Genomic DNA, 57,671 nt, shown 5'->3' with positions numbered 1-57,671 from the left:
CGATCCTGGCAGATGCTGTTGCCGCAGATCGGCGACTTGCCCTTGGGCACCCATTGTTCGAGGAAGGCCAAGGTCTGCGCTTCGGCCTCAGCCATGTCGATGCGGCTCTCGCGCACACGTTGGGTCAGGCCGGAAGCACCGTGGGTCCGGGTGTTCCAGTCGTCCATACGTGCCAGCACCTCATCGCTGTGGTGGATCGCGATGACCGGCCCTTCGGCCAGGGTGTTGAGCTCACTGTCGGTGACGATGGTCGCCATCTCGATGATGACGTCGTTGTCCGGATCCAGACCGGTCATTTCCAGATCGATCCAGATCAGGTTCTGTGCGTTTTGCATGAAGGGGCTCCTCGAATAGGCCGTCATTTTAGCCCACGCGAGCCCCGGGGCGGTTAATTCTGCTCAGCAGCGGTTGAATTAGTCGGCACCTTCAGGCTTAACCCCAGCAGTACCACAACCCATGGCATCAACCACATCGCACGGGTACGCTCCCACAAACTGAAGACATCGAACTGCATGGCCACGCTGGCGAAAACCCAAAGTAGCAGCACCGAAAGGCCCAGCTGGGTATGACGGGCCCGCCAGGCCTGAAGGCCCAGCGCCACCCATAGCCAGCACCACACCAGCAATGCCGGAACGCCATATTGCATCGCCGTATGCATCAGGAAGTTGTGAACGTCCATGTCGGTCGGACGGCCCCAAAGATGGAGTTCATAGCCTGCCCCATAGCCCAGGCCGATCCAGAAATGCTCCTTCAGGATCGGCCAGGCACTTTGCAGCAATTCAAAGCGCCCCGAATCCCCACGCGCCAGCAAGGTCGGCTCGAGCCAGGCCAGCATCGCGCCAGCAGCCAAGACCAAGAGCGCGATCCACCGCCCTCGGCGCCCGGCCAAAAATACCAGGTAGAACAGCGCCACCACCATCAACCCCAACAACGTCCCTCGGCTCGCACACAGCCCGATATAGATCAGTGGAGGGATCTGAAGCAGCAGCCACCCTATACGCCAGGACCGCATAGCCGGAAGCAATGGCAACGCCAACAGCATTACAAAGCCAGTGGCATAGGCCGCCGCATTGGGATTGTCGAGAAAACCGCCAAACCCGCTCATACGCCCGAACACCGGCTTCAACCACAGCAAGGCCGCGACGCTGTACAGGCTATTGAGCGCGCCCAACACCATCATGGTGCCACGCAAGCGCTGCTCGCTCATCCGTGCCCACAGCACCCACCCGCAGACCAGCAGGCAGAACAGTAACAAGCGCTTGAGGCGGGACAGGTGTTCACCCGGCTCACCATTCCAGAACAATGAAAGCCCGGCCCAGACCAGCAAGACCAGGAACAAGCGCGCCTCGATTCGTTCGTGCAACAGTTGCTTGAGGCTCGCCGGACGACTGATGACCAACCACAAGGCGGGCAGGTAGACGAACAACACCAGAAGCGTGTGATAGAGCTTCATAGTCGGCGTCAGGAACACGCCCCCAATGCTCCAAAACACACCAATCCCAAGCATCGTTTCCGCGACCCGGGCCGCTCGTCCCTCACCCACACGTACGGGCGCCCGCCAGCTATTCCAGGCGTGCAGCAAATTTTGCTTTGTAGACAACATCTGATTACTCACGGAACTTGAACACCAGCTGGCGAATGCGTCGCCAGGTCACGCGATTCCAGCGCCACGGCGGAATTTTCATCAACAACCCGAGCGCATAGCCCTTTTGCGAAACCACCGAATACTTGAGGGCTTTGTTCATCACGCAGGTCAATCCCGGCAGGTAGCCGGGATGATCTTGATAAGGGGCGATTGCCATCAGGTCATAGTCAAGCTGGCGCTTGTAGGCCGTCGTCGACATGTTACCCGGATGCTTGCGATACAGCGTCACCAGGTCAGGCAGAATATCCACGCGGTAACCCAGATAGGCGATCTTCAGGGTCATCTGGAAGTCTTGGATACGAATCTGCGGGTCGTAACCACCGACACGATCCATAGCCTCGCGTCGGTACATGGCCACCGGAGCCCCAACCGCACGGGCAGTGGCCAGCAACTCGGAAAAACTGAAAGCGCGTATCGGCTTGCACTTCTCGGCTTTCAAGCGCCGGCCATTGGCATCCACATACACAACCCCGGCGCCGACGCATCCGACTTCGGGATGTTGCTCAAGGTAGGCGACCTGCAGCGCCAGACGGCCTGGCAACATGACATCGTCGGAGTCCGGGGTCGCAATGTACTGACCGCGTGCATACTTGAGCGCTGTGTTGAGTGCCGCGCTCACACCCTGATTCTGCTGGCGATAAAACTGGAAACCATAACGCTCGCGCAAGGCTTCGATCCGCTGGGCACTGCCATCTTGCGAGCCGTCGTCGACGACGATCAGCTCGAAATTCGGGTAATCCTGTTCAAGGATGCTCAGCAGTGCTTCCTCGATGTACAGCTCGCGGTTGTAGCAAGGCACGAGCACGGAGACCAAGGGCGCGTCCGCGCCACCTTCTGCATCAGGTCCCGATGATGGACGAATGCTCAAACGCCCGACCTCCAATGCAATACCTCCGATCCCAGGCCAGCCGCCGTACTCAGGAAACGCTGCGAAGGAATGCGATCACCCATGCTCCTGGGCACGTAGAGAAACGCTGGGTAATCACCGTAGAAAACTCTAATCAGCATGTCCATCAGGCACAATATCGCGGCCTTCCCCCGCTCCTTGGTCATTGCGTGGCAGGCCATCATTTGGAAATCCTGCGTATCGAATCTGCACAGCGGCAAGGTGCCAGCTCCTAGTGCAGGGCGGCATCGTCGCACAATGGCAAATAGATGCCTAGGGAAACTCCATACCCACCGGAAGCTTAACGTCGGATGGGTGTTTCCCCGATTTTTTCACCCTCTCTATATATGTAGTCATTTCTATAGAAATAGCAGCTTTCGCCGTGCATTTGGCCGCGAAACCGTAACCGAATAAGGCGAGGGCTTCCGGCGTGCTAAACTGCCAGCCGTTTTTCCTTCTGCCCCGCCGACACGGAACCTCCATGGCCAAACGCCAGCTCAACCGTCGCCAAAACTGGCGCATCGAAAAAATCCAAGGCGAGCGCGCCGCTCGCGCCGCCAAACGTGAGCAACACGCCCTGCAGGAGCTGGAAGGGGGTGATCTAGGCCCTGAGCAGTTGGGGCTGGTGATCGCTCACTTCGGCGTGCAGGTGGAGGTCGAGGCGCAGGATGGCGAGTCCAAGGGCCAGGTGTTTCGCTGTCATTTGCGAGCCAATTTACCGGCACTGGTCACTGGCGATCGGGTGGTATGGCGAGCGGGCAACCAGGGCAATGGTGTGATCGTCGCGCAGATGCCCCGCACCGCCGAGCTGTGCCGGCCGAACAATCACGGCCAGCTCAAGCCGGTCGCGGCGAATGTCGACCTGATCGTGATCGTCTTCGCTCCCGCACCCGAACCCCAGGCCAACCTGATCGACCGCTACCTGGTCGCCGCCGAACACGCAGGCATCCGCCCTCTTCTGCTGCTGAACAAGGCCGACCTGATCGATGAGCAGAACGGCCCGACCATCGAGGCCCTCCTGGCGGTTTACCGCGACCTAGGTTATCCCCTTTTGGAGGTTTCGGCTCATCAGGGCGAGGGCATGCAGCGTTTGCAGCAGACGCTGGACAAGCACATCAGCGTGTTCGTTGGCCAGTCCGGGGTCGGCAAGTCATCGCTGGTCAACAGCCTGTTGCCGGAGGTCAGGACTCGTGTGGGCGATCTGTCCGAATGGTCCGGCCAAGGCACGCACACTACCACCACAGCCCGCCTGTACCATTTCCCCAATGGTGGTGATCTGATCGACTCACCCGGCATCCGCGAATTCGGCCTGGGCCATGTCAGCCGCGACGATGTCGAGGCCGGCTTCATCGAGTTCCGCGAACTGCTCGGCCACTGCCGCTTCCGCGACTGCAAACACGACCGTGAACCCGGCTGCGCCTTGCTCCAGGCTCTGGATGACGGGCGCATCAAGCCACAGCGGATGAACAGCTACCGCTCGATCATCGCCAGCCTGCCGCAGGACACCTACTGAGTCATCCAGCGCGGGTCTGCCGAACAGTTCCCAGACAAAACAAGGCCGCGCCTGCAGCGATTGCAGACGCGGCCTTATGTGGACTGGCCCAGCCCAGGTCTCACTCCTGGGTATTGTCCATTTTCAACACGCCATCTTCGAAGATGTTCAGCTTCTGGCGAAGCTCACGCGGCTGCATCGGTGCCTGAGCCGTATCGCCCGGGCCCGGCGCGGCCGGGGTAGCCGCCCCCGGCGCACCATTGGCCGGAGCCTGTTCTGTCGCCGGCGGGGCCTGTGGCGTGCCCTGCTCGCCTTCGATGGTGCGCTGGGCCTTCTTGGTCAGGACAATGATGTCGATACGTCGGTTGACCGGGTTGAACGGGTCCTTGCGATCGAACAGCGACGACGAGGCATAACCCACCACCCGTGCCACCTGCTCATCCGGATACCCTCCGGCGACCAGCGCACGGCGCGCGGCGTTGGCGCGGTTGGCCGACAGTTCCCAGTTGCCGAACTCGCCAGTGCCGGCGTATGGCTTGGCATCGGTATGACCACTGATGCTGATCTTGTTCGGCACTGCCTTGATGGTGTCGGCCATGGCCAACAGGATGTCCTCGAAGTATGGCTGCAGGCGTGCACTGCCCAGGTCGAACATCGGCCGGTTCTCGGCATCCATGATCTGAATGCGCAGGCCGTCCTGGGTGATCTCGAACAGGATCTGGTCCTTGAACTTCTGCAGTTGCGGGCTTTCCTCGACCTTGTTCTGCAGTTCCTGCAACAGCAATTGCAAGCGCTCCTGCTCGACCTGCTCGGCCAAGGTCTCGACCTTGTCTTTGTCCAACTGGATGCTGGTGTCAGGTGTCGGCTCGGATTTTTCTTCCGGATTGATGGTTTTCTCCGGCGCCAATTGTGGCGAACCACCCAGGTCGATGACGTAGGGGGTGCCGCTCTCGGAGAAGCCTATCGGGTCCTTGAAATAGCCAGCGATGGCGAGCTTCTGTTCAGGCGTGGCCGTGGACAGCAGCCAGAGCACCAGAAAAAACGCCATCATCGCGGTGGCGAAGTCGGCAAAGGCGATCTTCCAGGCACCGCCGTGGTGACCGTCGCCAAAGCGCTTGACGCGCTTGACGATGATGGGCTGATTGTTCTCCATGATTTAGCGACCGCGAACCGCTTGTTCCAGCTCGGCGAAGCTTGGACGGTGCGCCGGATAAAGCACCTTGCGCCCGAACTCCACGGCCAGCGACGGCGGCATGCCAGAGGCAGAGGCCACCAGCGATGCCTTGATTGCCTCGTAGACGTTCAGCTCTTCCTTCGCGTCATGACGCAGGGCGTTGGCCAACGGACCAAAGAAGCCGTAGGCCGCGAGAATACCGAAGAACGTACCCACGAGCGCGGCGCCCACGTGCAGACCGATGGACTTCTGGTCGCCATCGCCCAGCGATGCCATGGTCACGACAATCCCGAGAACCGCGGCCACGATACCGAAGCCGGGCATGCCATCGGCGATGCCTGTCACCGCATGGGAAGGGTGCTCGAGCTCTTCTTTCATGTTCAACAGCTCCATGTCGAACAGGCCTTCGAGCTCGTGGGGCGCCATGTTGCCGGTAGACATGATGCGCAGGTAGTCGCAGATGAACGCGGTCATGCGCTCGTCGCCCAGAACGGCCGGGTATTTGGCGAAGATGGGGCTGGCGGCTGGGTCTTCGATATCACCCTCGATGGCCATCATGCCCTCGCGGCGGCTCTTGTTGAGGATCTCATAGACCAGGCCCAGCACCTCCAGGTAGAAGGTGTGAGTGAAACGGGTGCCGAACATCTTCAGCGACTTCTTGATCACATGCATGGTCATGTGACCAGGGTTGGCCTGAAGGAACGCACCGAAGGCCGCACCGCCGATGATCAGCACTTCGAACGGCTGGATCAGCGCCGCGATCTTGCCGTGGGATAGCACGTAGCCGCCGAGCACGCTCGCGAATACGACGATGATGCCGATAATTTTAGCCATAGGTTCAAAGCACTTGCTGTGGTGGTCAGGGTCAGGGGCGGGAGCTTTAAAACTCTTCTTCTACTTATCGACAGAACTGCGCCAGACTATAGGCACAAAATGCGAAAAGCCAGTTCGGACTGATGTCAAAATGCCAATGGACGCTAAGGTACCAAGCCAGATTCCACCCACGCTCGATGCCTGGGTAAAACTGCTCGATGGCATCCGCCTGCCAGTACCCAAGGAGAGTCATGACCGGGTACTGGCCGCCATCAACGATAGCCGGCGCTCTTTGCGCGACATCGCCGAACTCATGCAGGACAGCCCAGCGCTGGTGCTTTCGGTGATGCGCGAGGCGAACCATCCGGCCAACGCCAGCCAGGCCGAACCCGCCGAGAGCCTGGAAGTCGCCCTCAATCGCCTAGGTCTGGCCCGCACCGCGAGCCTGCTGGCACGTCTGCCCGCCGTCCCTGGCGAAGATATTCCGCCGGTACTGCGTCAGTTCCTGCTGATCAGCCAGCACGCTGCCCAGCAGGCCAGTGGCCTGTTCGCCAGCCGCCTGGCCCGGTTGTGGCAAGAGATCCATTGGGGCAGCCTGTTGTTCTTGTCACCACTGTGGCCCCTGGCTTTGGCCTACCCTAAATTGCTCGATGCCTGGGAACTGCGAGTCATCCACAAGGGCGAGGAGGCTGCCGAAGTCGAGCAGGCACTGTTCGGCGTGCGCATCGTGACCCTGTGCCAAGCCATGGCCGAGCAATGGCGCTTGCCCGGCTGGGTGACCCAGGGTTATCGCCTGCTGCTCGATGAGCGCGAACAATTGGCCCAGATCCTGACCATCGCGCGCGAGCAGGATGCCTTCTCCCAGCAACAGCGTCTGGATGAAGAGCCCGGGCTGCGCCGCTGGTTCAACCAACCGGCCAACACCGTGCTGCTGGCCAACGGACTGGCTCTGGCGGCGCAGGTGGGCTGGGACAACCCTCACCTACTGCGCTGGCAGTTGCTGACGGCCTTGTACCTACAAACCTCGCTCGACGATGTCCAGCAACAGGTTCACCAGCAAGCGGCAGCCAGTGCCCGGCACCACGCCCGGCACGCCCTGTTCCATCCCGCCGAAGCGCTGCTCTGGCCCTGGCACCAGCGGCGACCGCATCCGGACATGCTCGCACCTGAGCCACCCACCAGTAAGGATCTGGAACACTGGCGCAAAATCTGTGGCGAGTTGCTGGTCCAACCCAGCCCGTTCACCACCATCCTGCACCTGAGCACCCAGGCGCGCGAAGCCCTCCTGGCCTGCGGCATGCAGCGGGTCATGCTGCTGGCGCTCGACAGACCCAATGAATGCCTGCGTGTTCAGCAGACCGCAGGTCTGCCCCCGGAGGCAGCCTCGCTGGTGCTGCCACTGAACCAGAGCAAATTGTTGCAACGGCTGATGGGCCAGGCAGCGCAACTGCGCCTGACGCCGGAGAACCACGCCCAGTTCTCGGCCTTGCTGCCAACTCCTTTGCGAGCACTGCTGTCCAGCGAGCATTTGTTGCTGCGCTCGCTGGCAGTCAACGGCCAGGTGACGATGCTGATGATCGCCGACCAAGGCGGCAGGCCCATGGCCGATGTCAGCGTGCAGGCTTTCGGCAAGACAGCCCAATGCACCGAGCGTGCCCTGTCGGCCTTTACCAACCGCAACGCTTGAGCCTTAGGCTACAATCGCCTCCTCTATTCCACCCTGGAGATCGTGGATGACTGACTTTTCCGGCTTGCCCCTGGTGATCGAACCGGCCGACCTGCTCGCGCGCCTGGATTCGCCACAGCTGATCCTCGTCGACCTGACCAGCGTCAATCGCTATGGCAGCGGGCACATCCCTGGCGCCCGGTTCGTCGATCCCAAGCGCACCCAGCTGGGACAACCACCGGCACCTGGGTTGCTGCCGGCGCGGGCTGACCTGGAGAAGCTGTTCGGTGAACTCGAGCACCGGGACGATGCGGTCTATGTGGTGTACGACGATGAAGGGGGCGGCTGGGCCGGGCGCTTCATCTGGCTGCTCGATGTCATCGGGCACACGCGTTACCACTACCTAAATGGCGGCATCCAGGCCTGGCCCGCTGACAAGCTCAGCGTTGAAATCCCGCCAAGCGGCGGCAGCCCGGTCAGCCTGCAACTGCATGCAGAGCCCACCGCCACCCGCGAATACCTGCAAAGCCGACTGGGCGCGGCGGACCTGGCCATCTGGGACGCCCGCAGCCCCGGCGAGTACAAAGGCGAGAAAGTCCTGGCCGCCAAAGGCGGGCACATTCCCGGCGCGGTCAACTTCGAGTGGACCGCAGGCATGGACCTGAACGACCACCTGCGCATCCGCTCGGACATGGCCGACATCCTGCAACAACTCGGCATCACCCCGGACAAGGAAGTGATCACTCACTGCCAGACCCACCATCGTTCCGGCTTCACCTATCTGGTGGCCAAAGCCCTCGGCTATCCACGAGTGAAGGCCTACGCCGGCTCTTGGGGCGAATGGGGCAACCATCCGGACACGCCTGTAGAAGTTTGAAATTCCAAGGAAACCCAATGAAATCCCGTTTGTTCATCATCAGCCAGTACCTGCTGCCGCATCACCTGCTCTCGCGGCTGGCCGGCTGCGTCGCCGAATGCCGCGCCCGCTGGTTCAAGAACGCCTTCACCGCCTGGTTCGCCAAGCGCTACCAGGTGAACATGTCCGAGGCATTGGTCGAAGACCTGACCGCCTACGAACATTTCAACGCCTTCTTCACCCGCGCCCTGAAGCCAGGCGCTCGCCCGCTGGACGAAACCCCAGGCGCCATCCTGTGCCCGGCCGATGGTGCCGTCAGCCAGCTCGGCCCGATCGAGCATGGCCGTATCTTCCAGGCCAAAGGGCACAGTTTCAGTGCCCTTGAACTGCTCGGCGGCGATCCCGCCCTGGCCGCGCCCTTCATGGGGGGGGAGTTCGCCACTATCTACCTGTCGCCTAAGGACTACCATCGCGTGCACATGCCACTGGCCGGCACCCTGCGAGAAATGGTCTACGTGCCAGGCCGGCTGTTCTCGGTCAACCAGACCACTGCCGAGAACGTACCCGAGCTGTTCGCCCGCAACGAGCGTGTAGTCTGCCTGTTCGATACGGAGCGTGGCCCGATGGCTGTAGTGCTGGTCGGCGCAATGATCGTGGCCTCGATCGAGACGGTCTGGGCAGGCCTGGTCACGCCACCCAAGCGTGAACTCAAGACCTTCCGCTACGACGAAGGCAGCCGTGCCCCTATCCACTTGGAGAAAGGCGCCGAACTGGGCCGTTTCAAGCTGGGTTCGACCGCAATCGTGCTTTTTGGCCCAGAGCAGGTGAAGTGGGCGCAAAGCCTGGGTGCAGGCTCTGCGGTACGTATGGGCGAGTTGCTCGCACAGCCTGCCCAAGCCTGAGTCATCGCCACGAAAAAAGGCCCCGCACAGGCGGGGCCTTTTTCATGGAGCTACGTCATTAGGCGCCAACCTCAGCTACGCGCGTCGCGATCCCGTAGGCCCAGCAGGTACAGCACGCCATCGAGCCCCAGGGTGGAGATTGCCTGCTTGGCCGACTGGCGCACCAGCGGCTTGGCACGGAAAGCCACACCCAGGCCGGCCAGCGACAGCATTGGCAGGTCGTTGGCGCCATCACCCACGGCAATGGTCTGTTCCAACTGCAGGCCTTCTTCGCTCGCCAGTTGCTGCAGCAGATCGGCCTTGCGCTGCGCATCGACGATCGGCTCAACAGCGACGCCGGTGACCTTGCCGTCGACCACTTCCAGTTCGTTGGCAAAGACATAGTCGATGCCCAGGCGCGCTTGCACCTGCTTGGCGAAGTAGGAGAAGCCACCAGACAAGATCGCTGTCTTGTAGCCCAGCCGCTTGAGCTCGGCGAACAGGTGCTCGGCCCCCTCCGTCAGGCGCAGGGAAGCGCCGATCTGGTCCAGCACGCCAACATCCAAGCCCTTGAGCAAGGCCATGCGCTCCTTGAAGCTGGCACGGAAATCCAACTCACCGCGCATGGCGCGCTCGGTGATCGCCGCCACTTGCTCGCCCACACCGGCGGCCTTGGCCAGCTCGTCGATCACTTCAGCCTCGATCAGCGTCGAGTCCATGTCGAACACGGCCAGGCGCCGGTTGCGGCGGAACAGGTCATCTTTCTGGAAGGCGATGTCGACGCTCAGCTCCTCGGCCAGGGCGAAGAAGTCCGCGCGCAGGGCCTGGGAATCACTCGGCTCGCCGCGTACGGAAATCTCGAGACTGGCCTTGCTCTTCTCGCACGAGGCATCCAGCGACACCCGAGCGGACAGGCGCTCGATGCGCTCGATGGTCAGGCCGTACTGGCTGATCACAGCACTGACCCGCTGCAACTGCTCCGGTGTCACTTTGCGGCTGAGCAACGTCACGATATGGCGTGCCTCGCCCTGGCTGTCGGCCCAATGCTGGTAGTCGGCCTCGGAAATGGGCGTGTAGCGGGCCTGCAGGTTCAGCGCATGAGCTTTGGCCTGAACGCTCTGCAGCAAGTTGGTGGCCACTTCGTTGTCCGGGATATCGACCAGAATGCCGAAGGACAGGGTGCCATGCATCACCGCCAGGCCGATGTCGAGAATGTTCACACCGCCCTGGACCAGGACGCCAGTGATGGCCGCAGTGAGACCGGGACGGTCTTCACCAGTGATGTTGATCAGGACGATTTCGCGCAAGACCGGGCTCCGACTTCGATGAAAAATGCGCATTCTACCGATTTTCCGTGACCATCGGGCGCTACCGATACTTTGCCGACAAAACACGGCTCGCTATACTGCGCAACACCTTTTTCGCCATAAAGAGCCGCGCTCTGTGAACCGGCCCACGCCAGTCAAACCTGATAACTTCTTCCTGATGATCTTCCGAGCCCTGCGCCAGCGTCGCGTTCCGCTGGCTCTGCGCATCGCCAGCCACAATATTTTCCTGGTGGCCCTGGCGCTGGTGGTCTATGCCTGCGTCATGGGTCTGCAGTTCCGGCAGGCCATGCATGAGCAGGCCGACGCCCTCGGCCAGAGCCTGACCATCCAGACCGCCAACTCGGCGACCGAGCTGCTGGTGTCGAATGACATCCTCAGCCTCAACGTATTGCTGGGCAATCTGGTGAAGAATCCGCTGGTGGCCCATGCGGCCATCTACAGCGTGGACAACCGCATGCTGGCCGAAGCCGGCCAACGGCCGAAGAACGGACTGCTGGGCGAGGCTGAAGGGCTTTACCAGACCAAGATCACCTTCCAGGACGTGACCGCCGGGCAACTGCGCATCAGCCTGGACATGAGTCAGTTCCAGCAGCCGATGACCATCAGCCTGCAGAGCATGGGTATCCTCGGCGGCATCCTGCTGGCCTTGGCACTGGCCCTGAGCCTGCGCCTGGGCCGTCACATCACCACGCCGCTCTTGCAGTTACGCGTGTGGCTGCGCGACCCGCACCCATATACGCCTGCAACCGACCGTCAGGACGAGATCGGCGACCTGGCGCGTCAGTTGCACACCCGCCTGGCACCACCCCCGCCGCCAGAACCGGAGGAAATCGAAGAAGATTTCGAGGACCTGGACGAAGTCGTCGTTACCCCCAAGGCCACGACAAAAACCAAGATCGCAACTGAAGACGACGAGGACGATGATGCCTTCGCCGGTCTGATCGACGCCGAGGACAGCCACGCCAAGCCTGTCGCTGCTGTGTCCGACGAGCCGCAGTACAGCGCCGTGCTCGCCGTGCAACTGGGCTCCCAGGAGCAACTGCGCCGCCTGCCCCGCACACGCCTGACCGAGTTGCTGGAGCGCTATCGCGACTGCCTGGAGCAGGCCGCATCGCTGTATGACGGCGAGACCTACACCCTCAACGATGGCAGCACCCTGTTGCTGTTCCACAGTCGCGACTGTGGCGAGGATTACCTGACCAATGCCATCTGCTGCGGCGAACTGCTACGGGCGCTGGGCCATGCCTTGCAGATCGAGGTGGCCGACAGTGGCATCACCCTGCAACTGCAGCTGGGCTTGGTCCTGGCAGACGACCTGCAGGGTCTGGAGCAGGTCGACCTGCTGATGACCGAAAAAGCCCAGGATGCCCTGGCGCTCTCGCAGCACAGCCGTAACTTGCTGCTGGTGGAGCGCAAGATCAGCGATGATGGACTGATTCGTCAACGAGCCCGCATCCGCCCGATAGCCAGCCCAGAAGGCGCCTGCTGCGTCGAGCGACTGATGGAGCCCTATCCGTCCATGCTCGAGCGCCAGTTGGCGCGCATGCACGAGCGCCGGGCCTGAGCTTCAGGAACGATTGGGGCCGAGCCAGCGCACCGTAGGAGCTGGCTCAACCTGCGAGGGTCCGTACACCGGCCTTCTAATTCGCAACCGTTCCAACAGCTCGAATCACCAGCACTTCACGAAGCAAAAAAAAGCCCGCATCGCTGCGGGCTTTTTTGTGTCTATCGGTTTAGAACCGGTAGACCTCCATGTCGGTCCGAATCGGCGAGGCCATCGGAATCTTTGGCTTCTCAGGCCCCTTCTTGACTTGAACCGGGGCGGACTTGCGTTGAGGCGGGGTCTCTTCAGCAATTGCCGGCTGGTTAGCCAGCGGTTTGACCGCAACACTGAGCTGCTCGGCCAGCTTCTGCAGCAATTGCCCCTGGGCCTGCACCTGGGACGCCTCGGAGCCCTCGTGTGGCTGCTCCAGGTGAACGATACGGTTATCCCGTACCTTGCCGCGACGATCGAGCAGGCGCCACTGGGCGTCGAGAATCGCCGGCTGGTTCTTGCCCGAATCCAGGCGGGTAATCGACAGCAACACTTGCACGTCAGGATTGAAACCGGCGGTCGCCGGGGCCAGGACCACGCGCTGGCTGTCCAGACGCCAGGCCAATTGGCGAACCAGCAACTGATCGATGTCCGAGGACAAACTGCCGGCCCAACGACCGTCGGTCGCCGAGGTCAGGCTGCCATCAGGCTGACGCTGCAGGAAGGTTTCACGTTGCAGGTAATCGGCGACCGATACCGGGCCGAGCACAACCGCCATGCCGGCGCTCTGCGAGGGCTGGCCTGGATCACCGCTGTCCAGCTGATACAAGGCTACCGGCTGATGCATGCTGCATCCGCTCAGTCCCAGCAGACCTGTCATCAACAGCGCAAATGGAAGGCGCAGAAATTTCATTCATCCCATCCAAGCGGTCGCCCAGGGGCAAACCGCAGTGATACTCATGTAGATTCTTACGGGCACACGGCCACGCCGGTACCGCAAGGGCACTATCATCCGCGAAATAACCGCCCGACTCCAGCATTTCTGCCTGAAATGACGCTGTAATTGCCGCTTCAGACAGACAGCCGGTTCACTCAGGGCGTTCAACCGCCATGCCATCCACGCGCTGGAAGCCACGCGGCAGCTTGCTGCCACGCCGTCCCCGCTCGCCTTTGTAATGCTCAAGATCGTCAGGCTTGAGAGATAGCGTACGCTTGCCCGCTTGCAATACAAGGGTCGCCCCCTCACTCACTACCGCAAGGTCAGTGACAAACTCTTCACGGCTGGCGACCCGGTCACCGGGCACGCCGATGATCTTGTTGCCCTTGCCTTTGCCCAATTGCGGCAGATCGCTGACCTTGAAGATCAGCAGGCGACCTTCGGTGGTCACCGCAGCCAGCCAGTCCTGCTCCCGGTCCGTCACCGGCCTTGGAGTCATGACCTTGGCGCCGTTGGGCAGACTGAGCAGCCCTTTGCCGGCCTTGTTCTTCGCCTGCAGGTCTTCGCCTTTGACCACGAAGCCGTAGCCGGCGTCGGAGGCTACCACATAGAGCGCATCGTCATCAGGCAGCAGCACGCATTCGAAGCTCGCGCCCGGTGGCGGCGTCAGACGACCGGTCAGCGGTTCACCCTGGCCACGTGCCGAAGGCAAGCTGTGGGCAGCCAGCGAATAGCTGCGCCCGGTGGAATCGATGAACACGGCGTACTGATTGGAGCGGCCCGCGGCAGCTCCCTTGAAGCCATCACCGGCCTTGTAGGACAGGCCTGTGGCATCGATGTCATGCCCCTTGGCGCAGCGTACCCAGCCCTTCTCGGAAAGCACGACGGTAACAGGCTCGGTCGGCATCAGCTCGTTTTCCGAGAGTGCCTTGGCCTCAGCTCGCTCGACGATCGGCGAGCGGCGGTCGTCGCCGTAGGTCTCGGCATCCTTGATCAGCTCACTGCGCACCAGCTTGCGCAGCTTGGCATCGCTGCCCAGCAGCGCCAGCAGCTTGGCCTGTTCCTTCAGCAGTTCGTCCTGCTCGCCGCGGATCTTCATCTCTTCCAGGCGCGCCAGCTGACGCAGGCGGGTCTCGAGGATGTAATCGGCCTGAACCTCGGTGAGGTCGAAGCGAGCGATCAGAGCCTGCTTGGGCTGGTCTTCGGTGCGAATGATGTGGATGACTTCATCCAGGTTGAGAAACGCTGTGAGCAAGCCTTCCAACAGATGCAGGCGTTTCTCGACCTTCTCCAGACGGTGCTGCAAGCGGCGGCGGACGGTACCGATGCGGTACTCCAACCATTCGAGCAGCAAGGCACGCAGGTTCTTCAGCTGCGGCCGGCCGTCCAGACCGATGATGTTGACGTTGACCCGATAGCTGCTCTCGAGGTCCGTGGTGGCGAACAGATGCTGCATCAGTTCGTCGGCATCCACCCGGTTCGAACGCGGGATGATGACGATACGGCAGGGGTTCTCGTGATCCGACTCATCGCGCAGGTCGGCGACCATCGGCAGCTTCTTGGCCTGCATTTGCGCGGCGATCTGCTCCAACACCTTGGCACCGGAGACCTGGTGCGGCAGGGCCGTCACCACGATGTCGCCGTCTTCTACCCGGTATACGGCGCGCATGCGGATCGAGCCACGGCCGCTCTCGTAGAGCTTGAGGATCTCGGCGCGCGGCGTGACGATCTCGGCTTCGGTCGGATAGTCCGGCCCCTGGATGTGCTCGCACAGTTGCTCGATGGTGGCCTTGGGCTCGTCGAGCAGGCGCACGCAAGCGCTGGCGACTTCACGCAGGTTGTGCGGTGGCACGTCGGTGGCCATGCCCACGGCGATGCCGGTGGTGCCGTTGAGCAGGATGTTCGGCAGGCGCGCCGGCAACACGGCAGGCTCCTGGAGCGTGCCGTCGAAGTTCGGCACCCAGTCGACAGTGCCCTGGCCCAGCTCGCTGAGTAACACCTCCGAATAACGCGACAGGCGCGCCTCGGTGTAACGCATGGCGGCGAATGACTTCGGATCGTCCGGCGCACCCCAGTTGCCCTGGCCATCGACCAGGGTATAGCGGTAGCTGAATGGCTGGGCCATCAGCACCATGGCCTCGTAGCAGGCCGAGTCGCCATGGGGGTGGAACTTGCCGAGCACGTCACCGACGGTGCGCGCCGATTTCTTGTGCTTGGCATCGGCATCGAGCCCCAACTCGCTCATGGCGTAGACGATGCGTCGTTGCACCGGCTTCAGACCGTCGCCGATATGCGGCAAGGCACGGTCCATGATCACGTACATGGAGTAGTTGAGGTAGGCCTGTTCGGTGAAGTCAGCCAAGGAGCGGCGTTCGACGCCTTCGAGACTGAGTTCCAGTGAGTCGCTCATGCGGGCCTCGTCATTTCAGGTTCTGGCGCGACGGCAACTACCGCCGCGCCGGGTAAATTCAAATCGGCCGGCAAGCCTACGGCTTGGCGTTCCAGCCACCTTCAGGGGCCGCGAAACGCCAGACGATTGGACGAGCCTCACCATCGGCACGATCGCCGTTGTTGTTGTCCACACCCACCCAGGCACCTTTGGCGTCGATCACCAACGCCTCGGCCAGCCCATACGGTTGGTCGTAGCGGCGCGATTCAACCAAGGCATCGGCGGCGAACGACCAGCAACGCTCGACCTGCCCGCTCTCGCTGTCACGGCGGCAGATGCGATAGGCGTTGCGTTCGAGGGTGTACAGTTTGCCCTCGTACCATGCCAGGTCGGAGAAGTCCCGCGCCATGGCCTGCGGATTGGGCATTTGCTTGGGCTGCATTTCGACGCCCGCCTCGCTGAGCAACACACAGCTGCGTGCGCAGTTCCAGACCGACTGCTGGCGTTCTACCAGCAGCAGACCGCGTCGCTCCCGCTCGGCCGCCAGCCACAGACGATCCCCGGACGGGTGGACTGCCAGCCCTTCGAACAGTGCATTGAAGTGCAGCAGCATGCCGCTGGCACGCGCCTGGCGCACCATGGCCGGGTCGATCTTCAGCCAGCGCGGTTCGCCATCGGCAGGCAGTTGCAACACCGCGGCATGGGCTTCGCTGATCAGGTAGAAGTTGCCGGCCTGATCACAGCTGATGCCCTCGAAGTCCAGCTCGCCGCCGCGGATATAAGAGGCCGCCCAATTACGCGACTTCAATCCCCAAGGCAGACCGCTCTCCGGCACCGGTGGCGGGGTGAACGTCAGTGGCTGGGCACGCCAGGTCCGGTCCTGCTGATCGAGGCGGTAGATGCGGTCGTCGTCCCGGTCGGACACCGTCCACAAGGCCCCACGGCACCAGGCCAGGCCCGACAGGTTGCCACCGCGCATGCCATCGACCGGGTGTTCCTCGCTCATCTTGAGCTCAGGCCAGTTGGCCGCCAGGCTCGGCAAGGCGACCAACAGCAGGCAGACCGCCGCGAGCAGGCGGGTCAAACCAGTACCTCGGCGAGATTACCTTTGGTCTCCAGCCAGCTCTTGCGATCGCCGGCGCGCTTCTTGGCCAGCAGCATGTCCATGATCTCGGTGGTGCCCTGCACATCGTCCAGGGTCAGCTGGACCAGGCGCCGGGTGTTCGGATCCATGGTGGTCTCGCGCAACTGCGGTGGGTTCATCTCGCCCAGCCCCTTGAATCGGGTGACCTGCGGTTTGCCACGTTTCTTCTCGGCCACCAGGCGGTCCAGGATGCCGTCGCGTTCCGCCTCGTCGAGGGCGTAGTAGATCTCCTTGCCCAGGTCGATGCGATACAGCGGTGGCATGGCCACGTACACGTGACCGGCTTCCACCAGCGGGCGGAAGTGCTGAACGAACAAGGCACATAGCAGCGTGGCGATATGCAGACCGTCGGAGTCGGCGTCGGCGAGGATGCAGATCTTGCCGTAGCGCAACTGCGACAGGTCCGCAGCGCCCGGATCGACCCCGATGGCCACGGCGATGTTGTGCACCTCCTGGCTGGCGAGGACTTCGCCACCATCGACTTCCCAGGTGTTGAGGATCTTGCCGCGCAGGGGCAGGATCGCCTGGAACTCCTTGTCACGCGCCTGTTTGGCCGAACCGCCGGCCGAGTCACCTTCGACCAGGAACAGCTCGGCACGCATCGGGTCCTGGCCTGCGCAGTCGGCCAGCTTGCCAGGCAGTGCCGGGCCTTGGGTGATGCGCTTGCGTTCGACCTTCTTGCTCGCCTTCAGACGACGCCCAGCGTTGCTGATGGCCAGCTCCGCCAATTGCATGCCCAGCTCGGGGTGGGCATTGAGCCACAGGCTGAACGCATCCTTGACCACGCCGGAAACGAACGCCGCCGCCTCGCGGGATGACAGGCGCTCCTTGGTCTGGCCAGAGAACTGTGGCTCCTGCATCTTCATGGACAAGACGAAGGTGATGCGCTCCCAGACATCCTCGGGCGCCAGCTTGACGCCACGCGGCAGCAGGTTGCGAAACTCGCAGAACTCGCGCATCGCATCCAGCAGCCCCTGGCGCAGACCATTGACGTGCGTGCCGCCCTGGGCGGTGGGGATCAGGTTGACATAGCTTTCCTGGACGCTGTCGCCGCCCTCGGGCAACCATAGCAAGGCCCAGTCGACCGCCTCCTTGTTGCCCGCGAGGCTGCCGCAGAACGGCTCGTCGGGCAGACGCATGAACTCGCTGACCGAATCGACCAGGTACGAGCGCAGGCCGTCCTCGTAATGCCATTCGACCTTTTCGCCGCTGGCTTTGTCTTCGAAGCTGACTAGAAGGCCTGGGCAAAGCACGGCCTTGGCCTTGAGCACATGCTTGAGGCGGCTGATGGAAAACTTAGGTGAATCGAAGTATTTCGGGTCGGGGCTGAAATAGACGCTGGTGCCAGTGTTGCGCTTGCCAACAGTGCCGACCACCTCCAGTTCGCTGGCCTTGTAGCCATCGGCGAAGGTCATCTGGTACTCGGTGCCATCGCGCTTGACGCGTACGCGGACTTGGCTGGACAAGGCGTTGACCACCGAGATGCCCACCCCATGCAGGCCGCCGGAGAATTGGTAGTTCTTGTTGGAGAACTTGCCGCCAGCATGCAGCTTGGTGAGGATCAGCTCGACCCCGGACACCCCCTCCTCGGGGTGAATGTCCACCGGCATGCCGCGACCATCGTCGCAGACTTCCAGCGAATGATCGGCGTGGAGAATCACCTGTACCGAACGGGCGTGGCCGGCCAGGGCTTCGTCGACACTGTTGTCGATGACTTCCTGGGCCAGGTGGTTGGGCCGGCTGGTATCGGTATACATGCCCGGCCGCTTGCGGACCGGGTCAAGGCCCGAGAGGACTTCGATGGCGTCTGCGTTATAGGCGCTAGCGCTGGGATTGGCCATGGGTTCTCGTCGTCAGTCTGGTGAATGCAAAAAGTCAAAATACAGAAAAATCGAGCGCCGCATACTGCCCGCGCGCAATGCCGGCGAAGGCCAGCAATGCCGGAAGACGCTCGGCGAAACCCTGGAAACCGTGGTCGCCGCCAGCCTGGATGCGCAGGGCACAAGCTCGGTAATAGCGCTCGGCATGGCGATAATCCAGGGTTTCATCGGCGGTCTGCAACCATACCTGATAGCGGTTGGCATCCAGGGGGGGCGGCACCTCCAGCTCGGCCAGGGCGTGTACATGGTCCAGGGTCAGCTCCCAGGTCTCGTCGGTGTACAGGTTGCGCTGGGTGCCGAGGTATCCGTCGAACAGCCGGTGCGGTCCGACCGCCGGGTTGATGAGCAGTGCCTTCAGGCCATGGCGCTCGGCCAGGTAGGTGGCATAGTAGCCGCCGAGCGAACTGCCCACCAGTAAAGGGTGGCCCAGCTCGGCGATGGCCCCTTCGAGCTGGGCAATGGCCTGACGCGGGTGGTGATGCAAGGCAGGCACACGCAGTTGGTCGGCCAGGCCCAGTTGCTGCATCACCGCCTCGAGTTGGAGGGCTTTCCTCGACAGCGGCGAGCTGTTGAAGCCGTGGATATAAAGGATGGAACCCGACATGCTGCCCCCGGAGTGTACTGCGGCGCGCCCGTCCGTGCGGGCGCAGGGACGCGCAGTGTAGCCTGTTCGCTGGGTTTTGGCGCAGCTTCGGGCTTTTCGCAACAAATTCTTCACGCCGCAGGCGGCCAAGGGCTTGCATCTTGTCGCGGGGCCTTACCTGGAGCACACCGAGCTCAATACCCCGGACTGTTGAAATCCAGCTGTACGTTGAAATCCCGGGCCCGCTCGAACCCACTCTCGACTCGCCCATCGCCATGCAAGCGCAACCACCGGTAACCGGGCTGCTCCTCGCTGACCTGGAAGTCCTCACTGTTGGGGGCGAACTGGATGCAGGTCGAGGGCGTGGCCAATAGACGAACACCTTCACGCCGCTCATCCCAAGGCTGGTGGATATGCCCCCAGAGCACTGCCCTTACCTGTGTATAACCGCGCAGTCGCTTCCATAGTTCATCGGCATTGCGCAGGCCGATCGGCGCGATCCAGGCACAACCGATGTCCACAGGCTGATGGTGCAGGCAGACCAGGCAGTGACGCTCCCCCGCTCCAGCCAGGGCTTGCTCCAGCAGGGCCAGTTGATCGTCGGCGAGCCAACCATGGGTGGCATCGGGCACGTTCGAGTTGAGCATGACAATGCGCCAGGCGCCCAGATCGGTCACCGCCTGCACCAGGTCGCTGCCCTGCGCGAACTCGGCCATCACCTTGGCCTCATCGTGATTGCCCGGCAGCCAGCGGCTCGGCGCACCCAACACCGCAGTCAGCTGGCGGAAGGCTTCATAGGACGCGACGCTGCCATCCTGGGACAGATCACCGGTGCACAGCAGTAAGTCCGGTTGCGGCTGCTCGCGCCGCACTTGCTCGACCACATGCTGCAAGCTGTCGCGGGTATTCATGCCCAGCAGGGTGCCGCCCGCGTCCGCGAACAGGTGGGCGTCGGTCAGTTGCACCACCTGCAGGGGTGCCGAGGCTTGAGGGAGATTGAATTGCGGCAACGGCCGGCTCCTCGAACGGATTCAGCGCGATTATGGGATGCCGAAGGGGCCGGAGCAAAGGGCTGAAACCGACCGCCGTCACATTTCAGCGAACGGCTTCCAACTCATGGCCGCAGGCCAGGCAGTGGCTGAGCCATTCACCCAGGAACAGGTTGAGCTGAGCTTTTTCATCCGGCTGGTGCATGGCCGCGTTGGGATAGGGATAGATGCTGCGCAGGCGCCGGGTATGCTCGGCACTGACCACTTCGGCCATGCGTGCATCGTGGTACACCTGCACCTCCAGATGCGGCACCGGCAACCAGGGCAGGCTGTGTTCCTGACGCACGCGCAGGGTGGTGGTGTAGGGGCACGCCAGCACCACGTCGAGCACCAGCACGCCCAGCATCTGGTCACCTTGGGTCATGCCGATGCGCCGCGAGCTCTGGGTGGTGCGCATGTCTGGCAACAGACGCATCAGGCGGGCGTAGTTGGCCTCGCAGGCTGCCTGCAGCCCGGCCAGGTCGACCCGATAGCGCTCGCGTAACAGGTTCACGACCACATCCCTCGCACTTCCGCACGGTTCAGCGCCAACCATTGCAGGCCGATGATGGTCGCGGCGTTGCAGATACGCCCGTCACGCACAGCCTGCAGGGCGTCCTCGAACGACCAGACGCGCACGCGGATGTCCTCGCCTTCTTCCTCAAGACCATGCAGCCCGCCGGCGCCTTCGCTGGAGCAGCGCCCCAGGAACAGGTGCACGTACTCGTCACTGCCTCCGGGCGACGGGAAGTAGCGGGTCATGGGCCACAGTGCGCTGAAGGTCAGGCCGGCTTCCTCCTGGGCTTCGCGGTGGGCGACCTCCTCGGGCTCCTCGTCCTTGTCGATGAGCCCGGCGACCATCTCGATCAGCCAAGGGTTCTCGACCTTGCCCAAGGCACCGACGCGGAACTGCTCGATCAGCACCACCTCGTCACGCTGAGGATCGTATGGCAGCACACAGACCGCATCATGGCGCACGAACAGTTCCCGGCTGATCTCCCGCCCCATGCCGCCAGCGAACAACTCATGGCGCAAGCGCACCTTGTCGAGCCGGTAGAAGCCCTGGAAGCAGTTGGCCTGCTCGACGATCTCGACCGCCTTGGGCACTGAATTCAACGTATCTGACATGGGAATCCTCGTTACCTCATTTACCGCATCGCGCCATCCTACTCTGCGAGCCGTCGTGTTTCACCCCTTTCCAACGACCGTTCAGGCGGCCAGGACAGAGCGTCTCTACTCTGTTAGCTTAGTGGCGAACTGAAGGCCGCGCCGACGGTCGAAGCTCGACTCCATCTGTTCTGCAAGGATCATCATGACGCTTGTCAAACTGACTTCCGTGGCTGTGCTGGCATTGGCCCTTGGCGCCTGCCAAAGCCTGTTCGAGCCCAACTACCGAGCCCCGCTCGAGGTCAAGCGCGACGCCTGGGAACACGTCAAACCCGGTTGCAGCGAGAGCGACTGCCCACTGGTGAACATCGACACCATTCATTTCCCGGCCCTGCCCAAGCTCGACGCCATCGTCGAACAGCGCCTGCTGCAGCTGACCGAAGACAACCAGCGCAGCACCGTGCCTACCTCGCTGCAAGCCTATGAGCAGCAATACCTGGCCACTGCCGAAAAACGCAACAGCAGCTACCTGCAGGCCAAGGTACGCGAGCAGCATGACGGGCTGGTGATCATCGAACTGTCCAGCTATCTGGACAGCGGTGGCGCCCACGGCATGCCGGGGCGCGGGTTCATCAACTATTCGCGCAAGCTGGACAAGGTCCTGACCCTGCAGGACATGCTGCTGCCGGGCCAGGAGGAGACCTTCTGGAAGACGGTCGAGGAGTCCCACCGCGCCTGGATGATCAGCACCGGCATGGACAAGGACCCCGAATTCATCAAGACCTGGCCGTTCCGCAAGTCCCCGCACGTGGCGCTGACCTATGGCGCGGTGGTGGTCAAGTACGAAGTCTATGCCATTGCGCCCTATTCCATGGGCCACATCGAACTGAAGATCCCCTATCCACGCCTCAATGGCGTGCTCAAGCCCGAGCTGTTTCCTGGCCGCGGCTAAGGCTCAGCAGGCCATGCAGTACCCCTGCCAGCAGCAGTGCCGGCAGGGTCGCCCCCAGCTCCGGTGCGACATTGGCCATGAAGTGATATGCCGCCACCCCCACCGCCCAGGCGACCAGCGCCTGCCAGTGTAAGCCACTGATCGCCGCCGGCATCTGCCGACGACGAATGACGAAGTGGTCCATCAGCACGACACCGAACAACGGCGCGAACACCGATCCGATCAACAGTAAGAAGTTCTGGTACTGCGCCAGCGGCGCCAGCAGGGCGATCAATGTGCACAGCACGCCGATGGCCAGGGCCAGGTGCTCGACCTTCATGCGCACCAGCAAACCCGTAGACACGGCAGCAGAATGGATGTCGGCAAAGGCGTTCTCCGACTCATCCAGCAAGATCAGCAGCAGTGGAATACCCAGACCTGCCCCCGCCAAGGCCAGTAGCAGTGCATTGACCTCACCGCTCGGCGCGAAGGCCAGGGTGTAGGCCACGCCCAAGCTCATCAGCCAGGCATTGCCAATGAAAAAGCCCAGCGCCGTACCGCCGAACACGCGGCTGGCTCGCTGGCCGAAACGTGAGTAGTCGGCGATCAACGGCAACCACGACAACGGCATGGCGATGACGATGTCAAAGCCCACCGCCAGCGACATCGAGCCATCGCCCGCCTGGCGCCACAGGCCCGCCAGGTCCGCCTTGGCGAACAGGTTCCAGGTCAGCCACAGGCACGCCCCGAGCAGCAGCCAGATACCCCATTTGCGCAGCACCTTGCGCACGAAGGTCAGTGGGCCGCTCACCGCCAGCAAGGTGGCCAGAGCGCCAAAGCACAAGGTCCAGAGCAGAGGGCTGCTCCAGCCGCTGCCCTCGCCGAACGCCCGGGTGCCGAGCAGGCTGGCGGCATCGCGCATGACGATGATCTCAAACGACCCCCACCCCACCAGTTGCAACAAGTTGAGCAGCGCCGGCAGACGCGCGCCATGACGCCCCAGGCTCAGGCGCAGGGTGGCCATGGCCGATAGCCCAGTGTCGCTGCCGATGACCCCGGCCGCCGCCAACAGCAGCACGCCTACCGCGGAGCCCAGCGCGATCGCCAGCACCGAGCCTGCCAAGCCAAGGCCTGGCGCCAGTAGCGCGCCGACCTGCAGGACCATCAGGCCGATGCCGAGGGAGAACCAGAGGGAAAACAGGTCGCGGGCGCCGAATTGGCGCTGCCCGTGAGGGACCGGGTGGTCGGGGGAGAAGTGGCTGGGAGTGGTCATCGGCGGGCTTACCAGAGTTGTTGTTGGGGATACCGAGTCAAACTGACGAAGGGCACAGCCCTGTGGGAGTGGGTTTACCCACGAATGCGTCAGTGAACTCAGCATTCGCAGGTAAACCCGCCCCCACAGGGCCGTGCCCCACACAGAAAAATGTGCCCCTCCCACAGGAAGGGGCCGGGATGCGTTACACCTTTTTGTACAGCTGGCTGCCTTCCTGACGGAACCGCTCGGCCTGCTCGCGCATGCCTTCTTCCACGGACACATCCGTCGCCTCGATACGCTGGTTGGCTGCGTACTCACGGACTTCCTGGGTGATCTTCATGGAGCAGAACTTCGGCCCGCACATCGAGCAGAAGTGCGCGACCTTGGCCGACTCCTTGGGCAACGTCTCGTCGTGGAACGCACGGGCGGTGTCCGGGTCCAGGCCGAGGTTGAACTGGTCTTCCCAACGGAACTCGAAGCGTGCCTTGGACAAGGCATTGTCGCGGATCTGTGCCCCCGGATGGCCCTTGGCCAGGTCAGCGGCGTGCGCGGCGATCTTGTAGGTGATGATGCCGGTCTTTACGTCGTCCTTGTTCGGCAGGCCCAGGTGCTCCTTGGGCGTCACGTAGCAGAGCATGGCGCAGCCGAACCAGCCGATCATCGCGGCACCGATACCGGAGGTGATGTGATCGTAGCCAGGGGCGATGTCGGTGGTCAGCGGACCCAGCGTATAGAACGGCGCCTCATCGCAGCACTCGAGCTGCTTGTCCATGTTTTCCTTGATCAACTGCATCGGCACGTGGCCCGGGCCTTCGATCATGCACTGCACGTCATGCTTCCAGGCAATCTTGGTCAGCTCGCCCAGGGTTTCCAGCTCACCGAACTGGGCCGCGTCGTTGGCATCGGCGATCGAGCCCGGACGCAGGCCGTCGCCCAGCGAGAAGCTGACGTCGTAGGCCTTCATGATTTCGCAGATCTCGTCGAAGTGCGTGTACAGGAAGTTTTCCTTGTGATGCGCCAGGCACCACTTGGCCATGATCGAGCCACCACGGCTGACGATACCGGTGACCCGCTTGGCGGTCAGCGGTACGTAGCGCAGCAGCACGCCGGCATGGATGGTGAAGTAGTCCACGCCCTGCTCGGCCTGTTCGATCAGGGTGTCGCGGAACAGCTCCCAGGTCAGGTCCTCGGCCACACCGCCGACCTTTTCCAGGGCCTGGTAGATCGGCACGGTGCCGATCGGCACCGGCGAGTTGCGGATGATCCACTCGCGGGTTTCGTGAATGTGCTTGCCGGTGGACAGGTCCATGACCGTGTCCGAACCCCAGCGGATGCCCCAGGTCAGCTTGGCCACTTCTTCCTCGATCGAGGACCCCAGGGCACTGTTGCCGATGTTGCCGTTGATCTTCACCAGGAAGTTTCGGCCGATGATCATCGGCTCGAGTTCCGGGTGGTTGATGTTGGCGGGGATGATCGCGCGGCCGCGGGCGATTTCCTCGCGCACGAACTCAGGGGTGATTTCCTTGGGGATGCTGGCACCGAAGCTGTGCCCGGCGTGCTGCTGGTCCAGCAGGCCAGCGGCGCGGGCCTCCTGCAGCTTCATGTTCTCGCGGATGGCGACGTATTCCATCTCGGCGGTGATGATGCCCTGACGTGCATAGTGCATCTGGGTGACGTTGGCGCCTGGCTTGGCACGGCGCGGGTTGCGCACGTGGGCGAAACGCAGCTTGGCCAGTTCGGGGTCGTTCAGGCGCTGCTGACCGAAGTTCGAGCTCAGGCCATCCAGGCGCACGGTATCGCCACGGGCCTCGATCCACGCCGAGCGCACATCGCCCAAGCCTTTGCGCACATCGATGACGACGTTGGGATCGGTATAGGGACCAGAAGTGTCGTACACCAGCACCGGCGCATTCTGCTCGCCACCGAAGTCCGTGGGCGTGTCATGCAGGCTGATCTCGCGCATGGGTACGCGGATATCGGGGCGCGAGCCTTCGACATAGACCTTGCGCGAACGGGGGAAAGGTTGCACGGACTGCTGGTCGACTTGCGCCGACTCGCTGAGGTGGATCGATTTTTCTTGTTGGCTCATCACAGGCTCTCCAGACAGCGTGGAATGTCGGGGAGAACCTGAAGGGGCGCGGATACACCTAGGACGGTGCGGTGCCGGATGCGAGAAGTGCCTTGAGCTTGAGCTTCGACAATCCCGGACCTGGCACAAGATCTCGCCGGGAAAGCGAGCAATCTTGTTCCCTACGCAGGCGCTAACCTGATCAGGTTCAACGGGATCCGGAACTATCCGATCTCAGCCTTCGATTCAAGGCACCCCGACAAGAACATGCGCAGTCTAGACTCAAGTGGTCGGCAAAGCCAAGCGTGTAGCTTGGCGAATGATGAAAGGCACGTCAGGCGATTGTTGCCAGGTGCGCCCGGCACTACACTGGCCATCGCTCGATACTCAACAGTTCAGAAATTCATTTCAAGGATTGCCTATGCTGCGCAAACTCTCACTGGCGATAGCCGTGTCTTGTGCGTCCAACGCAGTGGTCTGGGCAGCGGATATGCCCACGACGGTGAAAACCGACCTGGTCAGCGTTTACCAGGAGGCGGTCGACAACAACGCCGACCTGGCCGCCGCCCGCGCCGACTACGGCGCTCGTCGCGAAGTGGTCCCCCAGGCCAGGGCCGGACTGCTGCCGAACCTGTCGGCCGGTGCCGAGATGCTCAACACTCGCACCAAGATCGACGAGCCCTCCATCACGTCCAACCGCAGCGGCAATTCCTGGAGCGCCACACTGGCGCAGCCGATCTTCCGTGCCGACCGCTGGTTCCAGTTGCAGGCAGCCGAAGCCGTCAATGAACAGGCGGCCCTCGAGCTGTCGGCCACCGAACAGAACCTGATTCTGCAAACCGCCGAAAACTACTTCGCGGTACTGCGCGCCCAGGACAACCTGGCCTCGACCAAAGCCGAGGAAGCGGCCTTCAAGCGCCAGCTGGACCAGTCCAACGAGCGCTTCGACGTCGGCCTTTCGGACAAGACCGACGTGCTGCAGTCCCAGGCCAGTTACGACACCGCCCGGGCCAACCGGATCATCGCCGAGCGCCAGGTACAGGATGCCTTCGAGGCCCTGGTGACCCTGACCAACCGCGAATACAGCTCGATCCAGGGCGTGGTCCATACCCTACCGGTGCAGGTGCCAATCCCCAACGATGCCAAGGCCTGGGTCGATACCGCGGCGCGGCAGAACCTCAACCTGCTTGCCACCAACCATGCCGTGACCGCCGCCGAGGAAACCCTGCGCCAGCGCAAGGCCGGCCACGCCCCGACGCTCGATGCGGTGGCCAAATACCAAAAAGGCGACAATGACAGTCTCGGCGTCACCAACCCCTCGCCCTTCGGGCGCTACAGCGGCGACGTGGAGCAGACCAGCATCGGCCTTCAGTTGAACATCCCGATCTACAGTGGCGGGCTGACCAGTTCCCAAGTGCGCGAAGCGTACCAGCGCCTGAGCCAGAGCGAACAGCAGCGCGAAAGCCTGCGTCGTCAGGTGGTGGAGAACACCCGCAACCTGCACCGCGCAGTGAACACAGACGTGGAACAGGTACAGGCGCGCAAGCAATCGATCATTTCCAACCAGAGTGCCCTGGAGGCTACCGAGATCGGCTATCAGGTCGGTACCCGCAACATCGTCGACGTACTCGATGCCCAGCGCCAGCTTTACACCTCGGTGCGCGACTACAACAACAGCCGCTACGACTACATCATCGACAACCTGCGCCTCAAGCAAGCCGCCGGGACGCTCAGTCCGCAGGACCTGCAGGACTTGGGCCGCTATCTGAAAGCCGACTACAACCCGGACAAGGACTTCCTCCCACCCGACCTGGCAGCCGCGGCGGCAAAGAACTTCGAGCGGCGACCTTGAGGACGCGCTACCGCTACTTCACGGGCACGCCTGCCGAGCGGCTCGTGAAGTAGCAGGCACAGCCTGTCGATGCACATCACTTCATGAAGAAACGAATTGCGTTGTGATCGCCATCGACATGCAGCGAAGACCTGCAGTCGGCGTAGGCCTCGCCGATGGACGCGGCATGAAGCCTGACACGCCGCAGGTCGTACATGATGCTGAAATTGCACGCCAGAGCGCCCGAGGTCACAAGGACCTCCTCAACGAAGCTATGCTTGCCCAGCACCTTCGGCACCATCTCCAACCTGCCCTGATCGTCGTCATCCACCGACCAACTGGCGTTGTCATCGATAGTGAAGTGCGGCCCTTTCAGGGCATCGATGAAATAGGCCCCGGTGTGCTGGATGCTGGCGTTTGGATCCGGGTAGTTCACGCTCACGCTGGCCCACGGTTCGATGAACTTTGGGTACTTCGGCACACCGATCGAGGCCTGTGCCGACAAGGCGGTCATCAGGCCGAACGCGGTGAGTGTCCTGCTGTACATGCGGCGTCTCCTCCAATCTTCGACACGCCTGTTGGCGTCCTGGACAGGAGCGTAGGCAGCACGCACAGCGCAAATGAACTATCTGTTTGCCACCTTTTGCGTCATCACAGCCATTTCGCCAATGCTTGCACAAGCCGGTCCAGGGCCCCTTGATTGGCTTGCATCACGGCCTTGCCCGCCAGCCCCATGCGCCGGGCATCCTGTGGCAGCTCGATCAAGCGGCGTATAGCGCCAGCCAGTCCCTCGGCATCATCCACCTGCTGCAAGGCACCGGCCTCACGCAACATGGCGGTGATCTCGAGGAAATTGAACACATGCGGTCCCATGACCACTGGCAAGGCCAGCGCAGCAGGCTCCAGTGGGTTGTGCCCGCCGGTGGCCACCAGGCTTCCGCCGACGAAGGCGATATCAGCCAATGCGTAGAGGAACAGCAATTCGCCCATGGTGTCGCCCAACAGCACCGCAGTCTGGCCGTTCACCGGCGTCCCCAGGGAGCGTCGCACCGTGGCGAACTGATCGCGGCACAAGGCATACACCGCATCGAAGCGCTCCGGATGACGCGGCACCAGAATCAGCAGCGCATCACCATGAACCTGCAACAACTGCCGATGGGCCTCTAGGATCAGCGCATCCTCACCCTCGTGGGTACTGGCGGCGATCCACACGGGGCGCTGCTCGGCGCCCCACTGTTCGCGCAACGCCTTGGCACGTGGTTGCAGTTGCTCGTCGATCTTCAGGTCGAACTTGATCGAGCCGGTCACCTGCACGCACTCGGGGCGCGCGCCCAAGCTGCGGAAACGCTCGGCCTCGACCTCGGTCTGCACGGCGATCAGGCTCATCTCAGCGAGCATCGGACCGGTCAGCCCGGCAAAGCGCGCGTAACCGCGGGCCGAACGCTCGGACAGCCGAGCATTGGCCAAGGCCACCGGGATACCGCGCTTGGTGCATTGGTGAATGTGGTTTGGCCACAGCTCGGTTTCCATGATGATGCCTAGCCGTGGCCGCACATGATCGAGGAAACGCCCGGCGGCCCACGGCAGATCGTATGGCAGGTAGCAATGCTGAATGCGCGGCTCCTCGGCGAACATCGCACGGATCCGCTCCGACCCGGTCGGGGTCATGCAGGTCAGGGTAATGGGCAAGTCCGGGTAGGCCTTGAGCAGGGCGCGAATCATCGGCGCAGCAGCGATGCTCTCGCCTACCGACACCGCATGCACCCAGATGCCTCCCTGGCGCATGGGCGCAAGCTTGCAGGCAAAGCGCTCGGCGATGCGCTGGCCGTAGGCCGGGGCCTTGCGGGCGCGCAGGTACAGGCGCAGCGCGACCAGCGGCAGGCCCAGGTGAAACAGCAAGGTATAGAGGGTTCTGTTCATGGCGACGCAGTGTACAAGGAACCGCAAGAAAAGGCCTGCAAGCGGCGAGCCTCAGCCAATCGCCCGCAGGTGCACGGCGAAGCGCTCGGCCAACCATTGCGCCGCCGGCCCCAACGGCTGGTCGCGGCGCCAAGCCAGCTCGACCACCAGCGCCGGCGGGCGCCACTCGCTGTCCAGTTCGACCATGTGCGTTTGGTAGGTCGGATACTGCACCACATGCCGCGGCAGCCAGGCCCAGCCCAGGCCACGCATCAGCAGTTCAGCCATTGAATAGAAGCTGTCGGCGCGCCACACCTGCGGACTGATCGCCTCGCCACCCGGATAACCGCTTTGCTGGGGCGTGATCAGCAATTGCCGATGACGCGCCAGTTGCTGACGACTGACCCGCTGCTCACGGGCCAGCGGATGCCCCACGGCGCAGACCGTGACCATCTCGACGCTGCCCAGCGCCCGACGCTCCAGCGAGGCGGGAATCTGCTCGTGATGGAAGAACAACCCCAGGTCCGCGCGCCGCTCGACCAGCTTGCGCGCCACATCCCCCTGAGCACCGCTGGCCAGTTGCACCTCGAGGAACGGAAAGCGGGTGGACAACTCGTCCAGGCTGTCGATGACCGGCTGGTAGGGCATGGCTTCGTCATTGGCTACTCGCAGCAGTGCTTCCTGCCCCCGCATCAATGCCAAGGCCCGGCCGTCCAGACGCTCGCACTGGCGTAGCAGCTCGCGGGCATCCTCGAGCAGGGCCGCACCGCTCTCGGTCAAACGTGGCTGGCGCCCGCTGCTGCGCTCGAACAACGTTACGCCCAAGTCCGTCTCCAACAGCGCGATTGCATTGCTGATGGCTGACTGCGCCTTGCGCTGCTCCCGTGCGACAGCAGAAAACGACCGCAACTCGGCCACCCGCAGGAACAGACGCAGCTGATCCAGACTCCACTGCTCAGCCATTGAACCTATCTCCAAGTTAGATAGGTAATGACTTTACCGCATTTCACCTAGGCCTAGAATGCGAGGCCTGGCAACGGAGACTCGCACCATGAACGCATATACCTACCTGACCATCGCCATCTGCGCAGAAGTCATCGCCACCGCTTCCATGAAAGCTGTGAAGGGCTTGAGCACACCGCTGCCACTGCTGTTGATGGTTTGCGGTTACGCCGTGGCGTTCTGGATGCTGACGCTGGTGGTGCGCAGCATTCCAGTGGGTATCGCCTACGCCATCTGGTCGGGCCTGGGCATCGTGCTGATCAGCGCGGTGGCGCTGGTGATCTATGGGCAGAAGCTGGACTTCCCGGCGATGCTGGGCATGGCCATGATCGTCGGCGGCGTGGTGGTGATCCAGCTGTTCTCCAAGACCGCGGGGCACTGAGCGACAGCGCATTTCATGCACGCCCATGGGCGGCAAGCATCTTGCCCTGTGGTAGTGCCCTCTTCACCGGGCAAACCCGCCCTCACCGGTTCTTCGGCGCTCATAGGTACGCCGCTGTAACGGTGTGAGCGGGTTTACCCGCGAACGCGACAAAACGGTCTGCATCTCTCCCCGGACAAGCATCACGCCACAGCCTGTATACTGGGCAACTGTCCCAGTTCTAGAGGTGCCCGCATGCCATCTGCCATTTCCACTGACGTGCTGATCGTCGGCGCCGGGGTCGCAGGCCTCTGGCTCAATGCCCGGCTGCAGCGCCTGGGGTACTCGACCGTGCTGGTCGAGCGCGCCAGCCTCGGCGGCGAGCAGACCATCAAGTCCCAGGGCATCATCCACGGCGGTACCAAGTACGCCCTGCATGGCGCCCTGACCGGCGCATCGGAGGCCATCGCCGACATGCCTCGCCGCTGGCGCGAAGCACTGGCCGGCAACGGCGAGCTCGACCTCGGCAAGACCCGCATTCTCTCCGAAGCCCACTACCTGTGGTCTCCTGGCACCCTGGCCGGCAACCTCACCAGCTTCTTCGCCAGCAAAGCCGTGCGCGGTCGGGTCGATCAGGTCAAGGGCGATCAATTGCCCCCCGCTCTGCAGGATCGTACCTTCAAGGGCAAGGTCTATCGCTTGGCCGAACTGGTCATCGACGTGCCCAGCCTGCTCGCCAACCTGGCCGAACTGGCCGGCGACAGCCTACTGGCCGGCGAGCGCATCGAACCCTTGAAAGAAGGCGACGAGCTCGTCGGCTTGCGTGTCGATGACCGTGAAATTCGTGCCCAACGCATCGTCCTCAGCGCCGGCGCGGGCACCGAGGCGCTGCTCCAGGCCCTGGGCCTGAGCCAACCCGCCATGCAACGCCGTCCGCTGCATATGGTCATGGCCAAGGGGCCGAATCTCAAACCGCTCTACGCCCACTGCCTGGGCGGCGGCCCCAAGCCTCGGGTGACCGTCACCACCCACCCGGCTGCGGACGGGCAGTGGGTTTGGTACCTGGGGGGGGATTTGGCCGAAGCCGAGGGGGTCGCCCGCGAGCCTGCGGCGCAGATCGCCGCGGCGCAAAAGGAAATCGCCAGCCTGTTGCCATGGGTCGACCAGAGCCCAGTTCGCTGGGCCACCCTGCGTGTCGACCGCGCAGAACCTGCGCAATCAGGCCTGGTACGCCCGGACAACGCCTTCCTGGCTGACCAGCAGCGCCTGCTGGTGGGCTGGCCGACGAAGCTGGCCCTGGCACCGGACTTTGCTGATCGCGTCTTGGCGAGCCTGGATCGGGACGGCATCCGCCCCACCGCCCAACCGGACCTGGCCGACTTGCCCCGCCCCCCGGTTGGCGTGCCTGCCTGGGAGCAACTGCTGCCATGAGCCTGCCGACCCTGCACGACCTCCATCGCCCGCTGGGCAGCACCGGCCTGAAGGTCTCGCCGCTGGGCCTGGGCACCGTCAAGCTTGGCCGGGACCAGGGCGTCAAGTACCCCACCGGTTTCACCATTCCAGGTGATGACGAGGCCCGGCTGTTGCTGGCCCAGGCGCGAGAGCTGGGTATCAATCTCATCGACACCGCCCCTGCCTATGGCCGCAGCGAGGAACGCCTGGGGCCGCTGTTGCGCGGGCAGCGCGACGAGTGGGTGATCGTCAGCAAAGTGGGTGAGGAGTTCGAGGACGGCCAGTCCCGATTCGACTTCAGCGCCGCCCATACTCGCCTGTCGGTGGAGCGCAGCCTGCGTCGTCTGGAGACCGACCGCATCGAGCTGGTGCTGGTGCATTCGGATGGCAACGACCTGGCAATCCTCGAACAGCAAGGCGTCTACCAGACCCTCGCCGAACTCAAGCAGGAGGGCAAGATCCTCGGCTACGGCCTGTCCGGCAAGACCGTAGCCGGCGGACTCAAGGCGCTGGAGCAAGGCGACTGCGCCATGGTCACCTACAACCTCAACGAGCAGGCAGAACGCCCGGTGCTGGACTACGCTGCCGAACACGGCAAGGCCATCCTGGTGAAAAAGGCCTTGGCCAGCGGGCACATCTGCCTCGCGCCCGGGGTCGATCCGGTGCAGGCCAGCTTCGAGCTGCTGTTCTCCCACCCGGGGGTGAGCAGTGCTATCGTCGGTACCATCAACCCGTTGCACCTGGCCCATAACGTGGCCACCGTCGCCCGAATCCTGGGACGGCCTTGAATCGCCCAGACGGGCGCCCAACGCAAGGAGGAGCCTCGTGCCGCGAACGCTGATCCGCAAGAACCCGAGCAACTTCAAAACTTTACCGCTGCATGTCGAAGCCACGCCCGACGGCCTGACCTACAAGCCCATCGGCATGCCGTTGAACTTCTCCCAGGTGCAGCAGCGACGCAAAGCCATTCAGCTGGGCAACCCGGAGCGTTTCGTGGTCGAACTGGCCAACCTCGGGGTATCGGTGCGTCTGACCTTGCATTGGCAGCATCGCGATTACTGGGTGCTGGTGCGCCAGCGCCGCCAGGATCGCGGCGATGTCGTGCTCAAGCTTATTTCCGGTTATGTCCCGGCCCAGGAACTGAACCTGCCGCTGCACACCGCCATCCAGGAGGTGGCCGAGGAGTGCCTGATGGAGACGCCCGAAGGCTGGCTCGGTGGGCGTTTCAACGATACCTGGCTGCCAGCCCCCTACGCCGACGCCCTGCACTACCGCGAGGCATTACCGTTTGTTCTGTCCCCCGAGTCCGGTGCAGCCCGTCCGGTTCACTGCGACAACCTCATGCTGCTGGAACGCCCACGCGCCTATGTGCACCTGCCAACGGCATCCCTGCAGTTGATCTATGACCTTCGCCTGCAGGTCCCCCGGGAGGCCAAGTCGCTCAGTTTGTTCCATGTCGACGAACGGCTGGAAGGCGACCAACTGGTCGCACGCCTGAACCGCAAGCGCCCTGACTTGTATCTGATGCCACTGATCGATGGCCAGCCCACGGCCGAGCTCTATACCTTGAAGAAAGACCAACTGGTGCCTGCAAGCACCCGCGGTCTGTACCTGGCCGAAAGCTTTGCCCGACAGGAAGGCTGGGTGGTGAAGGATGAGCGGATTCGTTGGAAAGAGTGGATCAAGCAACAAGGCCTTGAGCAGGTGCCGACCTCGCACCTGCAGCGATTCAGCGATAAGGCGCGGGCGCTGTTGCAGCGCGCACTGCACAAGTAACGACAGCAGGCCTTACAGGCCAATCGCGTGACAAGCTCCCCACAAGCATTGCGCTATGGGGGAATTGTCACGCGATACCTACGTTGCAGATCAGTGCTTGCGGATCTTCTCGACGATGGCGGTGGTCGAGCTGTTCTCCACCAGTCCCAGTACCTTCACGGTGCCACCGTAGGCCTTGACTATATCGGCGCCGACCACCTGGTCGATGCCATAGTCGCCGCCCTTGACCAGCACGTCCGGTTTGACCTGGCTGAGCAGGTTTTCCGGCGTGCCTTCAGGGAAACTGATGACCCAATCCACAGCCCCCAGGCCAGCCAGTACGGCCATGCGACGGTCGACACTGTTGATTGGACGACCCGGCCCTTTGAGACGGCTGACCGAAGCATCGTCATTGACCGCCACGATCAGGCGGTCACCTTGAGCGCGAGCCTGTTCCAGATAGGTCACATGCCCAGCGTGGAGAATGTCGAAACACCCGTTGGTGAAGACGATCTTTTCGTTGTGTGCCCGGGCATCATCAATGGCCAGCAGCAACTGGTCGAGGGTGAGCACGCCGCGCTCGGAGCCCTCTTCACGCTGGATCGCCCGGCGCAGCTCCGGCGCGCTGATGGCAGCGGTACCCAGTTTGCCGACCACGATACCTGCAGCCAGGTTGGCCAGCGCGACAGCGTGGGGAAGATCCTCGCCGGCGGCAATGGCTGCGGCCAGGGTCGAGATCACGGTATCGCCGGCACCGGTGACATCGAACACTTCACGGGCCCGGGCGGGCAGGTGCAGCGCCGGGTGCCCGGTGCGCAGCAGGGTCATGCCATGCTCGCCACGGGTCACGAGCAGCGCGCCCAGTTCCAGATCCTGGAGCAATTGCAGACCCTTGGCGACCAGTTCGGCCTCGTCGGCGCAACGACCTACGATCGTCTCGAACTCGCTGAGGTTCGGGGTGATCAGACTGGCGCCACGGTAGATGGAGAAGTCCTTGCCCTTGGGGTCGGCCAACACTGGAATGCCCTTGGCCCGCGCCGCCTGGATCAAGCTCTGATGGTTCTTCAGCGCCCCCTTGCCGTAGTCGGACAGGACCAGCACCTTGATGCCTTCGAGCAGCTCATCGACCTCCTCGCCCAACGACAACGGGTCGGTGGCGAACGGTTCTTCGAAATCGATGCGCAACAGCTGTTGGTGACGGCTCATGACCCGCAGCTTGACGATGGTCGGCTGATGAGCGATGCGCTGGAAGACCGAGCGCACACCTGCAGCCTGCAGGCTGTTGGCGAGGCTGTCGGCAGCCTCGTCCTGACCGGTCACGCCGACCAGCGAGGCAGGCGCGCCAAGGGCAGCGATGTTCAGTGCGACGTTGGCCGCGCCGCCGGGGCGATCCTCGATCTGCTCGACCTTGACCACCGGCACCGGTGCTTCGGGAGAGATCCGCGAGGTACCGCCATGCCAGTAGCGGTCGAGCATGACATCACCGACCACCAGGACCGGGGCTTGATCGAAACGCGGCATGGACAACTTCATGGGCAACCCATATGAAAAATAATGAACAGGGGCAGGATATTAGCACAGGGTCGGCGACGGCTTTATGGCCAGCTGCGATCTGTGCGTTACCAATGATGATCGGGGCCGAGAGGGCCCCGATTCAGAGGGGGGTCAGGTGATATCGGCCTTTTCCGGCTCATCCAGCCCCATGGCGTGCAAGCGGGCATAATGGCCATTGGCCTGGAGCAGCTCGGCGTGGGTGCCACGCTCCACCAGGCGGCCTTGGTCCATGACCAGAATCAGGTCGGCCTTCTCGATGGTCGACAGGCGGTGGGCGATCACCAGGGTAGTGCGGCCTTCCATCACGTGGTCCAACGCCGCCTGGATGTGCCGCTCGGATTCGGTATCCAGTGCCGAGGTCGCCTCGTCGAGGATCAGCAGCGGTGCGTTCTTGAGCAGTGCGCGGGCAATCGCCAAGCGCTGGCGCTGGCCACCGGAAAGCAGCACGCCGTTCTCGCCGACTTCGGTGTCGAAACCCTTGGGTAGCTGGTCGACGAAATCCTTGGCGTAGGCATCGGCAGCCGCCGCCTCGATCGCCTCACGCGGCGCACCGGCCAGGTCGCCATAGGCGATGTTGTTGGCCACGGTATCGTTGAACAGAGTGACGTGCTGCGTCACCTGGGACACATGTCGACGCAGATTGCGCAGTCGGTATTGTTCGATCTCCACGCCATCGAGCAGGATCTGCCCCTGATCATGGTGATAGAAGCGTGGAATCAGCGCCGCCAGCGTGGACTTGCCGCTGCCGGAACGCCCAACCAGTGCGATCATCTGCCCAGGCTCGGCGGTAAAGCTGATGTCGCTCAGTACCTGGCGCTCGGTCCCTGGGTAGGTGAAGCTGAGGTTGCGCACCTCCAGGCGGCCTTCCACCTTGTCCTTTTCCACGGTACCGGTGTCCACCTCGGGCTTCTCGTCCAACTGCTCGAAGATGCTCTCGGCGCCGGCCAGGCCCTTCTGGATGGTCGAGCTGACTTCCGAAAGCTGGCGGATCGGCTTGGGCAGCAGGCCCGCGGCGGTGATGTAAGCCACCAGGTCGCCCGCCGAAGCATCGCCACGCAGGAACAGCACCAGGAACATCAGCGCGGCCATGGCGCTGTAGATCACCAGCTGCAGCATCGGCGTGTACAGCGCGCCGGTCTTGGTCATGCGCAGTTGTTTGTCCGTATTGCTCTGGCTGGCGTTGCTGAAGCGACGCTGCTCGTAGGCCTCGCCGCCGAAGCTGCGGACCACGCGATAGCCCTGGATGGTCTCGGAGGCTACATGGGTGACGTCCCCCATGGCCACCTGGATCTTCTTGCTCTGCTTGCGAAACTTCTTGCTCGCGGTGCTGACCATCAGGGCGATGACCGGCAGGATGGCAACCATCACCAAGGTCAGCTTCCAGTTCATCCACAGCAGGTAGGCGAACAGGAACACCACGGTCAGGCCTTCGCGAATCACCACTTTGATCGCATCGGTGGCGGCGCCGGTGACCATGGTCACGTTGAAGGTGATGCGGGAAATCAGGTGACCGGAGTTGTGGCTGTCGAAATAGCGGTTCGGCAGCACCAACAGCTTGTTGAACAACTCCACCCGCAGGTCATGCACCAACCCCAGGGAGACCTTGGCCAAGTAGTAGTTGCCCAGGAACGAGCCCAGGCCCTGCCAGGCTGCGATCAGGATGATCAGCAACGGCACGGCCTGCAGCAACTGCATGTCTTTGAGGTAGGGCACGTCCGGGAACAGGACCGCCTGTGGATCGCTCAATCCATCGACGAAATACTTGAGAATCCCCGCCAGCATCGGCTGGGTGGAGGCGAAGATCACGAAGCCCACGATACTCAGCAGGAAAATGCCGATATAGGGTTTGACGTAGCTCAGCAGCCGGAAGTAGATCTTCAGGCTGGAGGTTTGCTCCGCCGGTAGCGGTGTTTCGGCCATCATCGAGCTCGCTGTTCAGGTTGAACCGGAAATTTTAACACAGGGTTTGTCCAGGGCACCCGTCGGGGCAGCACCAGACCCACATGACCAGCCTCTTCGCAGGCCGGCGCAATGCTTCTTGGCTTCGATCCCTGAAACAATCCAACGCCACCATCATGGTACTGGCGCGTTATTTTCGGCATTATTGCCGGTCATTTTGCTTGCCAGACGACAAGGCCCTACCCATGCAATGCTCCCGGCTCTCCCAGGTCGACTTCGATCAGCTGACACTCGGTGCCAAGGTTCTAGAGGCAGATAGCTACGGCGCCAAAGTCTACCTGCTAGGGAATGGCAATATCCTTAAAATCTTTCGTCGCAAGCGTTTGATTTCATCTGCATTGTTGCGCCCCTACTCGCAACGCTTCGTCGAGAATGCGGCACGCCTGACGCAACTGGGGATCCCGACCCTGCAGGTGATCAGCCACCACAAGCTCGAACTGCCAGGACGCACCGCCGTGCTGTACCGCCCACTGCCGGGCGAAACACTGCTGCAGCTGTCGCGCAAACCTGGGTTCAGTTGGGACGCCCTTATGCCTCAACTGATCGAGTTGATCCGTCACTTGCACCGTTCGGGCATTTATTTCCGCTCGTTGCACCTGGGTAACGTGGTAATGACACCCGACCAGCGCCTTGGGCTGATCGATGTGGCGGACATGCGCTTCCTGCGTGCACCGCTTTCGGCGCGAATGGTTCGGCGCAACGTCCAGCACATGGCGCGCTACATCGAGCGAGAAAAACTCGCCAATCAGTTCCCCGTCGCCGATTTCGAGGCTGCCCTGCTGGCCCATTGAGGCCTGCTAATCGATAGCGGCTGTCAGGTCCTGGGGCCGCTTCGCCAGCACCTACCAAGACTGCGCTGGGCCGCACACCGGCCCCGGCAGCTGGAAGCCGCTGGAAGCCGCCGCCGAGCCCCAGGTAATAGAAGCCGGTCAGAATCCCAGTGCCAGGCGCAGACGCTGCCAACGGGTCAGCGGCGGATGCGGACGCAGCGCAGGTACCAGATGCTCGACGATGCTGCGTCCTACCTGGGCGAAGCTAAAGCGTGACACCGCAAGCTCACGACCATTACGCGCGATGCGCTCGGCAAGTTCGGGGTCGTTGCGCAGTACCGCCAATTTCTCCCGCAAGGTCGGAATGCTGTCGTACAGCACCACGTTGTGCATGTCCTCAAGACCCAGTGCACGGTTCTCCGCCTCGCCCTGGTCATAGGCCAGCAGCACGCAGCCACAGGCCATGGCCTCGAAGTTCTTGATCATATATTCGCCCATGCCCACATCGGCGCTGACGAAGAAGCGAATGCGGTTGAGCGTATTGCAGTAGTCCTCGCCGGACTTGGTGCGGGTGACCACCAGGTTCTCCACCTGACCCAGCTCATCGAGCAACGCCTTGCGACCACTGTAGGCGACGCTTCCAGTGCTGCCGACGAAGGCCAGCTCGATATCGCGCTCGCGCCCCTGGTCTGTGAGCAATTGCTCGTCGTAACCCTTGGGCACGAACACTGCGTCGAAACCTTCCTGGCGCAGGCGCTCGCTGACCATATAGCCGGAGCTGATCACCCGAGCCCACGGCAACTGGCGATAATGCGCACTGAACTTGCCGGTGTACTTGCACGGTATGTAGTTCTGGTAGGCGTCGTGCTCGAGAATCACCAGGTTGGGCACGCTGCGGATGAACGGGACCTGGCGGATCTCCTGCTTGAAGCGTAGGAAGAACACGATCCGGTCATAGCGCGTGACATCCACCTCGCGCTTGAAGTAGCGGCGCAGGTTGCGCTGGTCCTCGCTGCTCAGCCAGCGCAGGTCGCAATCGCAATTGGCGGCCACCCCATCGTACAGGCGGTCGAGGATCGCCCGTTGCTCCTTCTGCACCAGAAATAGGACTTTCATTGCTTTGCTTGGGCCTCTGCGCCTTCAATCATTCGTCGCGCTCAAACGTGCGACGCCAGAACAGCTCGTGGCGGCGTACCGCCTTGCGGAAGAATTCGTTCTCGCCATAAGGCGATGGCTTGCGTCCGGCCAGCCAGCGTTGCAGGGCACGCCGCAAGCGACGCTTGAACGGCGCGCTGGGCTGCAGGTCATGCATCATGCCCAAGGCCATGGCCTTGTCGCGTTGGATGGCAAGACTCAATACCTGGCTGCAGGGTGCCCAGACCTGGTCGGCACTCAACTGCGGGGGCAAGGCAACGCCGTCGCCGCTGTCACCCATCGGCCAGCGGTCATTGTCGTGCAGGTGGTTGGCGTAGCACAGCAGCGTCTCGGGCTGCCAGTCCAGGCCCTGCAACGCTTCGAGCACCGCCGCTTGGGCACAGATGTGATCCGGATGTGGATCGAGCTGTGGATGTGGCATCACCAGCACCTGGGGCCGCGCCCGCTCCAGGACGGCGCGCAGATCGGCCAGTAGGTTGTTCCAGGTCGGTGCACCATCGGCATCACCTGGCAAGTCGAAGGGGTTGAATCGGCGGAAGGGGCGGATGTCGGCCATGTCCGCCTCACGCGAGCCCACCGGCATGTCCGGCGCCGCTTGCATCGCCGGCAATTGCAGACAGAAATAGCCCAACTGCACACAGCGCGCCTCAGGCACGCCCGCCCAGCGCGGCACCGCGATGCTGTCCCAGGCGCGCAGACGGCCCTTCAGGCGCGCCGCCTCAGCCTTGGGCAGGCCCATCTGCTGATAGTGCTCGGCCTCGATCTCACCTGCGGTCAGGGTGACCACCCAGGCTTCTTCGGCCTGGCTATACAGGCCATAGGCAGCAAGCTCAGCGTCATCTGCATGGGGTGCGATGACCATCACACGGCGCTTGTGCAATTCAACCGAGGGGGTTATCCACAGGCGAGGCTCGCCGACCAGCCGACAGTGGCGACCGCGCAAACGCAAGACACCCGCCATCAGGGGCGCGGCGAAACCGGTCAGGTTCAGGAAGCGGACACCATCGACGCCGCGTTCGAAAGTCTGGCAGTCCTGCTCGGACTCACCATCAAGCAGCACCTGCGGGTCGAGAAAACGCCCCAACCAGTTGGCTTTGACCCGTACTTCGAGGATCAGCGTCTCATCGCCTGCCAGTGGCACATCGACCTGGAGCCGGTCACCCTGAAGCCGCGCAGCGGCCTGGCGGGTCAATTCGCCGAAGCGGTAGGCATAGTCTTCGGAGGGCGAATAGAACAGGTGATCAGCGAACCAGGCCTCGTGGGCAATCCACACCAGCGGCAATAGCACCAGTGGCAGCCACCACCAAGTCAATACCCCCAGGGCGGCCAGCACCATGAGCCCGGCCAGCAGCCCCAGGCGCTTGTTGCGCCGATGGCGTTTGAGCAACTGCTGCTTGCGGCTCACGACTGGAACACCGGCACCGGGTTGCACCAGCGGTCCTTGTACTCGCGGTCGGCGCGACCGAAGGAGAATCGCAGCGGTTTGTTGCGCGCCCTGGCGTCCTCCCAGGCAGCCTGGGTATTGAGGAAGCTCAGGACGCTGCCCGGGCTGAAGGCCTTGGTCTCTGGGTCGACACCGCCGTTGATGTATTCGACGCTGATCCATTCCGGCGCCTCGACCCGGTACACCAGCTGGATCGCGATCGGCGCCCCATCGAGCAGCAACACCGAGCCGATCAACAGGTCACGCAGGCGCTCCAGCACCTCAGCCATACGCGCCGCGCCCGTGGCCGGGAACCCCCAGCGGCGCATGAACAGGTCGCAGTAGATGGCGGCAATTTCGGTCGCGCTGAAGTCGCTGATCGGCCGCACCACACCGCCCGCCTCTTCCAGCAGGCGCAGCTCGCGGCGCTGGTTGTAACGGAACTTCTTCGACAAGTCTTCATGGGCACGGGCCATGGCCAACTGCTCGGCTTGCGCCTTGAGCCCAGTGAATCGACCTTGGTTCAACTCGGAAAGATAACGCGCCGCATGGCGCAGTGGCGCACTGGCATCGGGAGCTGCGGGCAGGATGATTTCCGCATTGCCCAGGTCGAACAGCCCCTTCTTACCGTGGCGCTTGAGCACGTCCTTGGACAGCGCCAGGTGACGCCCCCAAGTCGGAATAGCAGCCTTGAGCTCGCCAGCGTGGTGCCAACCCAGGTAACGCACAGGGATCTGCGCCAGGTCCGCCAATTGCTCGACCACCTGCGGATGGGTGGCGACACTGCCGCCGAAACGATGCCAGGCATCGGCGTAGGCCTGACCGTCGATGACGGACCAGCCGCGCTCGCGCAGGGCCCGGATATGATTGAGCATCACGCCTCCGCCACCAATGCCCGCACCTGCGGCAAGGCCCAGAAGGCCTCGCGTACGGCCTGGTCGGAAAATCGCTCATGCAGGCGTTGTAGCATGTGTTCGGCGCACGCCTGGCGCTGCGCCGCATCCAGCCCGGCCATATGCTTCAGGCCTTGGGCCAGCTGAGCGGCATCCCCAAGCGGGAACAGCACGCCCACACCTTCAACCACCTCGAGGGCTCCACCACACGCCGTGGCGAGCAGCGGTACGCCGGCAACCATCGCCTCCAGCAGAACCATGCCGAACGGCTCATGGTCGGAGCTCAGGGCGAACACGTCGAACGCCTGGAAATAGCGCCGCGCATTGGGCACCTGGCCCAGAAAATCCACCTGACCGGCAATACCCAGCTGCGCCGCCTGCGCTTTGAGCGCAGCTTCCAGGCGGCCCTCTCCCAGGATCGCCAGACGGGCGCCAGCTGGCAGATCGGGTAGCGCCTCGGCAAAGCCGCGAAGCAAAGTGGCCTGGTCCTTGTCGGGATGCAGGCGACCGACGTTGCCGACGACCCAGGCCTGCGGATCGAGCCCCAGCGCCCGGCGCGCCTCCTCACGAGGCACCAGGCCGGCCTGCAGCCCCTGGACATCGATGCGGTTGTACAGTGTCTGGATTCGCTCGATCGGCCACTGCGCCAGGCAACGGCGCATGTCGTCACGCACCGCATCGGAAACGCCGAGCAGGCTCAGACGCTTTTTGAACAAGTTGGCGAACAGGCGCCGACCGCCGCGCTGGTAGTCACCGAACGCATGGTGCACGCCGATCACCGGCAGGCGGGTACCCAGCAGCGCCACATAGATCGGCTTGAAGCGGTGGGCGATGCAGAAGCTGAAGTCGCGGGCCGCGGCGATCTTGCGCAACGCGGCGATCGCGCCCAGCTTCAGGCCACGTACGGCCTTGGAGCTGAACTCCAGAAACAGCACTTCGTCCGACGCGCAGCCTGCGGCTACCTGGGGGTCGGCCTTTCCGGTGAGAAAGACCGTGGTGACCTTGTAGCCGCTGCCCTGGAACAGACTGGCATATTGACGGGCGCAATCGAGGAATGGCCCGTCATAGCCGTGGCAGAACTGCAGGACGCGCCGTTCAGAGCGGTTGGTCATAAGGCGCCGCGCCGTCCTTGACTACCAGGATGTCCTCCATGATCAGGTACTGCAGGTCCGAGCCGAAGAACATGTTCAGGGCATCGGTCGGCGAGCAGATCATGGGTTCGCCACGGCGGTTGAGCGACGTGTTCAGCGACACGCCGTTGCCGGTCAGGTCCTCGAGGGCCTTCATCATGTCGTAGTAACGCGGGTTGTATTCACGCTTGAGCACCTGGGCGCGAGAGGTGCCGTCCTCATGGACCACCTCTGGCACACGGGTTTTCCATTCCTCGGCGACCTCGAAGGTGAAGGTCATGAACGGCGCGGGGTGATCGACCTTGATCATCTGCGGCCCTACAGTGTCGAGCATCGACGGGCAGAAGGGTCTCCAGCGCTCGCGGAACTTGATCTGCTCGTTGATCCGGTCGGCCACGCCCGGCACGCTCGGGCAACCGATGATCGAACGACCACCCAGCGCACGCGGGCCGAACTCCATGCGGCCCTGGAACCAGGCCACTGGGTTGCCATCGACCATGATCTTGGCGATGCGCTGCGGCATGTCGTCGATCTTGCGCCATTTCGGTGCATTTGGATGACGGGCACAGGCGGCGATCACGTCTTCGTTGGAGTACGAAGGGCCGAGGTAGACGTGCTCCATCTTCTCGACCGGCACGCCGCGGGCGTGGGAAACATACGCTGCGGCACCGACGGCGGTACCGGCATCGCCCGAGGCAGGCTGCACGAACAGTTCCTTGACGTCTGGGCGGGCGATGATTTTCTGGTTGAGCTTGACGTTCAGCGCGCAACCGCCGGCGAAGGCGAGTTTGCCACCCTGCTTGAGGATGTCGCCCAGGTAGTAGTCGATCATTTGCAGCGCGAGCTTCTCGAACAGCGCCTGCATGCTCGCGGCGTAGTGGATGTATGGCTCGTCGGCGATGTCACCTTCGCGCTTGGGCCCCAGCCACTCGATCAGCTTGGGCGAGAAGTAGAAACCTTTGCCCTTCTCTTTATAGCGGCGCAGGCCAATGACGTTGGCGTACTCGGTGTTGATCACCAGCTCGCCGTTCTCGAAGCTGGCCAGACGGGAGAAGTCATACTTGCTGGCGTCGCCATAGGGCGCCATGCCCATGACCTTGAATTCGCCATCGAGCATCTCGAAACCGAGGAACTCGGTGATCGCGCCATACAGGCCACCCAGGGAGTCCGGATCGTAGAACTCCTTGATCTTGTGGATCTTGCCGTTCTCGCCGTAGCCGAAGAAGGTGGTGGCGTACTCGCCCTTGCCGTCGATACCCAGGATCGCGGTCTTTTCCTTGAAGCCCGAGCAGTGGTAGGCGCTGGAGGCGTGGGCCAGGTGGTGTTCGACCGGTTCGATCTTGATCTTCTTCGGGTCGAAGCCCAGTTGCTCCAGGCACCAGACGATCTTCTTGCGGTAACGCTTGTAGCGACGGTTGCCCATCAGGATCGCGTCGAGGGCGCGGTCCGGGGCGTACCAGTAGCGCTTGGCATAGTGCCAGCGCGCCTTGCCGAACAGGCTGATGGGGGCGAACGGAATGGCCACTACGTCGACGTCGGACGGCTTGATGCCGGCCTGCTCCAGGCAGAACTTCGCCGACTCGTAGGGCATGCGGTTCTTCGCATGCTTGTCACGCACGAAGCGCTCTTCTTCGGCGGCGGCAACCAGTTTGCCGTCGATGTACAGGGCCGCGGAAGGGTCATGGCTAAGGGCGCCGGACAGGCCAAGAATCGTCAATGCCAAGGGTCTAGCCTCTTCTTTCGGTAGGGATGCGCCATCGGCCTTGCAGGCGGATGGCGGCTAAAGGGCGGAATTATAACGCAAACAGCAGGGGGTGCGATTGCTGGAAGGGGCTACAGGAAGCAGCGCTGTACCACGAGCGAGTTCGCAGCCTGGCATGGCTGCGCAACAGGCCCTTGTCACTCGGCGATCAGCCAGTCCATGCGGAAGCTGCCGGCCGTTTGCGCCAGCTCCTTGGCCAACCACGGCAACAGCTCGCGCAGCTCCTCTTCCAGACCCCACGGCGGGTTGGCGATAGCCAGGCCCGAGCCATTGAGACCCTGGGGGCTGTCCTGATGATGGACATACAACTCGACCCGCAGCAGCTTGGGCGCCCCGGTGCTGGTGAGGTCTTGATAGAACCGCGTGAGCGATCGCTGATCCTTGATCGGGTACCAGATCGCAGCGACGGTCTGGCGCATGCGGCCGATCGCCTCTTTCATCGCCACGGTGCAGCGCTTGAGCTCATCGGCCTGCTCGAAAGGCGGGTCGATCAACATCACCGCGCGCTTCTCCTGCACCGGCAGCAATGCCCGAGGCACGTGCCAGCCCTCGCCCAGGTGCACGACCACCCGCGGGTCTTTCTTCATGTTTTCCTTGAGCAGCGGGCCGTCTTCGGGGTGCTTCTCGTTGAGTAGCGCCCGATCCTGCTGACGCATCAGGCGCCGCGCCAGCTCCGGGGATCCGGGGTAATAGCGCAGCTCGCCGTCCGGATTCAGGCGTTTGATGATTCGCAGGTAGTCAGCGGTGACGGCCGGCAGGTCTTCGCGATTCCACAGTCGGGCGACACCTTCGAGGTACTCACCGGTGCGGGTCGCCTGGTCACCCTGCAAATCATACAGACCGAGGCCGGCATGGGTATCGATGTAGGCGAACGACTGCTCCTTGCGCGACATCAGGGCGATGAGGCGAGTCAGCACGATGTGCTTGAGGACGTCGGCGTGATTGCCGGCGTGGAAGGCGTGACGATAGTTCATGGCAACTCCTGCGGGGGCGACAAGTTTACCTTGTCAGGCAGGCGGAGTCAGGCCTGGCTGTCGATCGGCGCATGCTGCACTCGCGGTCAAGCCCGCCCCCCAGGCAACTGGAGCCTGTGGGAACGGGCTTGCCGCGAACCAAGCAGCTGTCCTAACGCAGGATCACTTCTCGGCGTGATACGCCGCGTCGGCTTTCTCGAAGCGCGACACCATGCTGCCGGTCGGGGCACCCAGCTTGCTCACCACTACGATGGCGATGCTGGCGAACAGGAAGCCCGGAATGATTTCGTACAGACCCAGCCCAACGTAGTTCTTCCACAGAATCACCGTCAGGGCGCCGACCACGATACCGGCCAGTGCGCCGTTGCGGGTCATGCCCTTCCACAGCACGGAGATCAGCACGACCGGACCGAAAGCGGCACCGAAACCTGCCCATGCGTAGGCCACCAGGCCCAGTACGCGGTTTTCCGGATTGGCGGCCATGGCGATGGCGATCAGAGCCACAGCCAGCACCATCAGGCGGCCGACCCAGACCAGTTCACGCTGGGAAGCATTCTTGCGCAGGAAGGATTTGTAGAAATCTTCGGTCAGCGCGCTGGAGCACACCAGCAGCTGGCAGCTCAGGGTACTCATCACCGCAGCCAGGATGGCCGACAGCAAGACACCCGCGATCCAGGGGTTGAACAGGATCTTGGCCAGCTCGATGAACACACGCTCATGGTTCTCGGTGACAGGACCTGCGACCTCAGGGTGAGCCGAGAAGTAGGCGATACCGAAGAAACCGACGGCGCAGGTACCGGCCAGGCACAGGATCATCCAGGTCATGGAGATGCGACGGGCCTTGGCGATCGACTTGACCGAGTCGGCGGCCATGAAACGCGCCAGGATGTGAGGCTGACCGAAGTAGCCAAGGCCCCAGCCCATCAGCGAGATGATGCCGATGAAGGTCGCGCCGCGGAACATGTCGAAGTTGGCAGGGTTCTGCGCTTCGATGGCCAGGAAGGTGGTGTCAAAGCCACCCGTGGAGATCAGCACGATGATCGGAGTGAGGATCAGCGCGAAGATCATCAGCGAAGCCTGTACGGTGTCGGTCCAGCTCACCGCCAGGAAGCCACCGACGAAGGTGTAGGCGATAGTAGCGGCCGCGCCGGCCCACAGGGCGGTCTCGTAAGGCATGCCGAAGGTGCTTTCGAACAGGCGGGCACCGGCAACGATGCCGGAGGCGCAGTAGATGGTGAAGAACACCAGGATGACGATCGCCGAGATGACCCGCAGCAGACCGCTGTTGTCTTCGAAACGGCTGGAGAAGTAGTCCGGCAGGGTCAGGGCATCGCCATTGAACTCGGTCTGCACACGCAGGCGACCGGCGACGAACAGCCAGTTGAGGTAGGCGCCGACGGTCAGGCCGATGGCGATCCAGGCTTCGGAAAGACCCGCGAAATAGATAGCGCCCGGCAGGCCCATCAGCAGCCAGCCGCTCATGTCGGAGGCGCCGGCGGAAAGCGCGGTGACCACGCTACCAAGGCTGCGACCGCCCAGGATGTAGTCGGAGAGGTTCTTGGTGGAGCGATAGGCGGCGAAGCCGATCAGCACCATTGCCGCAATGTAGATCACGAAGGTGATCGTGAGTGGATTGCCCATGGTTGTGCCCTGGCGTTGTTTTTATGTTTTGCGACCGCCGGCAAGGCGGTTGCACCTAGGCGGCGCATCCTATGCAACAACACGAACGAGGTGCAACCATTTTTCATTTGCAAGTTGCACCTACACCTGCATTTTCAGACAAAACCGCTTCTTTGCACCTTTTTGTTTCAAAAACCGGGTTTTCCATAATAAAAAGCACCAAGAAAGTACATTTTTCTGCCACCCATGGAGCCGTCGGACGAGTTGCACCTACGCCGATCAAAAAACGGGTTGCACCCGGTTGCACCCGGATTGTCCTACAGCTAATCTTGCCGCCAGCTTAGGCCACATCCGTGGCAATAACGAGGATAAGAAATGGCGACGACCACCCTTGGGGTCAAACTCGACGACCCGACCCGTGAGCGACTCAAAGCAGCTGCGCAGTCCATCGACCGCACGCCGCACTGGTTGATCAAGCAAGCGATCTTCAACTATCTGGAGAAGCTCGAGGGTGGCGCCACCCTGAACGAACTCAACGGCCATGCCGCCAGCCTCGGCGACGATGCCGGCGACGTCCAGCCCGACCACAGCCACCAGTGCTTCCTCGAATTCGCTGAAAGCATCCTGCCGCAATCGGTCCTGCGCTCGGCCATCACTGCCGCCTACCGTCGCCCGGAACCTGAAGTTGTGCCGATGCTGCTGGAGCAGGCGCGTCTCTCCACCGAGCAGGCCGAGGCCACCAACAAGCTGGCGGCCGGCATCGCCGAGAAACTGCGCAACCAGAAGAGCGCCAGCGGCCGCGCCGGCATCGTCCAGGGCCTGCTGCAAGAATTCTCCCTGTCGTCCCAGGAAGGCGTGGCGCTGATGTGCCTGGCCGAGGCGCTATTGCGCATCCCGGACAAAGGCACCCGTGACGCCCTGATCCGTGACAAGATCAGCACCGGCAACTGGCAGCCGCACCTGGGCAACAGTCCGTCGCTGTTCGTCAATGCCGCCACCTGGGGCCTGCTGCTGACCGGCAAGCTGGTCTCCACCCACAACGAATCCGGCCTGACCTCCTCGCTCACCCGCATCATCGGCAAGAGCGGCGAACCGATGATCCGCAAGGGCGTCGACATGGCCATGCGCCTGATGGGCGAACAGTTCGTCACCGGCGAGACCATCGCCGAGGCCCTGGCCAACGCCAGCAAGTTCGAAGCCAAGGGCTTCCGTTACTCCTACGACATGCTCGGCGAGGCCGCCCTGACCGAGCACGACGCCCAGAAGTACCTGGCCTCCTATGAGCAGGCGATTCACTCGATCGGCAAAGCCTCCCACGGCCGTGGCATCTATGAAGGCCCAGGCATCTCCATCAAGCTCTCCGCCCTGCACCCGCGCTACAGCCGCGCCCAGTACGAGCGCGTGATGGAGGAGCTGTACCCGCGCCTGCTGTCGTTGACTCAACTGGCCAAGCAGTACGACATCGGCCTGAACATCGACGCCGAGGAAGCCGACCGCCTGGAGCTGTCCCTGGACCTGCTCGAGCGCCTGTGCTTCGAGCCATCGCTGGCTGGCTGGAACGGCATCGGCTTCGTCATCCAGGCCTACCAGAAGCGCTGCCCGTACGTGATCGACTACGTCATCGACCTGGCCAAGCGCAGCCGCCACCGCCTGATGATCCGTCTGGTCAAGGGCGCCTACTGGGATAGCGAGATCAAGCGCGCCCAGGTCGAGGGCCTGGAAGGCTACCCGGTCTACACCCGCAAGGTGTACACCGACGTCTCCTACATCGCCTGCGCTCGCAAGCTGCTGTCGGTACCGGAAGCCATCTATCCACAATTCGCCACCCACAACGCCCACACCCTGTCGGCCATCTACCACATTGCCGGCCAGAACTACTACCCAGGCCAGTACGAGTTCCAGTGCCTGCACGGCATGGGCGAACCGCTGTACGAGCAGGTGGTGGGCAAGGTCTCCGAAGGCAAGCTGAATCGTCCATGCCGCGTGTACGCCCCGGTCGGCACCCACGAAACCCTGCTGGCCTACCTGGTCCGTCGTCTGCTGGAAAACGGTGCGAACACCTCGTTCGTCAACCGCATCGCCGACCACTCGATCTCGATCCAGGAACTGGTCGCCGATCCGGTCGCCAGCATCGAGCGCATGGGCACCCAGGAGGGCAGCATCGGCCTGCCGCATCCGCGCATTCCTATGCCGCGTGAACTGTATGGCAGCGAGCGGGCCAACTCGGCCGGCATCGACATGGCCAACGAACACCGCCTGGCGTCGCTGTCCTGCGCACTGCTGGCCACTGCCCACAATGACTGGAAAGCGGCCCCGCTGCTGGCCTGCGCCGCCAGCGAGCAACCTGCCGTGCAAGTGCTCAACCCGGCCGACCACCGCGATGTCGTCGGTCACGTGCAGGAAGCCACTGTCGAGGACGTCGACAATGCCATCCAGTGCGCACTCAACGCCGCTCCGATCTGGCAGGCCACGCCGCCAGCCGAACGCGCCGCGATCCTCGAACGCGCCGCCGACCTGATGGAAGCCGATATCCAGCCGCTGATGGGCCTGCTGGTGCGCGAAGCCGGCAAGACCTACGCCAACGCCATCGCCGAAGTGCGCGAAGCGGTGGACTTCCTGCGCTACTACGCGGTGCAGGCACGCAACGATTTCAGCAATGACAGCTGCCGCCCGCTTGGGCCGGTGGTGTGCATCAGTCCGTGGAACTTCCCGCTGGCGATCTTCTCCGGCCAGGTCGCCGCGGCCCTGGCCGCCGGCAACCCGGTCCTGGCCAAGCCTGCCGAACAGACCCCGCTGGTCGCCGCCCAGGCTGTGCGCCTGCTGCTGGAAGCCGGTATCCCTGAAGGCGTGCTGCAACTGCTGCCAGGCCGCGGCGAAACCGTCGGTGCCGGCCTGGTCGGTGACGAGCGCGTCAAAGGCGTGATGTTCACCGGTTCCACCGAAGTCGCTCGCCTGCTGCAACGCAACATTGCTGGCCGCCTGGATAACCAAGGCCGTCCGATTCCGCTGATCGCCGAGACCGGCGGCCAGAACGCCATGATCGTCGACTCCTCGGCCCTGACCGAGCAGGTGGTCATTGACGTGGTGTCCTCCGCGTTCGACAGCGCCGGCCAGCGCTGCTCGGCACTGCGTGTGCTGTGCCTGCAGGAAGACTCCGCCGACCGCGTGATCGAGATGCTCAAGGGCGCCATGGCCGAAAGCCGCCTGGGCAACCCGGAACGTCTGTCCGTGGACATCGGCCCGGTCATCGACGCCGAAGCCAAGGCAGGCATCGAGAAGCACATCCAGGGCATGCGCGACAAAGGTCGTACGGTCTACCAGGTCGCCATCGCCGAAGGTGAAGAGATCAAGCGCGGCACCTTCGTGATGCCGACCTTGATCGAGCTCGAAAGCTTCGACGAACTCAAGCGTGAGATCTTCGGACCGGTCCTGCACGTGGTGCGCTACAACCGCAAGGACCTCGACCAGTTGATCGAGCAGATCAACGCCTCCGGCTACGGCCTGACCCTGGGCGTGCACACCCGCATCGACGAGACCATCGCCAAGGTGGTGGACAACGTCAATGCCGGCAACATGTACGTCAACCGCAACATCGTCGGCGCCGTGGTCGGCGTCCAGCCGTTCGGTGGCGAAGGCCTGTCCGGCACTGGCCCGAAAGCCGGCGGTCCGCTCTACCTGTACCGCCTGCTGTCGACCCGCCCGGCCGACGCCATCGCCCGCCACTTCCAGCGTGTCGACGGCGAAGGCAAGGTCGATACTGTCCTGCGCGACCAACTGATCAAGCCGCTGCACACCCTCAAGACCTGGGCTGCCAGCAGCCAGATGGGTGAGCTGGCCAGCCTGTGCGACCAGTTCGCCGCCCAGTCCCAGAGCGGTATCAGCCGCGTGCTGCCCGGCCCGACCGGCGAGCGCAACACCTATACCGTGTTGCCACGTGAGCACGTGCTCTGCCTGGCCGACAACGATGCCGACCTGCTGGCCCAACTGGCTGCCGTACTGGCCGTGGGCAGCTCGGCGGTATGGGCCGACGCAGAACCCGGCAAGAGCCTGCGTGCCCGCCTGCCGAAGGAGCTGCAGGCCAAGGTCAAGCTGGTGGCCGACTGGCAGAAGGACGACGTCGCCTTCGATGCCGTCATCCACCACGGCGACTCCGACCAGCTGCGCGGCGTGTGCGAGCAAGTGGCCAAGCGCGCCGGCGCCATCGTCGGCGTCCATGGTCTCTCCAGCGGCGACCACCAGATCGCTCTGGAGCGTCTGGTAATCGAGCGCGCCGTGAGCGTCAACACCGCAGCAGCAGGTGGCAACGCCAGCCTCATGACCATCGGCTGATCCAACGCGGTAAACGAAAAAGGAGAGCTTCGGCTCTCCTTTTTTATGTTTACAACGCCAGATTCCCGCTCACCCATCAGGTGGACATCTGGTTTCTACCGAAGAACCAGAGGGTCCAGATTTTGAACAGCTCACACGCCAGCACGATCAAAAAGAACATCAGCGGATGTGCTGACGCTTGATAGCCCTCGTACAGATAGAAGACCGAAACAGAGGGAATGAAAAAGAGCAGCCTGGGCGGTAGTTGCAACCCCACCAGCCATTTCACGGCATTGCGCTGGGTGAAAAACAGCGCACAACTGATGCCCACTGACACCAGCAGGCCCAAGCGCAAGGCAAAAAGCACCGCGGTCGCCGTACCTTCGTCGCTGGCGACCACAGCAATCCGCAGCGCGTCGGAAACGAATGGAATCCTGTCGCTGGCGATCGCTTTGAATATGTAGTCGATTAACAACAGGGCATCGAACATGCCCCAGCACCACCAGCTGATCCGTCTGCTGTTCACAACAAAATTCACCTTTTGACGATTCAGGCCGCACGTTATTTCTTCCACCGACCAAGGGCGAGGCTGCCATAATGACCTCGCACCGCTCAAGTCAGGCAACATAGCCTGCCTGGGCCTGCAAGAGGGGGTGGTTCTAGGGGGAGCCACCGCGCACCGGAGGTTCCCGCATGTTCGATTCCAGTGCCTTGCTACGCCAGCGCTTTGCCGCGCTGCGCAGTTCGGCCGAGGTGTTTTCCCTGCGCCATGTGAAGCAGTCGCACCAGAGTCTGTCGGTGCGTCGCAATGTGGCCGAGCCACCATTCTTCAGCCAGGACGAAGGCGCCATGCTCACCGTGCGCGTCAAGGGTGTGGAAGCCTACGCTGCCACCGCCGACGTGTCCCAAGCAGGTCTGCAACGCGCCCTCGAACAGGCCGAGGCGCTGGCTCGCACGATCGCCGCCTACAGTCTGCTGGACCTGAGCGGGCAACCGGTGGCCAGCGAGCGCCATGACCATGTTTCGCCCCACTTCGAACATCCCCTGCCTAGCCTTGCCGAGTGCCTCGAGCTGCTCACCGCCGAGTCGGCCAGCGTGCCCAAGGACAGCCGCCTGGTTGATTGGCAGGCGAGCCTGGGCATCAGCCTTGTCGAGCAGACCTACCTCAATTCTGCAGGCGCCGAGCTGCGCCATGCCCAACGTTTCCTGTTCCCGGGCCTGGGCGTGACCGCAAGCGATGGCCAGGACAGCCAGAGCCGCAGCCTAGGCAGGGAGAACTTCGGCCAGCAAGGCGGCTTCGAGGTGATCGAACGCTGTGGCCTGGTCGGTGCGGCCAGGCGCATCGCCGACGAGGCCCTGCAATTGCTGCTCGCGCCCAATACCCCCAGCGGCCCGCGTGACCTACTGCTGATGCCAGACCAGATGATGCTGCAGATCCACGAGTCCATCGGCCACCCGCTGGAGATGGACCGTATCCTGGGCGACGAACGAAACTACGCCGGCACCAGCTTCGTCAAGGCAAGCGACTTTGGTCACCTGCAATACGGCTCGAAGCTGCTCAACGTGACCTTCGACCCGACTATCGCCGAAGAGCTGGCCAGCTACAGCTTCGACGACGACGGCACTGCGGCGAGCAAGCAGTTCCTGATCCGCGACGGTGTGCTGCTGCGCCCGCTGGGCGGCGCCTTGTCGCAGTACCGCTCGGGACTGGATGGCGTGGCCAACAGCCGGGCCTGTGGCTGGAATCGCGCGCCGATCGATCGCATGGCCAACCTCAACATCGAGCCGGGCGACCAGTCGTTGGCGCAGCTGATCGGTGGTATCGAGCATGGCATCCTCATGCGCACCAATCGCTCCTGGTCCATCGACGACGCACGCAACAAGTTCCAGTTCGGCTGCGAATGGGGCCAACTGATCGAAAACGGCGAACTCAAAGGCGTAGTGAAGAACCCCAACTACCGCGGCATCTCCGCGCAGTTCTGGGGCAATCTCGCCGCCGTCGGCGATCGCAGCACGTTCCAGATACTGGGCACGCCAAACTGCGGCAAGGGCGAACCCAACCAGGTGGTACGGGTTGGCCATGCCTCGCCGGCATGCGTGTTCCGCCAGATCGACGTATTCGGAGGAGACGCTTGATGAGCGCCACGCCCCAGCAACGCTTCGAGGACCTGACAGGCGCCCTGCGCGACGCACTCCAGGCTGGCGAGCAGTTCACCCTCGGCTACAGTGCCGAGCATTCACAGTTCATCCGCTTCAACCATGCCCGCGTGCGCCAGGCCGGCGAAGTCGCCCAGGCCAGCGCGCACTTGCGCCTGATCCGCGACGGGCGCCAGGCCGAGCAGCACTTCACGCTGGGCGACGATCCACAGCTGGACCGCCAGCGCCTGCGCGACGCGCTGGCCCAGCTGCGTCAGATCCTGCCGCTGCTGCCTGTCGACCCTTACCTGCGTCTTGATGAAAGCGCCTGGCACAGCCACAACCTGCAGGCAGCGGCGCTGCCGGACTGCGCCGATGTTCTTGGACTGATCGAGCGTGAAGCCGGCGATCTGGACCTGGTCGGTATCTATGCCGCAGGCCCCATCTGCCGGGGGTTCGCCAGCTCCTTCGGGGCCTTTGGCTGGCATCAGGCCAACAGTTTCAACTTCGACTGGAGCCTGTTCCACGCCAATGGCCAGGCGGTCAAGGCCAATTATGCAGGTCAGGTCTGGGACAGTGCGGCCCTGGTGGCGCGCCTGCGCCAGGCCCGCGAGCAACTGGATTTCCTTGGCCGCCCGGCAATCATCCTCAAGCCTGGCAGCTACCGCGCCTACCTGGCCCCGGCGGCGATGGACGAGATTGCCGGCATGCTCTGCTGGGGTGGTTTTTCCGCGCAGGCTCTGGCCACAGGCAACAGCGCGCTGCAGCGCCTGTATACCGGCGATGCCAGCCTCAGTCCGCAGGTCGGTTTCGATGAACAGGTCAGCGGCTCGCTCAGCCCGCCCTTCTCCGACGAAGGCTCGCCGCGCCAGGACGTGCGCCTGATCCACGAAGGCCGCGCACACGCGCGCTTGGTCAGCGCGCGCAGCGCTGCGGAGTTCGACCTGCAGGCCAACGGCGCCGACAGCTTCGAGTCGCCCTGTGCACTGAGCCTGGCTCCGGGGCATCTGCCTTCGGCGCAGGTCCTCGAGCGACTCGGCACGGGCCTGTATATCAGCAATCTCTGGTACCTGAACTACTCGGACCTGCCCGCCGCCCGCATGACCGGCCTGACCCGTTTCGCCACCTTCTGGGTGCAGGACGGTTGCATCCAGGGGCCGGTCGGCACCATGCGCTTCGATGACAGCCTGTACAACCTGCTGGGCAGTCAGTTGGAAGACCTGACGCGTGAGCGAGAGCTGATCCTGTCGACCAGTACCTACGGCCAGCGCAGCACCGGGTCGAGTCATTTGCCGGGGGCGCTGGTCAAAGCCCTGACCCTCACCCTGTAATGGGTCTGTGCTGGCTGCTTCACAGGGCTCCTACAGGACGATAACCCTGTGGAGGCGGGCCAGCACGATCAAGCAGCAAAGCCGAGGTATTCATGCCCGAACGCGCCCCGCTGGACCCCGTCACCGCCCGCTGGATCCCCTGGGTGGTGGCCATCGCCTTCTTCATGCAGTCCCTGGACGGCACCATCCTCAACACCGCCCTACCGGCCATGGCCCGCTCCCTGGCCGAAGACCCGCTGCGCATGCAGGGTGTGATCATCGCCTACATGCTCACGGTGGCCCTGTTGATTCCCGCTTCAGGCTGGATCGCCGACCGCTTCGGCACCAAGCGCATTTTCTTCAGCGCCATCCTGCTCTTCAGCCTGGGCTCGCTGCTCTGCGCCATGGCCAACAGCCTCACGTTCCTGATCCTGGCCCGGGTCATCCAGGGCCTGGGCGGTGCGTTGATGCTGCCGGTCGGGCGACTGGTAGTGCTGCGCGCCTACCCGCGTTCGGAGCTGGTGCGGATCATGAGCTTCATCACCATCCCCGGCCTGCTTGGCCCGCTGCTGGGACCGACCCTGGGCGGCTGGCTGGTGGAGATCCTCACCTGGCACTGGATCTTTTTGCTCAATCTGCCCGTCGGTGCACTGGGCTGCTATGCGGTATGGAAGTTCATCCCTGATCTGCGCGGCGCCGAGCGCACTACCTTCGACGGCCCGGGGTTCATCCTGTTCGGCGCCGCGATGGTACTGATCACCATCGCCATGGAAGGCTTGGGTGAGCTGCACCTGCCGCACTTGCGGGTGATGTTGCTGCTGTTCGCCGGCATGGCCTGCCTGGCCGCCTATTGGCTGCGCGCCGGGCGCGATCCGCAGCCGCTGTTCTCGCCGGGCCTGTTCCGGGTGCGCACCTTCGCCATCGGCATCCTTGGCAACCTCTTCGCCCGCCTGGGCAGCGGCGCTCTGCCGTTTCTGGTGCCGTTGCTACTGCAGGTGGCGCTGGGCTATTCGCCCGCCGAGGCCGGCATGAGCATGATCCCTCTGGCCGCCGCGGCGATGCTCGCCAAGTCCATCGCACGGCCGCTGATCGAACGCTTCGGCTATCGCATCATCCTCACCGGCAATACCCTGTTGCTTGGCCTGCTGCTGGCCAGCCTGGGGCTGGTGGACGCAGACACGCCGTATGCCCTGCTGCTGGCGCAACTGGCCCTGCTCGGCGCCGTGAACTCCATGCAGTTCACCGCCATGAACACCGTGACCCTGATCGACCTGGACGACGCCAGCGCCAGCAGCGGCAACAGCCTGTTGTCGGTGGTCGCGCAGCTGTCCTTGAGCCTGGGGGTGGCCTGTGCCGGCGCCTTGCTTGGCGGCTTTACCGCCGCTGGCAGCGCAGAGGGGGTGGAAAGCACCCTGGGCGCCTTCCAGCTGACCTTCTTGACCATCGGCTTGATGGCCATGCTGGCCGCAGCGATCTTCCTGCAGTTGTCGCCGACAGACGGAAGGCGTGCCCGTCGTCAGGAAGCGCACATGGAGTCGTAGGGCGAATGGCCACGAGGCTGGTAGACTGTGCGGCATTTTTCGCTTCGCAACGCAGGCCCGCCTCGTGACCACCGACTCCACCGCCTTTGCCACTCTGCCGCTGTCCGCCGCCATGCTGGCCAACCTGGACGCCCTCGGCTACGCCTCGATGACGCCGATCCAGGCCCAGAGCCTGCCGGTCATCCTCAAGGGCCAGGACCTGATCGCCCAGGCCAAGACCGGCAGCGGCAAGACCGCCGCCTTCGGCATCGGCCTGCTCAACCCGATCAATCCGCGCTACTTCGGCTGCCAGGCCCTGGTACTGTGCCCGGCCCGCGAGCTGGCCGACCAGGTGGCCAAGGAGCTGCGTCGCCTGGCCCGTGCCGAAGACAACATCAAGATCCTCACCCTGTGCGGCGGCGTTTCGCTGGGCCCGCAGATCGCCTCCCTGGAGCATGGCGCACACATCATCGTCGGCACCCCAGGGCGCATCCAGCAGCACCTGGACAAGGGCACTTTGGTGCTCGATGGGCTCAATACCCTGGTGCTGGATGAAGCCGACCGCATGCTCGACATGGGTTTCTTCGACGCCATCGCCAGCATCATCGGCAAGACCCCTTCGCGCCGCCAGACGCTGCTGTTCTCGGCCACCTACCCGGCCGGCATCGAGCAGTTGGCCGCCGAGTTCATGCGCAAGCCACAGCAGGTCAAGGTCGAAAGCCTGCACGCCGACAACCAGATCGAACAGCACTTCATCGAGATCGACCCGCAGCAACGCCTGGAAGCCGTCACCCGAGTGCTCGGCCACTTCCGCCCGCAGTCGTGCGTGGCGTTCTGCTTCACCAAGCAGCAGTGCGAGGACGTGGTAGCCCACCTCACCGCCAAGGGCATCGTCGCCCAGGCCCTGCATGGCGACCTGGAGCAACGCGACCGCGACCAGGTGCTGACAATGTTCGCCAACCGCAGCAGCTCGGTGCTGGTGGCCACTGACGTGGCGGCCCGTGGCCTGGACATCGACGGTCTGGACATGGTGATCAACGTCGAGCTGGCGCGTGATCCGGAGATTCACGTACACCGCGTCGGCCGCACCGGTCGCGCTGGCGAAAAAGGCATCGCCATCAGCCTGGTCGCGCCTGCCGAGGGCCACCGCGCACAGGCCATCGAGGACCTGCAGAAGCGCCCGCTGCGCTGGGAGCAGCTCGACAACCTCAAACACAAAGGGGGTGAGCCTTTGCTGCCAGCGATGACCACCTTGTGCAT

At 63.2% G+C, this 57,671-nt stretch carries 46 protein-coding genes and 1 riboswitch (2 of these 47 cut by a window edge); of the genes, 17 read left to right on the top strand and 29 right to left on the bottom strand.

Going from position 1 to position 57,671, the window contains the following annotated elements:
- The 3 genes from orn to AB1N67_RS02555 form a co-directional block, all read right to left on the bottom strand.
- Positions 1-335, bottom strand: the 5' portion of a protein-coding gene (gene orn / locus AB1N67_RS02565; RefSeq protein ID WP_070571130.1) for an oligoribonuclease. It extends 208 nt beyond the left edge of the window; only the first 335 of its 543 coding nucleotides appear in the window; its start codon is at positions 333-335; its stop codon lies beyond the left edge, outside the window.
- A 53-nt stretch (positions 336-388) separates the two neighbouring features.
- Positions 389-1,453, bottom strand: coding sequence for an O-antigen ligase (locus tag AB1N67_RS02560; protein WP_232092064.1), 1,065 nt, complete (start codon positions 1,451-1,453; stop codon positions 389-391).
- Between the two features lie 154 nt (positions 1,454-1,607).
- Positions 1,608-2,459 (bottom strand): glycosyltransferase family 2 protein, encoded by an 852-nt coding sequence (locus AB1N67_RS02555; RefSeq protein ID WP_367863512.1) that lies wholly within the window; start codon positions 2,457-2,459, stop codon positions 1,608-1,610.
- Positions 2,460-3,012: 553 nt separating this feature from the next.
- Between AB1N67_RS02555 and rsgA the strand changes: the two genes are divergently transcribed.
- The gene (gene rsgA, locus AB1N67_RS02550; RefSeq protein WP_090343180.1) at positions 3,013-4,044 is read left to right on the top strand and encodes a small ribosomal subunit biogenesis GTPase RsgA; all 1,032 of its coding nucleotides are present in this window, start codon (positions 3,013-3,015) and stop codon (positions 4,042-4,044) included.
- A 100-nt stretch (positions 4,045-4,144) separates the two neighbouring features.
- On the opposite strand, the gene motB is transcribed toward rsgA, so the two are convergent.
- The gene (motB, locus tag AB1N67_RS02545; protein ID WP_367863511.1) at positions 4,145-5,176 is read right to left on the bottom strand and encodes a flagellar motor protein MotB; all 1,032 of its coding nucleotides are present in this window, start codon (positions 5,174-5,176) and stop codon (positions 4,145-4,147) included.
- A 3-nt stretch (positions 5,177-5,179) separates the two neighbouring features.
- Positions 5,180-6,031 (bottom strand): flagellar motor stator protein MotA, encoded by an 852-nt coding sequence (motA, locus tag AB1N67_RS02540; RefSeq protein ID WP_043211996.1) that lies wholly within the window; start codon positions 6,029-6,031, stop codon positions 5,180-5,182.
- A gap of 130 nt (positions 6,032-6,161) precedes the next feature.
- Here motA and AB1N67_RS02535 point away from each other — a divergent pair, with 130 nt between their 5' ends.
- Genes AB1N67_RS02535 through asd form a run of 3 tightly spaced genes read left to right on the top strand, consistent with a single transcriptional unit; the run spans position 6,162 to position 9,434 of the window.
- Positions 6,162-7,697 carry an HDOD domain-containing protein gene (locus tag AB1N67_RS02535; protein ID WP_253132110.1) on the top strand — a complete coding sequence of 512 codons (1,536 nt, stop codon included), beginning with the start codon at positions 6,162-6,164 and terminating at the stop codon, positions 7,695-7,697.
- A gap of 46 nt (positions 7,698-7,743) precedes the next feature.
- Positions 7,744-8,553 carry a rhodanese-like domain-containing protein gene (locus tag AB1N67_RS02530; protein WP_043212000.1) on the top strand — a complete coding sequence of 270 codons (810 nt, stop codon included), beginning with the start codon at positions 7,744-7,746 and terminating at the stop codon, positions 8,551-8,553.
- 17 nt (positions 8,554-8,570) lie between these two features.
- The gene (asd, locus tag AB1N67_RS02525) at positions 8,571-9,434 is read left to right on the top strand and encodes an archaetidylserine decarboxylase (protein WP_043212003.1); all 864 of its coding nucleotides are present in this window, start codon (positions 8,571-8,573) and stop codon (positions 9,432-9,434) included.
- A 71-nt stretch (positions 9,435-9,505) separates the two neighbouring features.
- Here asd and serB read toward each other — a convergent pair whose 3' ends face one another.
- Entirely contained in the window at positions 9,506-10,720 is a 1,215-nt protein-coding gene (serB, locus tag AB1N67_RS02520; RefSeq protein WP_043212004.1) for a phosphoserine phosphatase SerB, read from the bottom strand.
- A 136-nt stretch (positions 10,721-10,856) separates the two neighbouring features.
- Here serB and AB1N67_RS02515 point away from each other — a divergent pair, with 136 nt between their 5' ends.
- Entirely contained in the window at positions 10,857-12,305 is a 1,449-nt protein-coding gene (locus AB1N67_RS02515; RefSeq protein WP_367863510.1) for a histidine kinase, read from the top strand.
- Between the two features lie 169 nt (positions 12,306-12,474).
- Here the strand turns inward: AB1N67_RS02515 and AB1N67_RS02510 are convergent, their stop codons facing one another.
- From AB1N67_RS02510 to AB1N67_RS02475, 8 genes are all read right to left on the bottom strand, one after another.
- Positions 12,475-13,188: a membrane integrity-associated transporter subunit PqiC gene (locus tag AB1N67_RS02510; RefSeq protein WP_070571122.1), complete on the bottom strand. Its 714-nt coding sequence runs from the start codon at positions 13,186-13,188 to the stop codon at positions 12,475-12,477.
- A 175-nt stretch (positions 13,189-13,363) separates the two neighbouring features.
- The gene (gene parC / locus AB1N67_RS02505; RefSeq protein WP_090343194.1) at positions 13,364-15,622 is read right to left on the bottom strand and encodes a DNA topoisomerase IV subunit A; all 2,259 of its coding nucleotides are present in this window, start codon (positions 15,620-15,622) and stop codon (positions 13,364-13,366) included.
- Between the two features lie 76 nt (positions 15,623-15,698).
- The gene (locus tag AB1N67_RS02500; RefSeq protein WP_090343197.1) at positions 15,699-16,685 is read right to left on the bottom strand and encodes an esterase-like activity of phytase family protein; all 987 of its coding nucleotides are present in this window, start codon (positions 16,683-16,685) and stop codon (positions 15,699-15,701) included.
- Positions 16,682-18,586 (bottom strand): DNA topoisomerase IV subunit B, encoded by a 1,905-nt coding sequence (gene parE, locus AB1N67_RS02495; RefSeq protein WP_070571120.1) that lies wholly within the window; start codon positions 18,584-18,586, stop codon positions 16,682-16,684. Before parE ends, AB1N67_RS02500 begins: the two co-directional genes overlap by 4 nt.
- Before the next feature lie 34 nt (positions 18,587-18,620).
- Positions 18,621-19,229 carry a YqiA/YcfP family alpha/beta fold hydrolase gene (locus AB1N67_RS02490; protein ID WP_043215928.1) on the bottom strand — a complete coding sequence of 203 codons (609 nt, stop codon included), beginning with the start codon at positions 19,227-19,229 and terminating at the stop codon, positions 18,621-18,623.
- 173 nt (positions 19,230-19,402) lie between these two features.
- Positions 19,403-20,218, bottom strand: a complete 816-nt coding sequence (cpdA, locus tag AB1N67_RS02485; RefSeq protein WP_102081290.1) for a 3',5'-cyclic-AMP phosphodiesterase — start codon at positions 20,216-20,218, stop codon at positions 19,403-19,405.
- 85 nt (positions 20,219-20,303) lie between these two features.
- Positions 20,304-20,756 (bottom strand): DUF1249 domain-containing protein, encoded by a 453-nt coding sequence (locus tag AB1N67_RS02480; RefSeq protein WP_043207338.1) that lies wholly within the window; start codon positions 20,754-20,756, stop codon positions 20,304-20,306.
- The gene (locus AB1N67_RS02475) at positions 20,747-21,364 is read right to left on the bottom strand and encodes an NUDIX domain-containing protein (protein ID WP_043207336.1); all 618 of its coding nucleotides are present in this window, start codon (positions 21,362-21,364) and stop codon (positions 20,747-20,749) included. The genes AB1N67_RS02480 and AB1N67_RS02475 overlap by 10 nt, the downstream gene beginning before the upstream one ends.
- A gap of 184 nt (positions 21,365-21,548) precedes the next feature.
- Here AB1N67_RS02475 and AB1N67_RS02470 point away from each other — a divergent pair, with 184 nt between their 5' ends.
- On the top strand, positions 21,549-22,295 hold the full coding sequence (locus AB1N67_RS02470) for an RsiV family protein (protein WP_367863509.1): 747 nt from the start codon (positions 21,549-21,551) through the stop codon (positions 22,293-22,295).
- On the opposite strand, the gene cytX is transcribed toward AB1N67_RS02470, so the two are convergent.
- Positions 22,264-23,547 carry a putative hydroxymethylpyrimidine transporter CytX gene (cytX, locus tag AB1N67_RS02465; protein WP_070571116.1) on the bottom strand — a complete coding sequence of 428 codons (1,284 nt, stop codon included), beginning with the start codon at positions 23,545-23,547 and terminating at the stop codon, positions 22,264-22,266. The two genes, AB1N67_RS02470 and cytX, sit on opposite strands and share 32 nt — an antisense overlap.
- Before the next feature lie 184 nt (positions 23,548-23,731).
- Complete coding sequence (thiC, locus tag AB1N67_RS02460) at positions 23,732-25,618, bottom strand: phosphomethylpyrimidine synthase ThiC (protein ID WP_043207332.1); 1,887 nt, start codon at positions 25,616-25,618, stop codon at positions 23,732-23,734.
- Between the two features lie 141 nt (positions 25,619-25,759).
- A riboswitch (TPP riboswitch) is annotated at positions 25,760-25,866 on the bottom strand.
- A 152-nt stretch (positions 25,867-26,018) separates the two neighbouring features.
- Between thiC and AB1N67_RS02455 the strand changes: the two genes are divergently transcribed.
- Positions 26,019-27,449 carry a TolC family outer membrane protein gene (locus AB1N67_RS02455; RefSeq protein WP_367863508.1) on the top strand — a complete coding sequence of 477 codons (1,431 nt, stop codon included), beginning with the start codon at positions 26,019-26,021 and terminating at the stop codon, positions 27,447-27,449.
- 76 nt (positions 27,450-27,525) lie between these two features.
- On the opposite strand, the gene AB1N67_RS02450 is transcribed toward AB1N67_RS02455, so the two are convergent.
- The 3 genes from AB1N67_RS02450 to AB1N67_RS02440 form a co-directional block, all read right to left on the bottom strand.
- A complete protein-coding gene (locus AB1N67_RS02450) occupies positions 27,526-27,975 on the bottom strand; it encodes a hypothetical protein (protein ID WP_043207329.1) in 450 nt (149 codons plus the stop codon).
- 104 nt (positions 27,976-28,079) lie between these two features.
- The gene (gene waaA, locus AB1N67_RS02445) at positions 28,080-29,348 is read right to left on the bottom strand and encodes a lipid IV(A) 3-deoxy-D-manno-octulosonic acid transferase (RefSeq protein WP_043207327.1); all 1,269 of its coding nucleotides are present in this window, start codon (positions 29,346-29,348) and stop codon (positions 28,080-28,082) included.
- A gap of 51 nt (positions 29,349-29,399) precedes the next feature.
- Positions 29,400-30,290 (bottom strand): LysR family transcriptional regulator, encoded by an 891-nt coding sequence (locus tag AB1N67_RS02440; RefSeq protein WP_043207326.1) that lies wholly within the window; start codon positions 30,288-30,290, stop codon positions 29,400-29,402.
- Positions 30,291-30,378: 88 nt separating this feature from the next.
- Here AB1N67_RS02440 and AB1N67_RS02435 point away from each other — a divergent pair, with 88 nt between their 5' ends.
- The 4 genes from AB1N67_RS02435 to AB1N67_RS02420 all read left to right on the top strand — a co-directional run bounded on the left by AB1N67_RS02435 (position 30,379) and on the right by AB1N67_RS02420 (position 33,918).
- Positions 30,379-30,711 carry a multidrug efflux SMR transporter gene (locus AB1N67_RS02435; RefSeq protein ID WP_043207325.1) on the top strand — a complete coding sequence of 111 codons (333 nt, stop codon included), beginning with the start codon at positions 30,379-30,381 and terminating at the stop codon, positions 30,709-30,711.
- 234 nt (positions 30,712-30,945) lie between these two features.
- Positions 30,946-32,121, top strand: a complete 1,176-nt coding sequence (locus AB1N67_RS02430; RefSeq protein ID WP_317848043.1) for an FAD-dependent oxidoreductase — start codon at positions 30,946-30,948, stop codon at positions 32,119-32,121.
- On the top strand, positions 32,118-32,930 hold the full coding sequence (locus tag AB1N67_RS02425; protein ID WP_043207324.1) for an aldo/keto reductase: 813 nt from the start codon (positions 32,118-32,120) through the stop codon (positions 32,928-32,930). Before AB1N67_RS02430 ends, AB1N67_RS02425 begins: the two co-directional genes overlap by 4 nt.
- 37 nt (positions 32,931-32,967) lie before the next feature.
- Entirely contained in the window at positions 32,968-33,918 is a 951-nt protein-coding gene (locus AB1N67_RS02420; RefSeq protein WP_043207323.1) for a hypothetical protein, read from the top strand.
- 90 nt (positions 33,919-34,008) lie between these two features.
- On the opposite strand, the gene hldE is transcribed toward AB1N67_RS02420, so the two are convergent.
- Positions 34,009-35,430 carry a bifunctional D-glycero-beta-D-manno-heptose-7-phosphate kinase/D-glycero-beta-D-manno-heptose 1-phosphate adenylyltransferase HldE gene (gene hldE / locus AB1N67_RS02415; protein ID WP_043207322.1) on the bottom strand — a complete coding sequence of 474 codons (1,422 nt, stop codon included), beginning with the start codon at positions 35,428-35,430 and terminating at the stop codon, positions 34,009-34,011.
- A gap of 132 nt (positions 35,431-35,562) precedes the next feature.
- Entirely contained in the window at positions 35,563-37,371 is a 1,809-nt protein-coding gene (gene msbA, locus AB1N67_RS02410) for a lipid A export permease/ATP-binding protein MsbA (RefSeq protein WP_043207321.1), read from the bottom strand.
- Between the two features lie 224 nt (positions 37,372-37,595).
- Here msbA and AB1N67_RS02405 point away from each other — a divergent pair, with 224 nt between their 5' ends.
- Positions 37,596-38,201 (top strand): toluene tolerance protein, encoded by a 606-nt coding sequence (locus AB1N67_RS02405; protein ID WP_043207317.1) that lies wholly within the window; start codon positions 37,596-37,598, stop codon positions 38,199-38,201.
- A 138-nt stretch (positions 38,202-38,339) separates the two neighbouring features.
- Here the strand turns inward: AB1N67_RS02405 and AB1N67_RS02400 are convergent, their stop codons facing one another.
- The 7 genes from AB1N67_RS02400 to putP all read right to left on the bottom strand — a co-directional run bounded on the left by AB1N67_RS02400 (position 38,340) and on the right by putP (position 47,158).
- Complete coding sequence (locus AB1N67_RS02400) at positions 38,340-39,296, bottom strand: glycosyltransferase (protein WP_043207315.1); 957 nt, start codon at positions 39,294-39,296, stop codon at positions 38,340-38,342.
- 28 nt (positions 39,297-39,324) lie between these two features.
- On the bottom strand, positions 39,325-40,740 hold the full coding sequence (locus AB1N67_RS02395) for a PIG-L deacetylase family protein (protein ID WP_182817058.1): 1,416 nt from the start codon (positions 40,738-40,740) through the stop codon (positions 39,325-39,327).
- Positions 40,737-41,633: an antimicrobial resistance protein Mig-14 gene (locus AB1N67_RS02390; RefSeq protein ID WP_182817056.1), complete on the bottom strand. Its 897-nt coding sequence runs from the start codon at positions 41,631-41,633 to the stop codon at positions 40,737-40,739. Before AB1N67_RS02390 ends, AB1N67_RS02395 begins: the two co-directional genes overlap by 4 nt.
- A complete protein-coding gene (locus AB1N67_RS02385) occupies positions 41,633-42,763 on the bottom strand; it encodes a glycosyltransferase (RefSeq protein WP_182817054.1) in 1,131 nt (376 codons plus the stop codon). Before AB1N67_RS02385 ends, AB1N67_RS02390 begins: the two co-directional genes overlap by 1 nt.
- Positions 42,747-44,504, bottom strand: a complete 1,758-nt coding sequence (locus AB1N67_RS02380; protein WP_043207308.1) for a carbamoyltransferase — start codon at positions 44,502-44,504, stop codon at positions 42,747-42,749. Before AB1N67_RS02380 ends, AB1N67_RS02385 begins: the two co-directional genes overlap by 17 nt.
- A 176-nt stretch (positions 44,505-44,680) precedes the next feature.
- Positions 44,681-45,517, bottom strand: a complete 837-nt coding sequence (locus tag AB1N67_RS02375) for a 23S rRNA (adenine(2030)-N(6))-methyltransferase RlmJ (protein WP_367863507.1) — start codon at positions 45,515-45,517, stop codon at positions 44,681-44,683.
- Between the two features lie 162 nt (positions 45,518-45,679).
- A complete protein-coding gene (gene putP / locus AB1N67_RS02370; protein WP_043207301.1) occupies positions 45,680-47,158 on the bottom strand; it encodes a sodium/proline symporter PutP in 1,479 nt (492 codons plus the stop codon).
- Positions 47,159-47,512: 354 nt separating this feature from the next.
- On the opposite strand from putP, the gene putA reads away from it, so the two are divergent.
- Entirely contained in the window at positions 47,513-51,466 is a 3,954-nt protein-coding gene (putA, locus tag AB1N67_RS02365; RefSeq protein ID WP_367863506.1) for a trifunctional transcriptional regulator/proline dehydrogenase/L-glutamate gamma-semialdehyde dehydrogenase, read from the top strand.
- Positions 51,467-51,542: 76 nt separating this feature from the next.
- On the opposite strand, the gene AB1N67_RS02360 is transcribed toward putA, so the two are convergent.
- Complete coding sequence (locus AB1N67_RS02360; RefSeq protein WP_367863505.1) at positions 51,543-51,935, bottom strand: hypothetical protein; 393 nt, start codon at positions 51,933-51,935, stop codon at positions 51,543-51,545.
- Between the two features lie 203 nt (positions 51,936-52,138).
- Here AB1N67_RS02360 and AB1N67_RS02355 point away from each other — a divergent pair, with 203 nt between their 5' ends.
- From AB1N67_RS02355 to dbpA, 4 genes are all read left to right on the top strand, one after another.
- Positions 52,139-53,581, top strand: a complete 1,443-nt coding sequence (locus AB1N67_RS02355; protein WP_197852694.1) for a TldD/PmbA family protein — start codon at positions 52,139-52,141, stop codon at positions 53,579-53,581.
- The gene (locus AB1N67_RS02350; RefSeq protein ID WP_043207295.1) at positions 53,581-54,912 is read left to right on the top strand and encodes a TldD/PmbA family protein; all 1,332 of its coding nucleotides are present in this window, start codon (positions 53,581-53,583) and stop codon (positions 54,910-54,912) included. The genes AB1N67_RS02355 and AB1N67_RS02350 overlap by 1 nt, the downstream gene beginning before the upstream one ends.
- Before the next feature lie 92 nt (positions 54,913-55,004).
- The gene (gene mdtD / locus AB1N67_RS02345; RefSeq protein ID WP_043207291.1) at positions 55,005-56,432 is read left to right on the top strand and encodes a multidrug transporter subunit MdtD; all 1,428 of its coding nucleotides are present in this window, start codon (positions 55,005-55,007) and stop codon (positions 56,430-56,432) included.
- 112 nt (positions 56,433-56,544) lie between these two features.
- Positions 56,545-57,671, top strand: the 5' portion of a protein-coding gene (gene dbpA / locus AB1N67_RS02340) for an ATP-dependent RNA helicase DbpA (protein ID WP_367863853.1). It continues 211 nt past the right edge of the window; the window shows 1,127 of its 1,338 coding nt (coding positions 1-1,127); the start codon lies at positions 56,545-56,547; the stop codon falls past the right edge of the window.

The organism is Pseudomonas guariconensis (assembly GCF_040822035.1).
Classification (GTDB): domain Bacteria; phylum Pseudomonadota; class Gammaproteobacteria; order Pseudomonadales; family Pseudomonadaceae; genus Aquipseudomonas; species Aquipseudomonas guariconensis.
The sequence above is the reverse complement of the archived record's forward strand: the minus strand, read 5'-3'. Positions and strand labels throughout refer to the sequence as shown.

Coding starts and splice junctions, on each gene's coding strand:
- AB1N67_RS02560 (WP_232092064.1), bottom strand. CDS start 1,453: ATGAAGCTCTATCACACGCTTCTGGTGTTGTTCGTCTACCTGCCCGCC.
- rsgA (WP_090343180.1), top strand. CDS start 3,013: ATGGCCAAACGCCAGCTCAACCGTCGCCAAAACTGGCGCATCGAAAAA.
- motB (WP_367863511.1), bottom strand. CDS start 5,176: ATGGAGAACAATCAGCCCATCATCGTCAAGCGCGTCAAGCGCTTTGGC.
- motA (WP_043211996.1), bottom strand. CDS start 6,031: ATGGCTAAAATTATCGGCATCATCGTCGTATTCGCGAGCGTGCTCGGC.
- AB1N67_RS02535 (WP_253132110.1), top strand. CDS start 6,162: ATGCCAATGGACGCTAAGGTACCAAGCCAGATTCCACCCACGCTCGAT.
- AB1N67_RS02530 (WP_043212000.1), top strand. CDS start 7,744: ATGACTGACTTTTCCGGCTTGCCCCTGGTGATCGAACCGGCCGACCTG.
- asd (WP_043212003.1), top strand. CDS start 8,571: ATGAAATCCCGTTTGTTCATCATCAGCCAGTACCTGCTGCCGCATCAC.
- AB1N67_RS02510 (WP_070571122.1), bottom strand. CDS start 13,188: ATGAAATTTCTGCGCCTTCCATTTGCGCTGTTGATGACAGGTCTGCTG.
- parC (WP_090343194.1), bottom strand. CDS start 15,622: ATGAGCGACTCACTGGAACTCAGTCTCGAAGGCGTCGAACGCCGCTCC.
- parE (WP_070571120.1), bottom strand. CDS start 18,586: ATGGCCAATCCCAGCGCTAGCGCCTATAACGCAGACGCCATCGAAGTC.
- AB1N67_RS02490 (WP_043215928.1), bottom strand. CDS start 19,229: ATGTCGGGTTCCATCCTTTATATCCACGGCTTCAACAGCTCGCCGCTG.
- AB1N67_RS02475 (WP_043207336.1), bottom strand. CDS start 21,364: ATGTCAGATACGTTGAATTCAGTGCCCAAGGCGGTCGAGATCGTCGAG.
- AB1N67_RS02470 (WP_367863509.1), top strand. CDS start 21,549: ATGACGCTTGTCAAACTGACTTCCGTGGCTGTGCTGGCATTGGCCCTT.
- cytX (WP_070571116.1), bottom strand. CDS start 23,547: ATGACCACTCCCAGCCACTTCTCCCCCGACCACCCGGTCCCTCACGGG.
- thiC (WP_043207332.1), bottom strand. CDS start 25,618: ATGAGCCAACAAGAAAAATCGATCCACCTCAGCGAGTCGGCGCAAGTC.
- AB1N67_RS02455 (WP_367863508.1), top strand. CDS start 26,019: ATGCTGCGCAAACTCTCACTGGCGATAGCCGTGTCTTGTGCGTCCAAC.
- AB1N67_RS02450 (WP_043207329.1), bottom strand. CDS start 27,975: ATGTACAGCAGGACACTCACCGCGTTCGGCCTGATGACCGCCTTGTCG.
- waaA (WP_043207327.1), bottom strand. CDS start 29,348: ATGAACAGAACCCTCTATACCTTGCTGTTTCACCTGGGCCTGCCGCTG.
- AB1N67_RS02440 (WP_043207326.1), bottom strand. CDS start 30,290: ATGGCTGAGCAGTGGAGTCTGGATCAGCTGCGTCTGTTCCTGCGGGTG.
- AB1N67_RS02435 (WP_043207325.1), top strand. CDS start 30,379: ATGAACGCATATACCTACCTGACCATCGCCATCTGCGCAGAAGTCATC.
- AB1N67_RS02430 (WP_317848043.1), top strand. CDS start 30,946: ATGCCATCTGCCATTTCCACTGACGTGCTGATCGTCGGCGCCGGGGTC.
- AB1N67_RS02425 (WP_043207324.1), top strand. CDS start 32,118: ATGAGCCTGCCGACCCTGCACGACCTCCATCGCCCGCTGGGCAGCACC.
- hldE (WP_043207322.1), bottom strand. CDS start 35,430: ATGAAGTTGTCCATGCCGCGTTTCGATCAAGCCCCGGTCCTGGTGGTC.
- msbA (WP_043207321.1), bottom strand. CDS start 37,371: ATGGCCGAAACACCGCTACCGGCGGAGCAAACCTCCAGCCTGAAGATC.
- AB1N67_RS02405 (WP_043207317.1), top strand. CDS start 37,596: ATGCAATGCTCCCGGCTCTCCCAGGTCGACTTCGATCAGCTGACACTC.
- AB1N67_RS02400 (WP_043207315.1), bottom strand. CDS start 39,296: ATGAAAGTCCTATTTCTGGTGCAGAAGGAGCAACGGGCGATCCTCGAC.
- AB1N67_RS02390 (WP_182817056.1), bottom strand. CDS start 41,633: ATGCTCAATCATATCCGGGCCCTGCGCGAGCGCGGCTGGTCCGTCATC.
- AB1N67_RS02385 (WP_182817054.1), bottom strand. CDS start 42,763: ATGACCAACCGCTCTGAACGGCGCGTCCTGCAGTTCTGCCACGGCTAT.
- AB1N67_RS02375 (WP_367863507.1), bottom strand. CDS start 45,517: ATGAACTATCGTCACGCCTTCCACGCCGGCAATCACGCCGACGTCCTC.
- putP (WP_043207301.1), bottom strand. CDS start 47,158: ATGGGCAATCCACTCACGATCACCTTCGTGATCTACATTGCGGCAATG.
- putA (WP_367863506.1), top strand. CDS start 47,513: ATGGCGACGACCACCCTTGGGGTCAAACTCGACGACCCGACCCGTGAG.
- AB1N67_RS02360 (WP_367863505.1), bottom strand. CDS start 51,935: ATGTTCGATGCCCTGTTGTTAATCGACTACATATTCAAAGCGATCGCC.
- AB1N67_RS02355 (WP_197852694.1), top strand. CDS start 52,139: ATGTTCGATTCCAGTGCCTTGCTACGCCAGCGCTTTGCCGCGCTGCGC.
- AB1N67_RS02350 (WP_043207295.1), top strand. CDS start 53,581: ATGAGCGCCACGCCCCAGCAACGCTTCGAGGACCTGACAGGCGCCCTG.
- mdtD (WP_043207291.1), top strand. CDS start 55,005: ATGCCCGAACGCGCCCCGCTGGACCCCGTCACCGCCCGCTGGATCCCC.